General features: G+C 36.1%; 38 protein-coding genes and 1 tRNA gene (1 of these 39 only partly in view). 10 read left to right on the top strand and 29 right to left on the bottom strand.

The window, feature by feature from the left end; all coding sequences use genetic code 11:
* Positions 1–317 precede the first annotated feature (317 nt).
* The 5 genes from prfB (at position 318) to clpP (ending at position 5,182) form a co-directional block, all read left to right on the top strand.
* Positions 318–1,430 carry a peptide chain release factor 2 gene (gene prfB / locus C237_RS0112095; protein ID WP_018676723.1) on the top strand — a complete coding sequence of 371 codons (1,113 nt, stop codon included), beginning with the start codon at positions 318–320 and terminating at the stop codon, positions 1,428–1,430.
* A 74-nt stretch (positions 1,431–1,504) separates the two neighbouring features.
* Positions 1,505–2,179: a DedA family protein gene (locus C237_RS0112090; protein ID WP_018676722.1), complete on the top strand. Its 675-nt coding sequence runs from the start codon at positions 1,505–1,507 to the stop codon at positions 2,177–2,179.
* Positions 2,180–2,264: 85 nt separating this feature from the next.
* The gene (locus C237_RS14680; RefSeq protein WP_156809760.1) at positions 2,265–2,495 is read left to right on the top strand and encodes a hypothetical protein; all 231 of its coding nucleotides are present in this window, start codon (positions 2,265–2,267) and stop codon (positions 2,493–2,495) included.
* A gap of 16 nt (positions 2,496–2,511) precedes the next feature.
* Complete coding sequence (gene dnaG, locus C237_RS0112085) at positions 2,512–4,440, top strand: DNA primase (RefSeq protein WP_018676721.1); 1,929 nt, start codon at positions 2,512–2,514, stop codon at positions 4,438–4,440.
* A 64-nt stretch (positions 4,441–4,504) separates the two neighbouring features.
* Positions 4,505–5,182, top strand: a complete 678-nt coding sequence (gene clpP, locus C237_RS0112080) for an ATP-dependent Clp endopeptidase proteolytic subunit ClpP (RefSeq protein WP_018676720.1) — start codon at positions 4,505–4,507, stop codon at positions 5,180–5,182.
* An 88-nt stretch (positions 5,183–5,270) separates the two neighbouring features.
* On the opposite strand, the gene C237_RS0112075 is transcribed toward clpP, so the two are convergent.
* The 5 genes from C237_RS0112075 to C237_RS0112055 form a co-directional block, all read right to left on the bottom strand.
* Positions 5,271–5,612 carry a phage holin family protein gene (locus C237_RS0112075; protein WP_018676719.1) on the bottom strand — a complete coding sequence of 114 codons (342 nt, stop codon included), beginning with the start codon at positions 5,610–5,612 and terminating at the stop codon, positions 5,271–5,273.
* A gap of 18 nt (positions 5,613–5,630) precedes the next feature.
* The gene (locus C237_RS0112070; protein ID WP_018676718.1) at positions 5,631–6,944 is read right to left on the bottom strand and encodes a RagB/SusD family nutrient uptake outer membrane protein; all 1,314 of its coding nucleotides are present in this window, start codon (positions 6,942–6,944) and stop codon (positions 5,631–5,633) included.
* A 20-nt stretch (positions 6,945–6,964) separates the two neighbouring features.
* Positions 6,965–10,042 carry a SusC/RagA family TonB-linked outer membrane protein gene (locus C237_RS0112065; RefSeq protein WP_026315683.1) on the bottom strand — a complete coding sequence of 1,026 codons (3,078 nt, stop codon included), beginning with the start codon at positions 10,040–10,042 and terminating at the stop codon, positions 6,965–6,967.
* A gap of 21 nt (positions 10,043–10,063) precedes the next feature.
* A complete protein-coding gene (locus C237_RS0112060) occupies positions 10,064–12,673 on the bottom strand; it encodes a zinc-dependent metalloprotease (RefSeq protein WP_018676716.1) in 2,610 nt (869 codons plus the stop codon).
* Positions 12,674–12,747: 74 nt separating this feature from the next.
* Positions 12,748–13,812: a 3-oxoacyl-ACP synthase III family protein gene (locus tag C237_RS0112055; RefSeq protein ID WP_018676715.1), complete on the bottom strand. Its 1,065-nt coding sequence runs from the start codon at positions 13,810–13,812 to the stop codon at positions 12,748–12,750.
* Positions 13,813–13,973: 161 nt separating this feature from the next.
* On the opposite strand from C237_RS0112055, the gene C237_RS0112050 reads away from it, so the two are divergent.
* Both C237_RS0112050 and C237_RS0112045 read left to right on the top strand, forming a co-directional pair.
* A complete protein-coding gene (locus C237_RS0112050) occupies positions 13,974–14,966 on the top strand; it encodes a hypothetical protein (RefSeq protein ID WP_018676714.1) in 993 nt (330 codons plus the stop codon).
* Positions 14,967–14,977: 11 nt separating this feature from the next.
* Positions 14,978–15,313 (top strand): hypothetical protein, encoded by a 336-nt coding sequence (locus tag C237_RS0112045; protein ID WP_156809759.1) that lies wholly within the window; start codon positions 14,978–14,980, stop codon positions 15,311–15,313.
* 191 nt (positions 15,314–15,504) lie between these two features.
* On the opposite strand, the gene C237_RS0112040 is transcribed toward C237_RS0112045, so the two are convergent.
* The 13 genes from C237_RS0112040 to C237_RS0111975 form a co-directional block, all read right to left on the bottom strand.
* A tRNA-Leu gene (locus C237_RS0112040) sits at positions 15,505–15,586 on the bottom strand.
* Between the two features lie 84 nt (positions 15,587–15,670).
* Positions 15,671–16,636: an FAD:protein FMN transferase gene (locus tag C237_RS0112035; RefSeq protein ID WP_026315682.1), complete on the bottom strand. Its 966-nt coding sequence runs from the start codon at positions 16,634–16,636 to the stop codon at positions 15,671–15,673.
* 1 nt (position 16,637) lies between these two features.
* Entirely contained in the window at positions 16,638–18,815 is a 2,178-nt protein-coding gene (locus C237_RS0112030) for a PepSY domain-containing protein (protein WP_018676711.1), read from the bottom strand.
* A 7-nt stretch (positions 18,816–18,822) separates the two neighbouring features.
* Positions 18,823–19,299, bottom strand: coding sequence for a DUF2271 domain-containing protein (locus C237_RS0112025; RefSeq protein ID WP_018676710.1), 477 nt, complete (start codon positions 19,297–19,299; stop codon positions 18,823–18,825).
* 1 nt (position 19,300) lies between these two features.
* A complete protein-coding gene (locus tag C237_RS0112020; RefSeq protein ID WP_018676709.1) occupies positions 19,301–20,785 on the bottom strand; it encodes an ankyrin repeat domain-containing protein in 1,485 nt (494 codons plus the stop codon).
* Between the two features lie 282 nt (positions 20,786–21,067).
* The gene (locus C237_RS0112010; protein WP_018676708.1) at positions 21,068–21,481 is read right to left on the bottom strand and encodes a hypothetical protein; all 414 of its coding nucleotides are present in this window, start codon (positions 21,479–21,481) and stop codon (positions 21,068–21,070) included.
* Positions 21,482–21,499: 18 nt separating this feature from the next.
* Complete coding sequence (locus C237_RS0112005; protein WP_156809758.1) at positions 21,500–21,706, bottom strand: hypothetical protein; 207 nt, start codon at positions 21,704–21,706, stop codon at positions 21,500–21,502.
* 70 nt (positions 21,707–21,776) lie between these two features.
* Complete coding sequence (locus C237_RS0112000; RefSeq protein ID WP_018676706.1) at positions 21,777–24,308, bottom strand: GIY-YIG nuclease family protein; 2,532 nt, start codon at positions 24,306–24,308, stop codon at positions 21,777–21,779.
* Between the two features lie 54 nt (positions 24,309–24,362).
* Positions 24,363–25,016, bottom strand: a complete 654-nt coding sequence (locus C237_RS0111995) for a PQLLE family protein (RefSeq protein WP_018676705.1) — start codon at positions 25,014–25,016, stop codon at positions 24,363–24,365.
* 300 nt (positions 25,017–25,316) lie between these two features.
* Positions 25,317–26,141 carry a hypothetical protein gene (locus tag C237_RS0111990; protein WP_018676704.1) on the bottom strand — a complete coding sequence of 275 codons (825 nt, stop codon included), beginning with the start codon at positions 26,139–26,141 and terminating at the stop codon, positions 25,317–25,319.
* Positions 26,142–26,225: 84 nt separating this feature from the next.
* Positions 26,226–27,719 (bottom strand): Eco57I restriction-modification methylase domain-containing protein, encoded by a 1,494-nt coding sequence (locus C237_RS0111985; RefSeq protein WP_018676703.1) that lies wholly within the window; start codon positions 27,717–27,719, stop codon positions 26,226–26,228.
* Positions 27,712–28,362 (bottom strand): DNA methyltransferase, encoded by a 651-nt coding sequence (locus tag C237_RS0111980; protein WP_018676702.1) that lies wholly within the window; start codon positions 28,360–28,362, stop codon positions 27,712–27,714. The genes C237_RS0111985 and C237_RS0111980 overlap by 8 nt, the downstream gene beginning before the upstream one ends.
* 482 nt (positions 28,363–28,844) lie before the next feature.
* Positions 28,845–29,024: a hypothetical protein gene (locus C237_RS0111975; RefSeq protein ID WP_018676701.1), complete on the bottom strand. Its 180-nt coding sequence runs from the start codon at positions 29,022–29,024 to the stop codon at positions 28,845–28,847.
* Between the two features lie 484 nt (positions 29,025–29,508).
* Here C237_RS0111975 and C237_RS0111970 point away from each other — a divergent pair, with 484 nt between their 5' ends.
* From C237_RS0111970 to C237_RS0111960, 3 genes are all read left to right on the top strand, one after another.
* A complete protein-coding gene (locus tag C237_RS0111970) occupies positions 29,509–30,090 on the top strand; it encodes a Crp/Fnr family transcriptional regulator (RefSeq protein WP_018676700.1) in 582 nt (193 codons plus the stop codon).
* Between the two features lie 88 nt (positions 30,091–30,178).
* Complete coding sequence (locus tag C237_RS0111965) at positions 30,179–30,565, top strand: DoxX family protein (protein WP_018676699.1); 387 nt, start codon at positions 30,179–30,181, stop codon at positions 30,563–30,565.
* A 93-nt stretch (positions 30,566–30,658) separates the two neighbouring features.
* The gene (locus C237_RS0111960; protein WP_245539729.1) at positions 30,659–31,006 is read left to right on the top strand and encodes a MoaF-related domain-containing protein; all 348 of its coding nucleotides are present in this window, start codon (positions 30,659–30,661) and stop codon (positions 31,004–31,006) included.
* A gap of 186 nt (positions 31,007–31,192) precedes the next feature.
* Here C237_RS0111960 and C237_RS0111955 read toward each other — a convergent pair whose 3' ends face one another.
* The 11 genes from C237_RS0111955 to gldG all read right to left on the bottom strand — a co-directional run.
* Positions 31,193–31,699, bottom strand: coding sequence for a GNAT family N-acetyltransferase (locus tag C237_RS0111955; protein ID WP_026315680.1), 507 nt, complete (start codon positions 31,697–31,699; stop codon positions 31,193–31,195).
* Positions 31,700–31,907: 208 nt separating this feature from the next.
* The gene (locus C237_RS0111950) at positions 31,908–33,071 is read right to left on the bottom strand and encodes an aspartyl protease family protein (protein ID WP_018676696.1); all 1,164 of its coding nucleotides are present in this window, start codon (positions 33,069–33,071) and stop codon (positions 31,908–31,910) included.
* 147 nt (positions 33,072–33,218) lie between these two features.
* On the bottom strand, positions 33,219–33,875 hold the full coding sequence (locus C237_RS0111945; protein WP_018676695.1) for a PQLLE family protein: 657 nt from the start codon (positions 33,873–33,875) through the stop codon (positions 33,219–33,221).
* A gap of 307 nt (positions 33,876–34,182) precedes the next feature.
* On the bottom strand, positions 34,183–34,626 hold the full coding sequence (locus C237_RS0111940) for a copper resistance protein NlpE (RefSeq protein ID WP_018676694.1): 444 nt from the start codon (positions 34,624–34,626) through the stop codon (positions 34,183–34,185).
* A 98-nt stretch (positions 34,627–34,724) separates the two neighbouring features.
* Complete coding sequence (locus C237_RS0111935) at positions 34,725–34,982, bottom strand: hypothetical protein (RefSeq protein ID WP_018676693.1); 258 nt, start codon at positions 34,980–34,982, stop codon at positions 34,725–34,727.
* A gap of 38 nt (positions 34,983–35,020) precedes the next feature.
* Complete coding sequence (locus C237_RS0111930; RefSeq protein ID WP_018676692.1) at positions 35,021–37,468, bottom strand: hypothetical protein; 2,448 nt, start codon at positions 37,466–37,468, stop codon at positions 35,021–35,023.
* A gap of 354 nt (positions 37,469–37,822) precedes the next feature.
* Positions 37,823–38,107 carry a GNAT family N-acetyltransferase gene (locus tag C237_RS0111920; protein ID WP_018676690.1) on the bottom strand — a complete coding sequence of 95 codons (285 nt, stop codon included), beginning with the start codon at positions 38,105–38,107 and terminating at the stop codon, positions 37,823–37,825.
* A 7-nt stretch (positions 38,108–38,114) separates the two neighbouring features.
* Positions 38,115–38,324, bottom strand: coding sequence for a (4Fe-4S)-binding protein (locus tag C237_RS0111915; protein ID WP_018676689.1), 210 nt, complete (start codon positions 38,322–38,324; stop codon positions 38,115–38,117).
* A gap of 65 nt (positions 38,325–38,389) precedes the next feature.
* Complete coding sequence (locus tag C237_RS0111910; protein ID WP_018676688.1) at positions 38,390–38,923, bottom strand: NADPH-dependent FMN reductase; 534 nt, start codon at positions 38,921–38,923, stop codon at positions 38,390–38,392.
* Positions 38,924–38,945: 22 nt separating this feature from the next.
* Entirely contained in the window at positions 38,946–39,665 is a 720-nt protein-coding gene (locus C237_RS0111905) for a pirin family protein (RefSeq protein ID WP_018676687.1), read from the bottom strand.
* 232 nt (positions 39,666–39,897) lie between these two features.
* Positions 39,898–41,351, bottom strand: partial view of a gliding motility-associated ABC transporter substrate-binding protein GldG gene (gene gldG / locus C237_RS0111900; protein WP_018676686.1) — the 3' portion only. 211 nt of this gene lie beyond the right edge of the window; only the last 1,454 of its 1,665 coding nucleotides appear in the window; the start codon falls outside the window, past its right edge; the stop codon is at positions 39,898–39,900.

Below are 41,351 nucleotides of genomic sequence, written 5' to 3'. Positions count from 1 at the left end.
GTGTGTGTGTGTGTGTGTGTGTGTGTGTGTGTGTGTGTGTGTGTGTGTTTACACAATTTTCTGAAACCACCAAATTATTTGGGTAGTTTTTTTGAAAAAGTTTTATTTCTGTGAAAATGTGTAACATAATGGGGGCAAAAATATGGATAATTTTTTTATTGTGCAAGAGATAAAAAATAAAAATATAGACGAAAAAGTAATTCTTAAGTCCTTATGTTTTTTGTTTACAGCCCTCGGCACATTACTTATAGCTTAAAGTCTAGGATATAACAATTTTTACACTAAATTTTCCTTATTTTTGTCAAAATTTATTTTGCGTGATTACAATCGACCAATTAAAAGCCTTACAATCCAGAGTGGAGGACTTGCACCAATATCTTCAAATTGAAAAGAAGAAGTTAGAAATCATTAATGATGATGAAAAAACTGCTGCTCCAGACTTTTGGGATAATCCTAAAGAAGCGGAAACTTTTCTGAAGCAACTGCGTTCTAAAAAGAAATGGGTAGAGGATTACGATGCTATTTTTACAGGGTTAGAAGATTTGGAAGTACTAGTAGACTTTGCCAAAGAAGATGCAGAAAGCGAAAAAGAATTGGAAGCAACTTATCCAAAACTTTTAGAAAAAGTAGAAAATCTTGAGTTTAAAAATATGCTATCCAATGAAGGAGATGAACTTTCTGCGGTATTGCAAATTACCGCTGGGGCAGGGGGGACAGAAAGTTGCGATTGGGCGTCTATGTTGATGCGGATGTATCTGATGTGGGCTGAAAAAAATGGCTATAAAGTAAAAGAACTCAACTTTCAGGAAGGGGATGTGGCAGGAATTAAAACCGTGACTTTAGAAATTGATGGGGAATATGCGTTTGGATACCTAAAAGGCGAAAATGGAGTACACCGTTTGGTAAGAATCTCGCCGTTTGATAGTAATGCCAAGCGCCATACCAGCTTTGTGTCGGTGTATGTTTATCCTTTGGTAGACGATTCTATTGAGATTAATATCAACCCTGCCGATATCAGTTTTGAAACAATGAGAGCTTCTGGTGCGGGGGGACAAAATGTAAATAAAGTGGAAACCGCTGTGCGACTTAGACACGAACCAACGGGGATTATTATTGAAAACTCTGAAAGCCGTTCGCAACTTCAAAATAAGGAAAAAGCCTTGCAGCTCCTTAAATCTAGACTCTATGAAATAGAGTTGGAAGAGCGTATGAAAGCCCGAAATGAAATAGAAGCCAACAAAATGAAAATAGAATGGGGCAGCCAAATCCGAAATTATGTGATGCATCCTTATAAGTTAGTAAAAGATGTGCGTTCGGGACACGAAACTTCAGATGTAGATGGGGTGATGAATGGTGATATTACTCCATTCTTAAAAGCATTTCTAATGGCAGATGGAACGGCGATAACGGAAGACAACGGCGAATTATAAAATTTGTTAAAACTGTACACTTTCCTGCTATTAACAGAATTAAATTGACTATTTTTGTGACTTAATAGATTTTTATGGAACATTTTGAAAGTTGGAAAGATTTACTTAACCCTGAATTTTACATTAAACTAGGCGGTTTTTGGCTGGTACTATTTATCATTTTTGCTGAAACAGGTCTATTTGTTGGGTTTTTCCTGCCAGGGGATAGTTTATTGTTTATCTCGGGAATTTATGCTGTCCCTTTAATTAAAGAAACTTTTGGAATTGTAGAAAATGATTTTCTGTGTACTATTATCCTAGCCAGTGCGATTGCTTGTGCAGCCATTTTGGGTAATATGGTAGGCTATTGGTTTGGTAGAAAGAGTGGACCATCACTTTATGACAGACCTGATTCATTTTTATTTAAAAAGAAATATCTATTCAAAGCCCACGATTTTTACGAAGACCATGGGCGTATTGCGATTATCGCCGCGAGATTTTTACCTGTGGTAAGGACTTTTGCACCTATTGTTGCTGGAATTGTTGGGATGGAAAAGGGAAAATTTATGCTATATAACATCATCGGAGCTATTGCTTGGGCGTTTTCGCTAATTTTTGCAGGTCATTATTTGGATAAGTTATTCATCGAACAGTTTGATATTGACCTTAAAAAGCATTTGGAAATTATTATCCTGATTATCGTATTGGTGACAACAGCACCTGTGGTGATTAAAATGTTTTTTGGCAAGGATAAAGATAGAACGGTTTAGTATACAATGTAATAAATACTGTACAGAGGTATAATGTAGTGATGTATAAATCTAATTTAGATGTGTCGATTTTTTTAATTAAAATATGTCAAGATTACAATATATTTTATTAACTACTGTTCCATTGTTGGCAATTATTTTTTCATTTGATAAGTTGCCATCTACCTTAAGCTTAGTTTTATTTTTATCCTATTATCCTTACCATGTGTTGGTCACTTATTATAGAATAAATCGTTACCGTTCGGTATCTTTTTGGAAATTAATGATTCCCTTTAAGCGATTCGAATATTTTAAAGCCCTTTATATCTATCCATAAATAATATTCATAGACTTTGATTACTAAAGAAACCATAGATAAAATTTTTTCTGCCATAAGGGTGGAAGACATTGTTGGTGAGTATGTGCAACTTAAAAGAGCAGGGTCTAATTTCAAAGGGCTAAGTCCATTTGTGGACGAGAAAACGCCAAGTTTTGTAGTTTCGCCTTCTAAACAAATATGGAAAGATTTTTCCTCTGGTAAAGGGGGAACGGCAATTTCTTTTTTAATGGAAATTGAAAATTTTTCCTATCCTGAAGCACTTAGGTATGCTGCAAAAAGATATGGTATTGAAGTAGAGGAAAACAAACGGGAACTTACCGATGAGGAAAAGAATGCTCAAAATGAAAAAGATTTACTCTACAAAATCCATGAAGTAGCCAATCATTATTTTCAAGAGCAACTATGGGACGAAGAAGAGGGGAGAGCTATTGGATTATCTTATTTTAAAGAGCGTGAGCTTCGGGAGGATATCATCAAAAAATTCCAATTGGGCTATTCGCCGATGCAAAAAAATGCGTTTACAGAATACGCTCTGTCCAAAGGTTATAGCAAAGACATTTTAGAAAAATCGGGATTATCTCTATTTACAGAATATGCACCAGAAGGTGTGGATAGATTTCGGGAACGAGTAATGTTTCCTATCCATAGTTTTTCGGGACGCGTGTTAGGTTTTGGGGCAAGGATTTTAAAGTCTAATGTTAAGGCTGCCAAATACCTCAATTCGCCAGAAACCGATGTCTACCATAAATCTAATGTACTATATGGTTTAAACCAGAGTAAGCAAGCTATTTCTAAAAATAATCTTTGCCTTTTAGTAGAGGGCTATATGGATGTAATTGCCCTTCATCAAGCGGGAATTGAAAATGTAGTGGCAAGTTCTGGGACGGCACTCACGATAGAGCAAATAAAACTCATCAAAAGGCTTACAGAAAATGTAACCATATTGTTTGATGGCGATGCCGCAGGGATAAAAGCCAGTTTTAGAAGCATAGATTTATTGCTATCCGAAGGGATGAATATTAGAGTATTGCTATTCCCCGATGGAGACGACCCAGATTCTTTTTCTCGAAAACATCCAAAGGATTTTGTAGAAAATTTCATTGCGGAACACGCTCAGGATTTCATCAACTTTAAGGCTGAAATTTTACTTAAAGATACCGAGCATGACCCTATTAAAAAATCGCAAGCAATTCGAGATATCGTAAAGTCTGTGGCGTTTGTGCCGAATATTTTACAACAAGAGATTTATTTAAAAGAAATTTCTAACCAGTTTAGCCTCTCTGAAAAATCTTTGTTTAATGAATTGGGCATTCAAAACCAAATCAAACAAAAAGAATTTAGAGGTGGTAGCCAGCCCGTCCCTAAACCACAACCCCAAAAGTTGGAAGTGGTGGATGCCCTTAATGAAGACAGAAACCAAACGGCGTTGCTTTATTTAGAGGAGCAGTTGGTAGAGATTATGCTAAAATATGGAACTCAGATTATAGATTTAAAAAGTATTGATAACGAATCTTATCAGACTACGGTTATTGAGGAAATTATCCAGGCTATTCATCAAGACGAATGCGAGATACAATCGCCAACGAACCAAAAAATTATTAAAGAACTAGAAGACGGGATTGCAGAAGGGGAACTTCGCACCGACCAATTTTTTATGACTTTAATGGACGAAACCATAACAGGGAAAATAGCGACGGTTTTAGTAGAACCTTACCAGTTAAGCGATTGGTCAAAACATAATATTTATCTGAAGCCCAAAGAGGAAAGTGTATCCAAATTGGTAAAAGAAACCATACTAAGGTATAAAAGAGAATATGTGATGAGGATGATTAAAGAATTAAAAAATACGGAGGCAGAAGATAAAACAGAAATCTACCAAAAAATAATCAAACTAACCCAACTTAAAAATAAATTAGACCAAGAATTATTTCGGGTAATATGACAGAATGTCTATCTTTACCGCGTAGGAATACTATTTGAGAATAAAATACAAAGATTATAATATTATGGATATTAAAAAAGAATTTAGAGATTTTTCAGTTAAACATTTAGGAAATAATGGTTTAGCAACGGATCAATATATGGGGATGTTTAACCCAACAAATCTTACGCCTTATATCATGGAAGAACGACGCCTTAATGTGGCTCAGATGGATGTATTTTCTCGTTTGATGATGGATAGAATTATCTTTCTAGGTACAGGCATCGACGATCAAGTGGCTAATATTGTGACAGCACAATTGTTATTTTTAGAAAGTTCAGACCCAGCGAAAGATATTCAAATCTATATCAACTCGCCAGGGGGAAGTGTTTATGCTGGATTAGGTATTTACGATACAATGCAGATCATCAAGCCCGATGTAGCCACTATTTGTACAGGTATGGCAGCGTCTATGGGAGCGGTATTACTTGTTTCTGGGGAAAAAGGTAAGCGTTCTGCACTAAAGCATTCTAGAGTAATGATTCACCAGCCAAGCGGTGGCGCTCAAGGGGTAGCCAGCGACATGGAAATTAACTTAAGAGAGATGTTAAAATTGAAAAAAGAACTTTATGATATTATCTCTCACCATTCTGGACAGTCGTATGAGTGGGTAGAAAAATCCTCTGATAGAGACTATTGGATGACTTCTTCCGAAGCCAAAAAATATGGCATGGTAGACGAAGTGCTGGAAAGAAAGTCTTAATAATTTAGATAAAAAAGGGTGTCTCGAATTTCTGGACACCCTTTCTGTCTAAAACTATTGATAATAACTAATATCAATAAAATACTCATTAGTCTTTCAAAATTAAACTATTAAGTGCTGAAGTTACGAAAGACAACAGTATACTAAAGCCTAACGCCCACCAAAAGCCATCAATGGACATTCCTTCTACAAAATAGTCTGCCATTAGTACCACTGCCGCATTGATGACTAAAGCAAATAGTCCTAAAGTCAATATCGTTAATGGTAAACCAATCAATTGTAAAACTGGACGGATTAATAAATTAAATGCCCCCAATACAATAGCAAATACAATGGCGGTACCCAAAGAGTCTATACGCACACCATCTAGCACTTTTTGCAATAGAAACGCAGATACAGCTGTAACTAAAAGTCTGATAATTAAATTCATAAGTATTATTTATAAATATTATAGTTCTGGATTTTTTAATCTTGCATCTTTAGGAAAAGGCGTCGTATATCTTATATCTTTAGCCTTTAATTCATAGGCTTTCCCATCGAATATATGAGTGATTTTTGGTTGTGTTGTTCTACGCAAATCCCCCCATCTAAGCCCTTCAAAAGATAGCTCTCTTGCCCTTTCATCTAATAATTCTTTAATATAAGAATTTCCAGAAAGAGATGAGATTTTAGTTTTAAACTGTGTAAAACCAATCGCATTATATCTGTTTTTAGCAAGACTAAGCAATGTTGCTTTAGAATCGGCTTCTTTTCCTAGTCGTGCTTCTGCTTCCGCTTTCACTAATAAAATATCTGCTACTCTAAAACTACATTTAAAATCATTAGAATTGTATTTTGTAGATTGCCAGTCATTACCAGTTTTCTTAAAGTACTTAGAAAACCTTAAATCATTCACTTGGTCGTATAAAGCAATATGTTCATCGCTAGCTCTTGAAAAACGATTTGTGGAATAATCTAAAGCCAATTCTAAATTCATGATGGATTCTTTAGATTTAAAATCATTAGGTAGTACATTAAACTGATTGAAATCTTCTAAATTATGATTTGAGTTTAATACCAAATTCGCTTCATGTAATGCTTTATTCCACTCTCCTCTATATTGATACAACCTTGCCTTAAATGCATGTAGCGCGGTTGTTGTAAATCTATAGTTATACCCTACTGGAAAACTACTCTCGTTTAACAAGTCTTCCGAAGATTTGATATCCGATAAAATTTGATTATAGGCAGCATCCAAAGTCACGCGAGGAAAACTGCGTTCTAAATTTACCTCAGTAATTAATGGCACCGATAATTCATCGCCATTATTTCCATTATAAGCAGGTGCATAGATATTGATTAATTCAAAGTATGTATAAGCCCTCAAAGCATATGCTTCTCCTAAAATTTGATTAGTCTTTTGGTTTGAACTATTATATTTACCAATATTCTGAATGATATAGTTGGTATTGAAAATCACTTGATAGAATGATGCATAAGGCATCTCAATAGAACCTGGGATAGCATTGGATTCATCCCAAGTAAAAATAGCTTTATAAGATTCTGAAGTATTGCCTGCTTTTACTTCATCCGACTTTAAATTTAGAAGTGCTTTATGCTTAGGAAACAATTGGTAAGCTCTAGTAAGTAATGCTCTAAAATCTTCCTCTGTCTGAGGTAATACCTTTCCGGTAGGCGTTATATCCAAGTATCTTTGGCAAGAGTGGCTGCCTAATGATAATGCCGCAACGAGCAATAATGGTTTTATAATATTTGATTTCATATTTTCTTTAAATTTTAAAATTAAAAACCTACATTTACACCGAAAACAAACGCTTTCTGAATAGGTTGTGCATAAATATTTCCATAAGTTTCTGGATCAAAATATCCATGATAGTCACTACCAAAAACAAATAAGTTTCTACCTTCTACTGATAGTTTCAATGATTTAATACCCGAATATTTAATCAGTTGATTAGGTAGTGTATAGCCTAATCTTATATTATTAATTCGCACGAAACTGATTTCTTTCATCCAAGAGTCAAAATAATTATAAGTATTGTAACTATCTCCGCTCGAGAACCATCCATAGACTTCTGACTGCCCTGGTAAGGTCCCACTACCAATAATTCTAGGCAAGGATGAATTTTTGTTGTTCGGATTCCACGCCTCTAAAACTTGAGAAGAACCATTTAACCCTCTATCGACCGCTGTAAAGTTATATGGTGGTTGCCCCACTACAGTCTGTTTAATATTAAATGATGCTGCAATGTTTAGATCCCAATTACCGATGTTGAATGTATTGGTTAAACCACCAAAGTATTTTGGATCACGGTCGCCTATATAAGAAAATAAATTTCTAAATTCTTCTGTGGAATATTCACTTACTACAAAGCCAATCCCCCAAGGGTCAGAAATTTTGTAAAAATCAACCGCAGAAACTACATTCCCATTTTTATCATAGAACTGAGGTAAACCATTAGCATCTAAGCCCGCTGTTCTCAAACCAAATACGGCATTTACAGGATAGCCTTTTCCGGAAGGTAAAAAGTTAGAGCGCCCATCGTTTACTTCATCAATATTACTTCTGTTAGCGGCAATGTTAAATGTAGTAACCCAATTGAATTTTTCTGTACTGATATTAGTTGTACTTAGAGAAAACTCAAATCCTCTATTCGTTAAACTAGCCCAGTTCACATTTGTTAATGAGAAACCAGTTTCTAAAGGTAAATCTTTGTATCCTAAAATATCCTCACCCTTTCTTTCATAAAAATCTAATGTGAAATTAAGGCGATTATTCCAAAGTCCCAAATCTAAACCTAAATCTTTGGTCGTTGTTTTTTCCCATCTAAGTAATGGATTAGGTGCCCCATCATTAGTTATCGTTGGTTCAGAGGTATTAAGTATGGTGGTATTATTATAGCGTCCTACATAGTAAGGGGTAGTCGTTCTATCAATATTTCCTTGTAATCCATAGGAACCTCTTAATTTTAATCTGCTTATGGTGTTATTATGCTTTAAAAATGATTCATTCTTAACATTCCAAGCGAAAGATGCAGCCCAAATCGGATTCCATCTTTTATTAGTTTCGGCACCAAAGAAGTTGGTTCCATCATACCTTACACTTCCAAATATAGTATAACGATTGTCATAAGTATAGGATAATGTTCCAAAAAATGAAGCATAAGCATTCTCTACTTCAATGTCCTTGTTAGGAATATAGATTGGATTATCTCTATCGCTATTGGGAATATCAAAAGGTACGGATGTTTTATTACGCTTGTTATAGCCGTACATTTGGCTCATAGTATCGGTATAATTAGTTCTTCTAATTTCAGAACCTATTAAAGCAGAGATATCGTGCTTTCCAAATCTAGGGCTATACTCCAAGATATTTTTAAAATTATAATCTAATTCGTTCGCATTATTTTGCTTCATATAACCACCGTCTGGCAAGAATGATTTATTAGTAGAAAACTGTACACTATTAGCCATTCTCTTTCTCATAAAATAAGTTGCTTCATCGGCATAGCGTTCCGTTTTAGTAGTTCCAATAGATATACCAAACTGCGAGCGGTATTCTAAGCCTTTAAAGATTTTAAAATCAAAATCTAATATAGCTCTAAGGTTACGACTCAGCATACTATAATTGGTGTTTTCTCTTTCTTCTATGTAATTATAAGGAATTCTAGTTACTGCACCTGTGGACAAAGATTCTACATAGTTAATATCTTGATCATAAATATAATTTCCTTGGGCATCTCTAGGTGCTAGATAAGGATTAGCCGTTCTAGAATAATAAGTAGGTGTAGTATAACTACCAGAATCTGACAAAAATGAAGTTTGCTTGGTAGAAGTTCCAAATATAGATAATCCTAAGCTAAGTTTTTTACTCAACTTATAATTATTTTTTAAAGTCAGATTAAATCTATCAAAACCCGATCCTATAACAGTAGACTGTTCATTATAATACCCTAATGAGGCATAGTAATTATAATTATCTAGTCCACCAGAAAGGCTCACAGAATGCTGATGGTTAATCGCATTTCGATATAATAAATTTCCCCAATTGGTATTGGTTTTTCTCAGTTGATCAATGGCTTGTTGAGATGCCAAGCTTAATGCGGAAGTCCCACCATTTCTTAGATTATCCCAATCATTATTAGCCGTTAAAATTCTTGAAATCGCACCATTATCTTTTCTATAACCATCTAAATCTGGTCTTGCCGCCATCATTAATTCAAAATTCACTTTCTGATTGGTATCCATTAAGTTTAATTTAGAAAAATCTGGCTTTTGTGTTACAAATGTATTAGAAGAAAAGTTAATGCTCATTCTTCCTTTCTTGCCATTTTTCGTAGTAATTAATATAACACCATTGGCTGCTTGAGCCCCATATATTGCCGTAGCAGAAGCATCTTTGAGTACTGTAATATCCTCAATATCCTCAGGGTTTACTCCTGCTATAGAATAGTTTTTAAGGAGGTTAATATCTTGTCCTATATCATAATTTGGTGCTTGGTTGCCTTCTAAAGGCATTCCATCAATCACCCAAAGTGGGCTATTATTACCTGATAGAGAAGCGGTTCCTCTAATTCTTATCGGTGCAATTTGTCCTGGTGTTCCAGATGACGGTGTTATCATTACCCCTGCTACTTTACCTTGTAACATTTGGTCTACAGAAGCCGTTGCTTTTTGCTCTATTTTCTTCATTTTTACCACATCTACAGATGAGGTCAATTTGCTTTTTTCTATCTTTTGAAACCCCGTCAGCACCACTTCTTCAATAGTTTTTTCGTTGCCTTTTAATGTATCTTTAGACACTTGTTGCTGTGCAAAAAACACTCCAGGTAAAAGACTTAATAGTAGTTTTGTCTTCATATTATTTATTTTAATTTTTCGTTAGTCTGTTTTCAATGCCTTATCAATCCTGATCAACATATCTTGATAATGATTTTTAGTAGCCTCATCACCACTGTTGAGCGATTTAGATATAATTTTTCTTACTTTTACTAATTCTGCTCGTTTTGCTGAACCTACTTCTGATAAGCGTTTCATTCCTTCAAAATAAAGGTCTAACTGATTATCATTAAAATTATGTTCGCTAGTGTTGTGTTCTGCATAATCACAAATCATCGGCATTTTTCCAAATATAGTGCTTTCAGTTTTATCGTATAATTGCTGTGTATCAATTATTAATGCATCAATATAATTTTTCTGTGTCATACGCTCTGCTATATCTAAAGACTGTTTAGCTATAGTTTTCTTAAATATAAAGGTTCTCAGTTCTTGAAATAGTTCTACCACAGTCATCAACTTAGGTGAATCTTTTTCTGATTTCGAAAATTCAAACTCTAGAAGTCTTAATAATTTTTTGTCATTGATTAATCCATAAAGAATTGCCGCTTGTTTTTCTCTAAATACATTGTAAGGCGATTGATCTACTAATCCTTTTGGTGTTGTTTTAGCAGGTCGTATTTTACTTAGTTCTGGATTAATAAACAACCACTTAGGTAAAGTTAATATATTTTTTTTAATGAATTCTAATGCTTCTTTTTGTATTTCATAAGGCACAGGTTGGTAGGTATCCAAACGATCACCTTTTACCGTTGGTGTAAGGTATATCCCTCCAATATTAGCCAAAACATGATTATTATATACATACCATTGATTAATCACCTGGTTGTAGAAGGATTTGGCTTCGTCATAATTATCTCCATTTTTAGTACTCCATTCTATCAAATGGGGTATGGTCTTTTTTAAGTTGATTATACCATATTCTCCAGCCTTCATTGCATTATCTCCTAAATCTTCTGCTTGAGAGCGGGGGTCTATAATTTCAGATTGTTGTTTTCCATAGAAATAGAGTGGGTCACCTTGATGTTTTTCTATCCATTGTCTAGTTTTATATACCTCTTCTTGTGGCGTCTTTGCTCCAGTCCATCGGTATCCCCAATTAATCGCATATTCGTCATAAATGCCAATTTTGGGTGTAATTTGTTTTACACCATCTCCTTCTTGAGCTACATAATTAAACCGAGCATAATCCATAATAGAAGGTGCTGTACCTCCCATTTTTGAAGTAAATTCTGGTGACCTTAACTGCTCTACACTAAAAGCATGTGAAGCACCCATATTATGCTTAAGCCCAAAGGTATGCCCTACTTCATGCGATGACACAAAACGAATCGCATGTGCCATTTTAACATCTGGAAAGATATTTCCTCGCACTTGCGGATCTATAATTCCCGTTTGAACACGCATCCAAGATTGAAGCAGTGTCATTACATTATGCCACCAAATAATATCGGATTCTAAAATTTCTCCTGTTCTAGGATCTACTACCGAAGGCCCCATAGCATTCGCCATAGCTGATGCCGCATAGGTAATAACGGAGTATCTTACATCATCTGCATCAAATTCTTTATCATTTGGATCTGGAAGCCTAGCACTTATAACATTTTTAAACCCAGCCTTCTCAAAAGCCTGATTCCAATCGTAGACGCCATCTATTATTGCTTGCTGCCACTGTTTAGGCGTAGCAGGGTCTATATAATACACAATAGGTTTTTGAGGCTCTACCAACTCTCCTCTTAAATACCGCTCTACATCTTCAGGTTTAGGCTCTAGTCTCCATCGTGTAATCAATTCTTTTTGCTCAACTTTTTGTTGCTGATCATTATAATAGAGCTTAGGTGTTGTAAAATACCCCACTCTATCATCGGAAAATCTCCCCACCATTGGTTCTGGCAGCAGCACAATATTTGTAGTAGTCCCTACGGTTAAATCTGCTTTTTCTGATGAAGTTTTACCCTCCGAAATTTGAGTGGTAAGTATAGATTTTATAATAATATTTTTTGGAAATGCCTTAGTTGTTTCTATGTAAGAATCTTTGGTTTTGATACTACTGCCCATTCCAATATTATCAAATAAATTATTGAAACTTTTTGCATTACCATCAAAAACATTATTCACTTGTATTACAGCAGTAGAATCTGTACCATAAGATTTTATTTCAAAACCTTGAACTATGGACTCCCCATAATTATCTCTTACGGAAGAATAGATGTTGTCTTTAGGATTGACTTCAATTTGAGGATCAAATGTTTTTACCCATACTTTTTTATTTTTAGAATCTTTATAAAATCTAATGATTTTATTCTCATAATTCATTCCTTTATTTATCCCCGCATTATTGATTGGTGAGGGTACAGAAGAAATTTTATTTACAATTAATAAATCTTTGCCTAATATTTCATTTGGAATTTCGAAATATAAAGCATCTTTTACTTCGTGTATCGTAAGTAATCCTTTTTTGGTAATGGCATTTTTAAGTAGTTTATTATAGAGAACAAATTCTTTCTGTTCATGCTTTTTATCAACTATTTGCTTTTCATCCTTTTTGTAAATTACTACGGTATCTTTCTTTTGCTTTTCTCTATTTTGTCCAAAGACAAATCCTACTCCAACAAAAAGGCATAGGATTGCCATTCCAAATTGTTCTTTAATCATTGAAAAAATATTTTTTGATAAAAAAGCATCTCTATACCAGAGATGCCATTAACTGATTTATTATTTTTACGAAATTATCTATTTTTATACACCACTGCATTAATATTCATGCCTGCCCCTACGGAAGCAAAGATGATATAGCCTCCTTCTTTAAAAGAGTGTCCTTCCAATTGTCCTTTTTTAATTAAATTAAACATAGTTGGGATGGTGGCTACTGAGGAATTGCCTAGTTTTTGAACCGTCATAGGTGCAATAGCTTCGTCGTAATTCTTTATGCCATAAAGCCTAAATAAACGAGAAATCATAGCATGATCCATCTTCGCATTCGCTTGGTGGATTAGAATTTTATCAATATCCGAAATATCCAAACCTGCTTTGTCAATCGTAGCTTTGATCGCATCTGGAACATATCTTAGGGCAAATTCATAAATTTTACGCCCCTTCATTCGGATATAATTTTTACTCTGTCGATAGTCTGGATTAAGTGAAGATCCATTTTCTAGATAGCAGATTTCTTCGTTATTAAAGCAAAGTGTATTGCTCTCTAACAATCCAGCATTTTCGTCGGACGCTTTTACTACCACAGCACCAGCACCATCGGCAAAAATCATTTTATTTCTGTCGAAAGGGTCGGTGACTTTGCTCAAAGTTTCACTACCTACCACTAAAATATGTTGTGCTTTTCCTGCTTTAATCAAAGTATCAGCTAAAATTAAACCTTCTACCCAACCAGGACAACCAAATATCATATCATAATTGATACAACTGCGATTTTTAATCCCGAGTTTGTGCTTTAACCTTGCCGACATACTAGGCATAAAGTCCGATACACCATCATTCCCTACTTCGCCATAATTACTGGCGTAAATGATATAATCCAAAGTTTCTGCATCTATCCCTGCATCCTCAATAGCTTCCTGAGCTGCAATTAAACCAATATCAGAATTATATTGGGTATCTTCTACATATCTTCTTTCTTCAATTTCAGTGATTTCTACAAATTTTTTGATGATTTCTTCATTAGGTTTATCAATGTGTTTCCTATTATCATCAAAAAAAATGGCATCTTTAAATTCAGAACCTTTAATGATTTTGCTAGGAATATAGCATCCCGAACCTATAATGACTGTATTTGGCATATTATAATTATATTTTAATCTCTGCAAAGATAGAGAAATATTTTTCGATGTGCTAATGTGTTGATTTCAATTAGGCTATCTAAAATTTTTCAATAAAATTTTAATACTGCCTATTTTTGGCAGTCTACGGGGTTATTTTTGCACTATTAAATTAATGAAATATGCAAAATATACAATTCAAAGTTGAAGTGCCAGTTCTTTTAGAGAGATTTATTGGCTTAAAAAGCAAAGTATTTTCTGGAAATAATATTGAAGAAAGCAAAAATAATGCTTTGAAATACTTTTCAGAAGTTATTATCAAAAGCGTTGAGGTTGGCAGTATTTGGGTTTCGGAATTTGTTGATGAGTCTGCACAGTTAGAAAGGGTAAATCATCTAAATAGAAAACCTTATATCAATAATGATGGCGTATTGAACTTTCCCAAACTCTTACAATGTAAAATTGAATACCGCTATTCTGAAGATTTTGTACTTCAATTCATCACCGCTCAGCAAAGCGGTAAAAAAGCAGTTGAGATTTTGAAATCATTAGGCGCTATACAATTAAGTCTATGTCTAAATGATGATGAAATCATGGGTTTAATCGCCTTTAGTAATCAGTTGAATAATAAATTGGATCAAAGGCGTTTTGAGTTAGCAAATAAGCAAAAAGATTTAGATATCTTTTTTAAGCGAAGTGATTTTCTACCTCAATATTCGTTTAACTTTGAATATGAAAAAAGACTGAACTCAGAATTGTTTTACTCTAAAAATTTCTACAATAAAACTATTTTAAAGGAACAGAACTTTTTTGAATTAGAGAAGCAGTTTCTATCGATGATGAATACCGGTATTGAAAGTAATTATATTTTCATTTTAGAAAAATATGTTCATAACGCAAAATTGGCATTGCAAAGGTTAATACAGACTTACAATGTAAAAGTAAAAGTGAAAAGAAAAAAATCGATTTTATTTCAATCTAAGTCTTATGCCCTTTTTGAACTTAATAGAAAACTAAGAGATGATTGTGATGAACCATTTTTATACCACCCAAAAGGATTATTGTTTTATCGAAACCTTGATGGGATTGTAGAAGCGAACGAGTGTACAAGTTTAGAAGATGTAGTAGAAATCCCTTTAGATGAAGATTTTAAAGAAGTTATGAATATTATTTAAAAAAAATGATGATGAAACAATTACCACTTATAAGCTATATAGTGAAAACGCAAATTCTTACAAACAAAGCAGGCTTAAGATACCTCTCTGGTAAAATCTTTAATGATGAAAATATTCTAGAAGCTAGAAGAAAAGCCTATGAATATTACGGAGCTGCTATAGATGTACTACAAAGAGAAGGCGAGATTTTAAAGAATGAAAATGGCAAAATTGTCTATAAAAATCCACAAGATTATCAGGATGGCATCAAAATGTTTATACGGATAAATAGGGATTTTTTTATAACTGGAAACTTCAACGCTCAAAAATATTATATCGTTTATAAGCCTCATCAAAATAAAAGATGAGGTTTTTTAATGGTCTTATGATATGTGTAGCATAATAAAATACCCCAAGGGCAAAAAAATAACCTCATCAGAGGTCAAGCAAAAAGTTAGGGATTTTCATTTCATTGGCAAAAATCGGCAACTTGTCGGCAAAATGGGATAATAAAAAAGCGTAAAATGTTTTAAGTCAACAAATTACGCTTTAAAAGTAGTACCCAGAGCCGGGATCGAACCGGCACGCCTTGCGGCATTGGTGTTTGAGACCAACGCGTCTACCAATTCCGCCATCTGGGCTTGTTTAATTGGTGTGCAAATATATTACTTTTTTTTAATACTGCAAAATGTTTTAATCATTTTGGATTATTAAAATCATACAGACTAAAACTTTTCAGACTTCACAACTTTACCCTCATCTGTGATGATATAGTATTGGTAATTTGGAAATTGTTTCATTAATTGTTTTCCTTTTTTTAATCCGAGTACCATAATCGAGGTGCTTAGTCCATTGGCGAACTCGGCATCAGGTCCTTTAATAGTTACGCTGACCAATCCAGACGATGGATACCCAGTTTTGGGGTTGATGATATGAGCATAGCGCTTACCCTCGAGCATCACATATTTTTCATAGCTGCCTGAGGTAACAATCGCTTCGTTATATAACGATACCACTTCTACGGGTTCTGTAAGGTCGAATGGGTTGGTAATGCCAATACGCCAAGGCTTCCCTTTGGTAGAAAGCCCCCATACTGCCATATCCCCAGATGCATTGATGATGCCTGCAACTACACCTAATTGTTGCATCCGTGCTTTTGCTCGTTCTGCGGCATAGCCTTTGCCAATAGAACCAAAACCTATTTTCATCCCTTTATGTTTAAGGAAAATGGTTTGCTGATAAGGATTGAGGATAATATTACGATAATCCACTTTAGCGACTGAATTTTTAACCTGTTTTGGGCTAGGCATTTCTGTCATACTGCCATCAAATCGCCAAATTTTATCCATAGCAGCCGTGCTGATATCGAATGCTCCATGCGTCAATTTTGAAAAATAAAGCCCTCTTTGGGTTAATTTAAAAACCTCTGGCGTCACTTTTACGGGTTGGATGCCCGCTTGCTGATTAACTTTTGAAATCTGTGTATGGGAACGCCATTCTGAAATTTCATTTTCTATGCGCTCTATCTCGGCGATAGCTAAATCAATATGCTGTTCCGCAGTAAGGCTATCTTTGTCTACAAGGGTAATATCAAACCTACTGCCCATTAGCGTTACGGCTCTATGCCTTGCCACCTGAGCATTAGCCATAATAGAAATCATAATCGCAAGGGTAATAAAGGTCGTCTTCATCTTAGTAACAATCGGTTAAAATTTGATGCTGGTGTTTATAATAGCTCAAAGGTTTTAATTGATATGCTTTGCAAATTTGCTCTAAGGCTTGTTCCACACCTTTCTGCATGGCGAGTGAGCCACAAAGCATCAATACACCATTGGACTGTAATAATGTTGCAATGTTATGAGATTGCTGTTGAACCCAATGGGTAACATACATCGGTTGTTCACCTTTAGAATATACTATTTTATAATCTTCTAATTGATTTTTAAGTTTTAAGGCGTGGGCTTGTTTGGTAATGTCTTGAGTTCTAGCCGTATCATATCTAAATCCAGCCCAAAGTGTCTTTTTAATGTGAGGCGTGTTCCGCCGCATCATTCCTAAAAATGGAGCTACACCAGTGCCGTTGGCAATCATTAAAACTTCAGAGGCGTGTTGAGGAAAATGGAAACTAGGATTTTCTACAATGCGAGCCTTTATTTTTTGTCCTTTTGTCAGTTGTTTTAAATATTGAGATCCTAAGCCGTTTTCATGAAGTTTTATCAATAAATGAATATGCTGATCTACTTTGCCGATAGAGTATAAGCGTTCTTTATGATTTTGTTCTGGGTAGATAGCTAAAATATCCCCCGACTGAAATTGAAGTTTAGATAATGGCTTTAGCACTAAAGAAAAGATTTGATTGTCTTCATCGAGTGCCGACTGCTCTATGACCTGAAAACGGTTGAGGTTAGGAATATCAAAAGTATAATAAGTGGGGCTGGTCATAAAAGTTAACGCGGATACTTCATTCCATGCCTTAGCCCAATGGCTAATGTCTTCTAACGAACGGTCATTTACAGTGTATAAGGGTAGGATAGGGGTTGCCCAATTCTCTCGAGATAAGGCTTGTTCCAGCTGTTCTGCAAAGGCACAAAAATCAGGATATAGTTTAGACCCAAATCCCAGAATACTATACTGGATAGTTTGCTGTTGAGGTATTTTTGAAATTAATTCTATTGCTTTATCGGCATTAGAAGGGGCTTCACCTTCACCATAGGTCGAAGCAAAGATAAGCAAATGAGTTGCCTTATTAAATTGCTGATATTCATTAAGTGTTCCAATGTAGCAAGTGGCTTTTGTATTAAGTATTTGTTGAAAAATCTTTTGTGCAAACTGCCAAGTGCTGCCACTTTCAGAGCCTACTAAAATGATATATTCTGCTTCTTCTGGTTTGTGTTTATTTTTTATTTTTTTCGGTCTTCTATTCCACCAAAGAAAAATACCAGAGCCTATAAGTAAAGGAATCATAATTGCTGAAAGCATTAGAACCAGTGCCCATGCTCCATTAATATCGCCCGTATGAAGGTCTTTATTTAAAGATTCTAATATTTTTAATGAAGAAAATGGTTGTTTTGATACGACTTCACCAGTAAATTGGTTGATTTTAAGTTTTTCACGGTGTGTTGTTAATTCAAAAAACTCTTCTTCATCTTCAAACATAGGGAAAGTCAGTTTCTTAATCTCTTTGATGGTGGTAGATTTAAAAATTGGAAACTGCGCTACGGATAATTGTTTTGTAGCTTTAGAAGTTTGAGGGATAGTTTTTTCGTTTTTATCTTTAAGCAAATCTAATCGGTAGAGAAATAGAATACTTCCCGTAATAGCGATAATCAATAGAGGAATCATAAACCATTTACCGCCTAAAAAATGGATGAAGTCGCTTTTTTTATTCAATTCTGGATTGCTTAGTAAACGATTGCCTTGTCTTCGGTAGAGTAAGACAAACCCTGTAACCAAAGATAGTAAAAACAATACTGATACTACGCCGACTATCAATCGACCCGTTTCGTGTAGAAATAACGAACGGTGTAGTGTAGTTACCGATTTTATAAAATCGGATTCTTTTTGGGGCTCACCTACCAAATCGCCCTTTTCTGGATTGACTACTGCGTGGATTTCCTCCATATTTTCATCAAATCCTTTCACGATAAGCTGATGATGTTCTACTTCTAATTCACTAATTTCAGCAATATGGGATTGGACTTTTGGAATCAGCTCGGCTAATGATGTTGAGCTGATTTTATAAGGTGTAGAAGTTTGTTCTACGACTTTATTAAACGCCAAAATGCCTCCTGTTACAGAGGCGATAAGTAAAAAGGCTGAAACCAATACGGCCAATATCAAATGGACTGACCGCCAAAGTGAGGTACGCATCAAAGATTTATACTTTATTTAATTTTACAAATCTAATGAAACCTTTACCATTATATTTTTTGCTCACTTCATTGGTTTTGAATGGAATTTCGATGTCTTGTGGGTAATAAGGTTCATCTTCCACAGCAGTTTCAAATCGGATTTTATACCCTTTATTTAAGTATTTATCATCAATTTTAAGGGCTTTTAAAGCTCTACTGCCTGGTGGTACCGATGCTCCTGTAATGGCATCTAATTTCTCTTTTTTTTCCTTTTGGAATTTATGCCATTCTGTGATAGTATCGTACCATTCATCATCATCGCCCATTACTGCAAGGGTTTTGATGTAGTTATTTTTAGCATCTACTAGAGAAACGACAACATAGGAACCTTCGCCCTTATAGTTTTTCAGTTGTAGCATACATTTGTAAGTAGAGGTTTGTGCAAAACTTGTGGCACCCAACATTAGTGTGCCTGCAATGGCTAATGGTTTTAATATTTTCATTTTATTTTAATGTTTTTAAAATTTCTTTGTGGTCTTTTAATAATTCGTTATCCTTTGCCAAATCGTAAGCGGTTTCGTCAAAAGAAGTTTTGATGTTTTTATCTGCACCTAGTTGGAGTAACGCTTCAATCGTTGTGCCATCTTTTGCCGTCATAGCGGCAAGGTGTAGTGGTGTTAAGCCCTCTGCATTGATGACATTCCAATTCGTTACAAAAGGTTTTAGCGCTTCTAAAAGTTGAGCATTTCCTTTTTTTACAGCCCAATGCGCCATGGTATTGGCATCCGCTTGAGGCTTAGCAATATCCACACCTTCATTCTTTAGAAAGTTTAATTTCGCTACTATTTTCTCTATACTTTCTTTATCTCTACTACTATAAGAATCAATAGCGTAATAGGCTAGGTTATTTCCTTTGTCATCAATGATGTTAACATCAGCCCCTTTATTTACCAAAAATCCTACCATTGGTAAGTTAGCATTAGAAAAAGCGTAAGACAATGTAGAGCGTCCTTTTTTAGTAGTAGAATTTATGTTTTGGACGCCTTTAGAAAAAATCAAATCCACTAAATCTTTTTTGTTGCGTTGTACGGCTTTCATTAGAGGAGTAATTCCCTCAGAATTGGGTTGTTCTGCATTTACACCTTTATTAATGAAATACGCTGCCATTTCATCATTTGTTTGCCTACCAGAAAGGAAGAGGTGTAACACAGTATTCCCATCTTTATCTACGACATTGGGACTGATGTTTAGCGTTTCTGTCAAATAATCGAAAATTGGCTTTGCGTCCAACCCTTTTTTATTGCCCTTCGTAGCGAATAATAAAGCGGCATCAGTAGTTGGGATACCGGAGTCAATTAACTTTTTTACCAATTCTGGATTTTGACTTCTTGCAGCATAATCGGCTAAGGTATGTCCTAGATTATCTTTATCTTTAGGGTTAAGTCCCTTAAAAACAAAAAACTGTAACAGTTTTAAGTCTGGAGTATCGTTCGCGATGGCTAGTTGGTGAATTTTAGCCCCATCTTGATAAGTTTCATTAATATTTACCCCATGGCTAAAAAATAGGTCGTAATACTCGGGATTATCCATTCCTGTAATGGCGGCAAAACTTAGTGGCGTATAACCATAGCTATCTTTATGTGTAACGGATGCCCCTTCTTTGATTAGCCATTTTGCAAGATTTATATTTTTTCTATATCCCGCCCAATGCAGATAGATACGGCTGTCGTGGGTGAGTTTATTTACCCCATTCCCTGATAGTTTTACTAGGTAAGTGATAACTTCTATTGGTGCATCAGCCAAGATAGCCTGAGTAACCACATCAAAACTTGCATCGTTGGCTTCCGTAGGGCTGTTGCCTTTAGAAATTTCACTTTGTACCTCTGATAGTGTGGGTTGTTTTTTCCAGAACTCTTTTTCTAGAAGTGTATTTTGAGCAGATAATAGACCGAAGCCTAATCCCAAACATAGTGTGATATACTTTTTCATTAGGTTGTACTTTTTTATTGTTGATAATTTATATTTATATAATTTGGGCGTGCCCCTTCGCCTTCGTCAACTACGGCTTGGGTCGGGCTTTCGGCTATATCTTTTTTTTGTCGTTCCTCCTCAAAAAAGGATGCCACCTCTATCCCTCACGCTAACTTGCAGCATATACTACTGCAAAAATAGTATTAATTTAGAATAGTTACAAATTGTTTTCCCTGAATTTTATCAATAGATAACAATTTTATTACTATTATCTGATTTGTACAACCTTTAAAACTTTATCTACAGGGGATTGGTTTTTATCTTTGGATCTATATCGTCAGAAAACTCCAACATTATAGTTTCATCTAAATATTCTATCACAACTCTATTTTGTTTGAATACCACCATTAAATGCTCTATAAAGAGTTCTATTTCTATTTTTAATGTTTTGGTGTCCAAAGGAAACTTAGGATAATTGATAAAATTTAATACAAAATGAGGCTCCTTTTGACCACTCAATACAATTACCGTATTAGAAATGGATACTGACAAAAATACCCCTTTACCTTTGATTAGTTTTTCCTGATAATTCTGTACCTCTTGGATAAATTCTTCATTAGAAATAATCTTATCGGTATAGCCTCTATGCCTTCCAAAAGTTATTTTTGCCTTAAATGGCTCTACGGACTTTTTTATCAACTTTAATTCTGTCATTTAATTCTGTTTTTAGATCTACCACGGATTGCTCACGAATGCGTTGGCTTGTTCCTCCGTCAAGTTTAGATGCCCCATTGCCATTCGTTTTATTGTCTCCAATACTTGTTCCCTCTCTTTGTCTAATTCCTCTCTCGTTTGCTCTGATGCCCTCTTCAATGTAACACTGAAGCCTGTTTCTGGTTTCTTTTCCTTTGTTGGTTCTAAGCCAAGCTCTACAAGCATCTTGTCTAGCTTTTCTATCAATAAGCTCGGAGTAAGTGTTTTTTGATTCTGTGCTTTCATAATTATTGTTTTATTTATTAAACTCCCCTTGGCTAATCGTTGTGTTATAACCGCCGATTCTTTCGGGTTGATACCTATCAAGGCCTGTATAGCCTAAGCTGGAATCTTCATAACGCTTGAATTTAAACACGGCATCGTTCATTAAGGCACCGTTAAACACCCCTATTTTTTCTAAAAGTTCAAAATCTTCTACACTCAAACCTGTTACTTTTTTAAACAAGTCGCTTTCTACATAGAGGATAACATCGCGCAGTGTTTGCTCGCGGTAAGACGATAAATACATAAAAACAGGTATCCTTGTCGCAAATTTTATCAAGTTTTCTTGAATTTGCTTACGCTTAGATTTAGCCTCTTTCTCCGCATCTGTCAATACTTTCTTTTCCTGTTTGGTCAATTCCCTCTCTTCTTCCGAGGCTTCTTTTCTGGCTTTTTTTACCGCTTCGGATTTGTTGATAATCGTTTCAATATCACCTTTGTTGAGTGAGCGGAATCCTTCAATACTCATCAAAGCATTATACGCCTCTTGATTGTTCTGCAGGCGTTGTAGGGTAACATTATCCACATTCACGAGCAAGGCACTTTCCCAGCGGCGAGCCAGTAGGGTGGCGGTGGTGCCACTGTGGGCAATGTCTAATAGTTTTCCTGCATCAATGATTTCCATTGCACTGCCATCATAGGCTAAAATGGGGAGAAAGTGAATGAAATCTCTCACTTTTTCTTCGGGGCTTTTGGCGGTATCGGGGTCGAGCTGATTGCTATAAGTAGCCACTTGGTTCAATGCCCTGGTGGGGGCAAAATCAAAAACATAGCATTCGTGTTTGATGATTTGCTCGCGGTTTGGGGCATCTTTATCAGGGTTTTTAAGCACCCAAGGGGTTTGCACACGGAAAATGGTTTGGAAATAAGTCTCTGGGCTGGAGGAATTTCTTAGCATAAAAATACCTGTCCAAGGCTTTACGGAAACACCTGTGGTGAGTTTTCCGCAAGAGAGGGTAATGGTTTTGGTATGGAACGGATTTTTAGTCATTGCCTCTTCCACGGGGCGTAGTGCTTCCTCGCCTATGCCTGCTTGGGTTCCGGCTGCTACCACAATTTTATAATCATTAAAAAAGGTGTTCTTCTTCAACAGATTTGCCATAGCAAAACAAGAGGCTACATTGGGTAAAAACCAAAATGTATGTTGCAGGCTGTGAATTAAATTGACATCAGAAAAAGGCATCGGCGGTTTGTCTCCTCCTTGTTTTAAAGTATTTTCTACAAAGTACTGCCCACGAATGAAATCTATCCATTTTTGTACTTCGTCTTTGTTTTTAAATTGAGCATTTTCTCCTTCGCCTTTGGCTTCAAAAAAGGCGTTTAAATCAAACTCGTTAAACTCGCCTTTTCTGGCAATGTGTTCAATTTCTTCGGGCATTTTGTAGGTGAGTAGCACCATTCTAGGCAGAGAGGCATAAGGGTTTTCGCCCTTGGCATCGTCCCAGTCTTGTTTGGCTTTTTGCTCATCGGAATATGTCCAGTTGAAAATCTGTTCTTCTATAAATTCGCCTGTGCCAATGGCTCTAAAAGGCGTTCCAGAGAGATATAAATAATGCTTGGTGGTAATGGGCAAGAGCTTTTCATCAAAATAATCAATGTATTCTGCTTTGTCGTTGTTTTCTTCTTCTATGGCTTTGATTTCAGCGATTTCCTGCTCTCTTTGATTTTTTGCTTCTTCATCTTTGTCGAAAAGGTCTTTGGAACGATCGCGCCAAGCGCCGAAGTGGTATTCATCAAAAATCACACAATCCCAATCTTCATCGTGTATCCATCGGTTTTTGATTTTGATACCTCCCGTTTTTTGGTCTTTACCTAAAACATCTTGAAAGGAAGCAAAATAAACAAAGGGTTTTGTTGGGTCAATGGCATCGGAATTTAAATCCTGTTCATCTTGAGAAACGAATTGCCAGCCCTCAAAATCAATATGCGATTGCAAATCCTCTCGCCACGCCGAACGCACCGCAGGTTTAAAGGTGAGTATCAATACCTTTTTCCACCCCATTTCTTTGGCTAATTGGTAGGCGGCAAAGGTTTTTCCGAAACGCATTTTGGCATTCCACAGAAAGTGAGGCGTTATATTTTCTTCTGTTTCAAAGGAGCGAAAATATTGCACGGTTTTTTGTACGGCTCTGGCTTGTTCGGGACGCATTTTAAAATCGCAGGTGCGGTGTTCTTCGTTGATGATGCCTTTTCGCTCGGCAAGTAAGGCAGCTTTGATGTCTTCTACCGCACACTCAAACCATTCGCCGTTGGGGTTGGGAAAGTGTTTATTTTTCAACCTTTTGTGAATGGCTTTATCGGTAAAAAATGAACCGTCTTCTCGCAGGGCATCTTCTTCCAAAACAATTTCCCACGACTGAGAGGGCAACTGAATAGGATATTGCTGTTCTACTCGCTCTTTGGCAGTAAGCGTGGTATAGCCTACTTTTAAAAGCGAGGGGTAGCGATTGTCGCGATAGGCGTAGATAACGGGGATTTTTTGTGGCGGGAATAATGTGGATTTCATTTTTTATGCGTTTTATGATTTTGGTTACTGCATTTTTTTGGGTGAGATTATTGCTTAGCTTCTGACGAATTTGGCAAGGCTTTCCAGAAGTTGGGGTTTGTCTTCCAAGGCAATTTTAGCGATGCTGTAAAATTCTCGTACCCATTTATCTACCTCGTTGAGGGCTTTGTTTTTATCTTTGGTAGCTTGTTGATTTTCGCCTTTTTCTTGGGCATAGGCGGCATAGGCTTTTTCGGTTTTGCTGAGTTGAGCTAATTGAGCGTCGAGGGTGGTTTCTGTGATTTTAAGTCTTTGCAGCGGGGTGCGTAGGCTTTCGTTGGTTTTTAGGGTGTTGTAAAACACGCCGATGTTCTCTAACAAAGTCGCCATTGCATAGGGTGTTTTTCCTTTGAGGCGGAGGTTGGTTAGCACTTCTGGGTTTTCTTTGTAGATGATGCGTGCTTTTTTTCGGTCGGTGGCATAAGTGGCGTTGAGTAGCGTTAATTCTTTCTTAAAATTGGCGTAGGCTTGGGTTTCCTCTTGCCCCTCACGAATGTTGGTCTGGTAAAGGTCTTGTGCCTGCGTATAGAGGGCTTTTCCTTTGGCAATTTCTGCTGTGGTGTAGCCGTATTCTGCCAATTCGGTGGCAAGGGGACTGCCCTCGCTAAGGTTGTTAAACAAAATACCGATGTTTTGTAACTGCTGTTGTTCGCTGATGTACTTGCTCATAATTTTTTATTTTTTAAGGATTTTACAATTTTTCTACTTATTTTTTGAATTTTTGTTGGGTGTTTTGCGTTTTTACTTGGTAGTTTTCTATATCTGCTGAGTAGTTTTAGTTATCTGCACGGTAAGTGTGTGTATCTGCGTGGTAAGTACGCTCATCTGCACGGGTGGTTTCTGTATCTGCTGGGTAGGTTTGGTTATCTGCTTGGGGGTTTTGTATATCTACTTGGGTGGTTCGGTTTAAAGATAAGGAATTTTTGTTGGAATTAAAAAATAGGGTGGTAATAGTTTAGTTGTATAAAATTAAGAAAAAATAAATGCATCATCCTTCTTATATTGTATCCAACGATCACTTATTGAACCGTCTTTATTTGGATATTTAATCATAAACTTATCGGTTTTAAGAGATGAAACTAAATTATTTCTATGCTCTTGAATTATCTTTGACAAGTGATAGGATAATAATGAGGAATACACAAATCTTTCACTCCAATCATCAAAAGAAATTTCTTTGATATCTCCTGGAAATCCTCCACTATAACTACCTAAAACAATCCTTCCTTTATTATTCATAGTATCTATATGATACTCGGAATGGGCAAAAGAATTTCTTAGTGTTGAATGAAATCCCTTTTCTATTATTCCAGCCAAATTATTATTTTTTAATTTAAAAACTTCTTTAATTTCATTTCTTATAAAAGTATGTTTACTCATATCTGGAACTTTTACTTCCCAGTTATATTCTTCATTATTTGAAATGTGAGCAAGTCTATAAAGTCTTTTCAAAAATGGCTTTGATTCCCATATATGACAATAAATCATTAATTCTAGCGAAATTTTATAAACATCATCATCTGTTTCTGTTTGAACAGAAGGAAAGTTATAATAAGATGCAAGAAATTTTATTAAAAAATCTAATCTAGTAAAATCCTTGAAATAATCAATTCTATAATCAATAACGTATGGATTTTTTATTGTTTTTGAATTTTTATATTCAGAGATATATTCTCCATTTGCTAAATAAATTATATAGTTGTGTAATGAATTATTCTTTACACCATTCAATGTTTCTTGTAAACTGTTTTTTATTTCTTCATCAATTGTATGAAATTTGTCTTTAGTTATCATAAATCTCTATTTTTAAAATTAATATCCACAAAGATACTCCATAAGTTTTTCACTTCCAAAAACATAAAATTTTCTATTATAGTTTTACTCCATAGGTCTTACCATACTTTCTATATAATTGATTTCATCTTGGGTTAAGTTATATTTTTTATAAAGTTCTTCATCGGTCCAAGGTTTTGAAAAATCTTGTTGGGGTACGAACTCATAAACACCTCTATTAGAGTGTTGGGCATTTTTTTTTAAGGAAACTATAAATCTAAAAAATTTGGTTTTAATATAAGAGATTACATTTTTGCATTTTTGTTCATTAGCAAAAGGACCTATTACTAAATAGGTTTGTGTGCATATTGATTTAGGTTCTCCTAAAATTGGGTTATATATGTCTTTGCTAACATCTCCTGATCCTATTGCACTTGGTAAATACACTTTATGCTCCTTTACCCAATGTTTGTTATTAGGTATTTGCTCCTCCTTTATATAGCCAATAAATTTGTTGCCATATAATTTGATGCTATTCTGAAAAGGTTCTTTTTTATAGCTTTTAAAGGAACTCACTAATCCAAAAGGTGTCTGTACACTCACTACTTTGCTAAAACTATCTTCATTATATGCCTTTACTTTGTGATATATACTAATTGCTTTATTATCTCTAATAAAAACATCTGCTCCTTTTTCTAAAAGGGGGCGTTTCATTGCTGAAATTACTTTGCCTTCTTCGTAAGTTTTAATTAAACAATCGCCTTTATAATCGCTTTGCCAAAGAAAATAATTGACGCCTCCTTTAATTTCAACCCCTGGGAATACTTCGGAAGCATTTGGGTAATCGTGTATTTCTTTCATTCGGCGGTCTTTGAGCATTTGTTCTCTAAAATCATCTAAACCTCTACCGCCTGCAAACCATCGGCTGGGTACAATCATACATAAATAATGCGGTTGCATTTTGATGGCTTGTAAAATAAATTTATGATAAATGGCAATTGCAAAATTCTTTTTCTCAACCCCAACATTTAACTGATACGGTGGGTTTCCTATAATGACATCAAACTTCATCTTATGAAAAGGGTTTTTATTATGAATAAAATGGTAGGCGTGGGTTTCTAAAACATCGTCTCGGTCGTAGAGGGCTTGGCTGGCACCGCAATGGGTGCATCTGCCGTTTTGCCAAGTGTGCTGTACACGGCTAAAATGTATGTTGCCCTCTGGGTGCTCAAAAAATTGGGCAATGCTGTATTTCTCGTTGGTTTTCTTGGCACAATAGAGGGTTCGGCGAGCTAAGAGTGCGGTGAGTTGAGTGATGCCAATGCCATAGAGCTGGTGTTGCATAATGTGCTGTATGCGTTGGTTCAGGTCTGGGATTTCATCGGCTAAGCCTGTGATGAGGCGTTTGGCAATTTCTCGTAAAAACACGCCAGATTTGGTAAAGGGGTCAAGGAATTTGGTGTCTTTGCTTTTAAAGAGTTCTGGCGGTAGGGTGTCTAGCATTTTGTTGGCAATTACGGGGGGCGTAAATACCTCGTCGTTGCTTAGGTTTGCCAAGCAATTGAGTACATCGGGGTTGTAATCTATGGTTTTATTCATCTGCATAGGTGTGTAGTTTTAGATAATGTATGGGAGGGAACTCTTGGTCGTGCTGCGGAATGGAGGCAGGCTGTTGCATAGAGTCGTCAAAGAGTGTGAGTTGTTTGCTTTCTTCTGCCACTACTTCAAAATCAAAACAACGGATTTTCACTTGCGTGGCACTGATGAATTTCCACTCATAAAAGATAATGGGGGTGCCGTCTGCCTTGGTGTAATCTAAGGCGTTTCCACAGATAATGTTTTTCTGCAAAATGAACTGTACGGATTTCATCAGCTCCGTATATTGTGGCAGCGTTTGCAAAGTTTTGGGGTAATGTTTTAGGATTTCTTGGTAGAGGCGTTCTCTGCAGTCTTGGGCGTTGTCTTCCAAAAGTTCTACGCCGTAGATGCTACTTACTGCCACTACCAAATGCTGGTTGTAGGCATCGGCTTGGCGTTTGTATCTTTGGAGTAATTGTAATTTTCGGCGTAATATTTCTATGAGGAAATTGCCATCGCCACAGGCGGGCTCTAAGAAAGTAGCCTCAATGCGTTGGCACTGGTCTTTTACCAAATCGAGCATTGCGTTTACTTCTCGCTCGTTGGTAAATACCTCGCCGTGGTCTGCCACGCGTTGGCGGGATTTTACTTGGGTCGTTTCCATACAAAGTTAGCACCACCCTTGCTCCAAGGTGGTTCTTTATTCCACATCAAGCGTTGGAACAAAACTTTATTCTAAAACGAGGAAATAGAACCTATGCACGCGGCAGAGGTAGAAGCAATACAATTACTTTCCTCCGCCGCTTCAGGTCAATTTATCCTGTGTTACTACTTAAATTTACCAGATTTAGGGTAGCAGAATAAAATTAACGCTTATACTCATTTTTTCAAAATTCACAAAAAAAAGCGTGGATACTAACTATAATCTTGCTACCCACGGCTCTGGTAAGCCTTGTAACACAAGATAAAGTAATGACCCACGCCCTATATATGGCGAGGCATCAACTTTTTGTATCTGTGTTACTAATTAAAATTTACCAGATTTTAGGGTAACAGACCAAAAGCTAACGCTTTTTTTGTAAAAATTTTCGGGGGTAAAGATATTAAAACTTCAAGCAACCTCAAAGAATTATCTTTTAAATTTATTTATGAGTTAGGAATTTCTCCTCTTCTATATCGCTCTATTCGTTCGATATTGCTTTTATTGATAGCTTCTTGTATCCTTCGTTGTTGTTCAAATACTTCCTCCCTCGACAAAGGTTTCTTTTGCATCTCCTTTACCGCTTTTGGGGCTTCTAAACTTCTCTTTTTATGGTATTCGTTCATTATGTGCGGAGTGATCGTTTTTATTATTGATGAATAATTTTTCGTATCAAAGGAAGTTTTAACTTTATAAATGATTAACTTTCTTACTTTTCAACTTTTCCCAACTAACAAAAAACACCCCGCCACTTCGTAGCACCTCTCTTTTGTAAGAGAGGAATGTTGTCCGGTGCTACGCGTGAGGGATAGAGGCGGCATCCTTTTTTGAGGGAGGTACGACCGAAAAAAAGATATAGCCGAAAGCCCGACGCTCTGCCTTTTCCTTAAAAAAGGCAGAGGGGCACGCCCAAATAAAAATTTAAGATTTCGGATTCCGAATTTAAAATTAAAAAATTCAATGATTGAAAGATTAAAAAATTTAAAATTTCAAATTCAAGATTTATTAGGTAGGTTTACATTTAGTTAAGAAAGGGGGAATTATTCCGATAATTATATTTATTTTAGCCTAAATTATAATCTGTTTGATAATACTTGAAGTTTTAGACCTATGATTTCGGCACTTGAGACCTATATTTTAAAAAATGTTTCGGCAAATCCTAATGATATAGAACGCTTTGTGCAACTTTTTACTCGTAGAAAAGTGGCTAAAAAAGAGTTTTTGCTAAAGAATGGTGAGGTTTGTGATTTTGAAGGTTTTGTAACTAAAGGTTTGTTTAAGGTTTTTCATTTAGACCTTCGGGGTAATGAGCAAATCCTGTACTTCGCAACCGAGCATTGGTGGATTTCTGATATTGATAGTTTTACCAATCAGCAAGTTTCTCAGTTGTATATCCAAGCCTTGGAAGAGGGGGAAATTTGGGTGATTAATTACAAGGATAAAAATTGGGCGTATCAACATATTCCATTTGTAGAGCAATTGTTTAGAATAATGACTCAGAAAACGCATGTGGCTTTGCAACGAAGAATGATTGCGAACCTTAGCAAAACGGCAGATGAACGCTATCTGGATTTTATAGACACTTACCCTCAAACAGCACAACGCATTACGAACATACAAATGGCAGGATACCTCGGGGTAAGTCCCGAATTTGTGAGTAAGATTAGAAGGAAACTGACCTTAAAAAAATAGAACCTCGGTATTTCTTGAACTAGTTCAATGTTTTTCGTTCGGAAAGTTGGCATATTTGCAGCATAAAAATTATTAAAAATAAAGATTTATGTTACAAAAACAATTGGATTTAGGATTACTTATTTTGAGGATAAGTATTGGCGGTTTGATGCTCTTTCATGGGGTGGCAAAAATAGTGCATGGAATTTCTTTTATCACAGATCAACTCGGTGTATTGGGCTATGGGGTTTATATTGGTGAGGTAGTGGCACCTCTTATGATTTTGATTGGTTGGCGTACACGCTTGGCAAGTGTTGTTTTTGCTATCAATTGCGTAGTGGCTATTGCTGTTGCCCATTCACAAGATTTATTTTCTATCGGCGAACACGGGGGCTATGCTAATGAACTATTAGCCCTGTATTTATTGGGTGCGGTTGCGTTGTTTTTTACGGGGGCTGGAAAATATGCGGTGTCTAACAACCAATCGTGGGATTAACCTTTATAAGAAATGAAAAGAATTTTAAATTGTATCATACTATCAAGTGTTTTAGCGCTATCGTCTTGCAATGATCATCCAAAAGATACTACAATGAATGAAATCACATCAAACAATAATTTGGTAGGTAAAAAGTTGAAAATCACTTACCCTGATTTTACTGCAGAAGTAAATTATCTTTCCGATACGGCTTTGCACTGGAAAACGATATCAAATAATGGTGAGATTTCTGAAGGTGATGAAGAGATTGTAATGAAACGCCTGAGAGACGATCTGTATTTCGTGAATTGGATTGAACAAGATGGACTTACTATTAGCCAAGTAGTGGATTTGGAAGAGAAAAAGGTAGAGGTTTTTTGCAGTTTTCATAATGATAACAGCCCACGAGGAAAGCGTAGTAGTAGCACCTTCGTGGGAAGTTTAGAGATTTTACCTCAATAACTTTATAAGTGTTAAATACCTCTAGTTTTTTAGAGGTATTTTTTATATTATCCTGTTGGAATTATTCTGATAGCAAGGCTTCGGCACTCATTTTACCAAAATTATCGGCTGCTAAAGGACTATCGCCTGTAATGAGTTTTTTATCGGTATGGCAAAGCCCTGAGATATTATTGATTTTAATTAGTGTTATAATTTATTACTTTCATATGATTTGAAAATTTTATAGACCCAACTATTTTCTTCTTGAGGTACATCGGCTAAAGAACTAAATAATTTCATATTACATTTTTCAAGAACTTTTATAGAAGCAATATTTCTCGGGCTTACCAATGCAAAAACTTCATTAAAGCCTAATTCTGTAAAAGCATAGTCTATAGCATTTTGAACTAATTCTGTTGCGTAGCCGTTTCCCCAGTAATATTTGTCCAATCGATACCCAAGGTTAATTTTAGTTTCTTCCCCATATTTTCTAAATGAGATGCCTCCAAATCCAATTACAAAATTCGGATTTTTAGACTCAGATATTTTCCATAAACCAAATTTTTCTTTCTCCCAATGTTTCAAGATGTTTCTAAATATAATTTTTGCGTTTTCATAACTCATAGCCCCGTGTGGATTATATAAATTATTTTCGGGATCAGAATTTATTTCATAAAATCTTACAAAATCATTTGTACTAGGTTTTTCAAGGATTAAACGACTGGTTTTCTATACTTCCATGTTATATAGATTTTACTTTTTATTATCAATTTGATATTGTTCTATCACTCCGAGACTTTTTGTGTTGCCCATACCCATTTCTGTCTTGCTACAGACAGGCTACTTGTTTTAAATGTTTAGAACAAGGTTACTACAGTTTTAGTACCTAAAAGTTTTTACCGATGAGCAAGTTTTTTTGTAATTAAGGTTTGAGTAAATTATAGAGTTGGTGTTTTATCTTTTGTGTCTTACCATTTCTAATGTAGCGAAGTTTTATTTTTTTACCTTTTTCTTTTAATAGACTTTCTATTTTTTCACGATTAGTATATCCGTTCACACAGCGTATCTGGTCACCATTACGAAGTCCCTTTGCGTAAAACGGACTTTCTTCTGCTAAGCTCTCTACATACAGCTTGCCTTCGCTTTCCTTTATCCTAAAGCCTGTGTATTCTTGTGGGAAGGGTTTGTGGAAATTTGTGTTAGGCTTCATATAAAGTTTATGATTCTGATAATCTATAACCCAGTTGAATCGGTTGATGATTTCGGCACCTAAGATGCCTAAATAATTAGGAAAAGAACTAACGCCAGTATTATCAGAAGAAGCTCCTATTTTAATGTTTTTAAAAGTATAATCTCCTAAGTGAATCTCATCGGCTATAAAATCAATTGATTTAGATTCTTTGGATAGATTTTGTGTATAAGTTGTAAGTTTTTTACTATGGCTATCAGGCAAATGATGTTTTTGGGCGAAGGGACTGTTCATAAGCAAACTAAGTCCCGCTCCACTATCGAAAAATATACGACCTGTAAGACTTTCATTATTAATTTTTATAGAGATATTAAACTGAGGAATAGGAATTCCGTTTCCAAATTCGAAAGGGATTTCTTCGTAGCCTTCTAATGGTAATGGAGTAGAGAAATCGTAGAGCTGAAACTCTTGTTTTGTGAAATCCATTATCACCTTATAGTTCTTTAATAAACTGTGACCAATAATCCCATCAAATGGATGATGGAATCTTTCTTTGAAAACAGCCAAATCATCAATAACAAAATTGATGCTATCCAATACGATAGATTGAATTTTTACTTTCTGATTTTGAGCGATTTTATAAGTTTTTTTTCCTCCTGCACCTGATACAGATTGTTCGTGATTGGCTTTAACCCCTATGCATTCGGCCACTTTTGTATCAAGCAATGAAGTTGTAGCCCCTGTATCAAAAAAGAAGCTTAGTGGTTGTTGGTTGATTTCTGTATTTAAAAAAACAGCGGGTTTGTCTTTGTGCATTTGAAAGGGAATGATGGCAACGGGACGCTGCTGGGCGTACATTCCCACACTTATCATAAGGCTTAAAAATAATATTCTCATAATTTTATTTTTCCACAAAGATATTATTTTTTTGGTAGCCATATTGGTGTTCCTATAATGAACATGAGCCAAACGCTGGTATTACTGAGAAAAAAAAGACCTTTCGTGAGTAATGAAAGGTCTTTTAAATGGGTTTTAAATGTTTTTTTAACTTCTTACGAATTTGCCGATGCTTTCCATTAGTTGAGGGCGGTCGTCTAAGGCGATTTGGGCTACGGCGTAAAACTCCCGAACCCAATCGGATAGGTCGGCAAAGGCTTTGTTTTTCTGTTGGGTAGCGTTTTGGTTTTCGCCTTTTTCTTTTTCGTACTTAGTGCGTAGGTTTTCTACTTGTTGAATTTGTGCTACTTGGGCATCGACTACGGCTTGGTTGATTTTGAACTTTTCTAATAGGGGTTTGGCTTCACTGTGGCTTTGGGCTTGCTCATAAAAGGTTTTGATTTCCTCCAAGGCTTTGAGATAGGCGGCAGATAGCGTGCCATCGATAGCGAGACTTTTCCAGAGTTCGGGCTTTTTCATTAGAGCGACTTTGGCTACTTTTCGATGCTTGCTGTAGGCTTTCTTTAGGGTGCTAAACGCATCGGAAAATTGGGCATAGGCTTCTTTTTCTTCGGCAGTTTCTTGTTTGTTTTGGTCGTAGAGTTGCTGTGTGTGGTCGAATAGGGTTTTGCCTTCAGCGATTTTGGTATCATCATAGCCGTATTCTGCTAGTTCGGTTTTTAGGTCTTGTACCTCCTCTAAATTAGTGAATAAAACGCGGTAGTTTTCGAGGTACTGGAGTTCGGAGTTTTTTAATTTGCTCATAGTAATTTATTTTAATTGGTTCGTATTCTCCAAATATACAAAAAAATTAATCATTCTTCTATTCCTACAAGCCGTTTTTTGATTTTTCTTTAAATAAATGAATTCCTACTTGCCATTCTTCTATTCCTACGAGTCGTTTATGCATTCCTACAAGGTATTCTTGTGTTCCTACGAGACATTTGTTGGTTTCTACGGGTAGTTTTTGTATTCCTACAAGTGATTGGGCTGTTCCTACAGGTGATTGTTGTAAAAAAGCACGAGTGGGATACTCGTGCTTTCAAGGGTTTTATATATTTTTTCTAAACTCTTAGTTCTCTTTGGTCAATACATACATAGAGGCAAGCTCTCCGGTGTTTTTTTGTCCCTCTGCGTTGAGTTGTGTAAGGGTGTTGTTTTCAAACTTGTATTTTACAGGTGATTCTCCCTCTATGTTTAGGGTAATTGTAGAATTGGCTTCGTCCCAATCATACTTTCCGTTATCTACGAAAGGATTCCCCTCTTTCCCTAAATAAACGCTTTGTAATGTGAAGGTGTTATCGTTATTAAGCGTAAGGGTGGTTTCTATTCCTTCGCAATCTGCACAAGGTAATGTGCCTTTGTAAACACCGCTCCAGCTATTGGTAGTTACTTCTTGTTGTGTTTCTGTAGTTACGGGCTCTTCGGTGGTTTTGTTGTCGTGTGATTTGTTGTTACACGCAGAGAGTGCCAAAACTAAAGCTGCTGCTAATGATAATTTTTTGATCTGTTTCATTTTTTGTTTTATTTAAAATTACTAATTAAAAAATTAGTATCAAAATGAGTGCCATTTTTGTTTTTTTTCTACTCTGACGATGGCTATAAAAGTAATTTTTATAATATTTCCCAATCTTCGTAACCTTCGTCTTTTAGTCGTTTTATTTCTTTGGAGTATGTCGCCCATTGGTTCATATCTTTAAAAAAAGGTACTCCTTTGTATTTATCGAAGAAAGTTTGTTTTTCTTCTTTGGAGAGTTCTACTTTTTTGTCGGGGTGGAGTTGGTTGTAATAGAGTTCTAAAAAGTAAATACTATTGTTTTTTACTCTGTTGAATTCTTTTTCCCATTCGGGTAATTGTTTTTTGTTGCTCATATTTTTAAAATTATGGATTATTTTTATTTAGGATTTCGCTATTCTTTTAGAAAACCGTATTCATAGATTTTAGGTGTGATCTTTTGGGCTAAATCTTTTAGGGTGTCTCTAAGTTGGGTAATGAGTTGGGTGTAATGCTGGTCTGTACTATGGGCATTCATTCTGCCCTTCTCGTTGCGCCCTTGGAAATGTTCACGAATGTCGTAGAGGCTGGCATTGGGCTGGGCATTGTTTTGGGCATGGTAGTATTGCCAAAGGGCTTTGCCTGCTTGGAATACGGATTGGGCTTCTTCGGAGAATTGTAGGGGTTTTGTAGGTATATGCCACGAATTTCCTTCAGTAGTAAAGAGAGGATTGGGTTCTATATTAATGGTGGATTTGCATTTGCCCTGTATGAAATCTGTCATAAAGCGGCTATGGAACTTGTCTTGTGCGTTGACTTCTTGCTCGGTAAAGGGTATCCAATGGTTGGTGCCTTCTTTGCTTGAGATATTATTACTGAATAGGGTATAGGTGAGGCAATCATTTTGAAATTCTTGATCGCTTTGCCAGCCGCCGTTCGGATAAAGAAATTGATCACGGTCGTTGAGCCATGTGGCAGGGATGGCGTGGCGTACGGTATAATAGATACTTATTTTAAAAATATTATTTTTAGTTATTGGTAAATAGTAAACATGGCGAGTTCCCTTTTCAATGGTTAAAAATAGGAATTTTTGATTTTGAAAATCAGGGGCTGGGCTTGGTAAGTATCCAATAATAGTATTGTTGCTTTCATCGAGGAAAATTTTAATCCACTTATTTATTGAACGGGTATCATCATTTGAATATATACCTTTTGAGTATAAAAAGTCTCCACTTCGAGTATAGAGATCTAATGTACTTTCCTCAAAAATTTCTTTAATTGATGTATCCCAGATTAAAAAGCCAATGGGGAATTTTCCTTTGACATTATCAAAGGTATCGGCTGGAACCGCAAAAATTTTTTCGAGCTTCGCTCGAAAGTTTTTCCTGAAATCCTTGAAGTTGGAAGATTGCAGAATTTTCAAAGTTGAAAATTCTGCAATCTTGCTGTTAGGGATTTCGTTGTATATTCTGGCTAAAAAGTGGGCAAAAATTTCATTAGATGCACGCCCCATAAAGGTTTTGTATTTTTCTAATGTTTTATGTTTATTAGCAACGCCTGCTTTATTAGTCCCTGTTCCTGTAACGGTTTTGGCTGTGGTAGCTTCTGCATAAGGTGGGTTGATATAGATGATGAGTTTTTTGCGTTTTTCTTCATCGTTAATAATGTCTTGCAAGCCTTGTGGGAGTTTGGAAAAGTCATCGTTTAGGAAATCGAACTGAAAGACATGGCTTTTCAGGAGGTTGGCACCGTGGTCTATACGCTCGTGCATGACATTGACATCTGCCATATCGAGGGTGCTTGCCCAGATATTGAATTTATTGGTGAACCCTGCCAGTAGGTTGCCCGTTCCGGCGGCACAATCCCAAATATAATAGTCGTCTTGCCAGTTTTCGCCGAGATAATCGGTGAGGTATTTTTGTGAGAGTTCTACCCATTTTCTTGGGGTGAAGAAGGCGCCTTTGCGTTCGCGGATGTCTTGTGGTACGAGTAGGTCTCTTCGTTCGATGATGTATTCTTGAAATTCGTTAATGGGTGGGCGTTTGTAGCGTTTCCAAAATTGTTGATAGGTGTCTTTGTTGCGTATGCTGATGGTGGCATCGAACATTTGGCGGAGGTTGTCTTTAGATATTTTATAGCCTTGGTTTTGGTAGATGACAAAGAGGCTATCGCGGATGGAGGTATCATCATCGAGTTTTTGGGTGTCTTTATCATCTACAAATATATCGGCAAGGTAGAAGTCACTGTCTAAAATATTGTTTTTCTTGAGTTCTTCCCAGTCTACATCTATGGTGGGTTTTACGATTTCGAGCCAGCGGAGGTAGATGGGGATGAAGTTGTTTTTATCGATTTTGATTTTGCGAACTTCGGAGGCGTTAGCGATGTTGTTTTTGATGAAGAAGCGGAGTTCTTTTTCGTCGGTTAGGTAATCGTACACATAGGATGTTTTTTTCAGAGTTTGGTCTATGCGTTCTTTGATGAGTTGGAATTCTTTGGTGGTGTGATTGCTGGGGGTAACATTCCAATTGAAATCATTGAGGTAGAAAATATCTTGGATATTGATATAGGGTACAAAAGCGATTTTCTGCCCGTCGAAGGCTCCAAGAAATGCTGGGGGAAAGGTTTTGTCGAATGTTCTTGCTTTGCCAATGGTAAGGATGAGTTGTACGAACATAGTGGTAGTGTCGTAGTTTCCCGTTTTGGCTTCTGCCCAAAGTAGAGCGGTTCTTCCAAAGATGGTTTCTTGTCGTGGTAGTACGGTGAAGTCTATATTGCCTACTATTTCGGTAGTGTCATAATCTTTAAAAAATTCGGTGCCTACTTTGTTTTTGAGTTCTTCCTCTCTAATGTTTCTGTATTTCATAGGTATATTTGCTAAGGTGTATTTGTACAGAAATGAAATCTGCTATTGTTTTTAGCAAAGATACAAATTTCTGTAGGTTGTTTTTGGTAGTTTTGTAGAATAGTAATAGTGGAATCTTGTCCAGTGCTACTGCGTGAGGGCGGAGGGCATTGTTGGAGCTCATGCGTGCTTTCCTAAAAAAGCACGCAAAGTGACTGCCCGTAGACCGACGCTCTGCCTTTTCCTAAAAAAAAGGCAGAGAGGCACGCCCAAATCAACTTAAAAAAATATTCGTGGCAAAGACGATTTAGGGTTTCTTTACTTGAAGTTATGTGTTTGGTGACAAGTGTTTGGATGTTTTTAAGAGACACCAGATCAAAAAAGTATATCCTTGAAACTTGGATTTTTATCAAACTCGGCTTTGGCAAATGGACACAAAGGCAAAATCTTTACTCCTTTTTTCCGAGCAAACTCTACGGCCTCTTCTAATAATTTTTTTCCATAGCCTTTGCCCTTAAAGGCGGGATTTACAAATGTATGGTCTATAATGAATTTCCCAGATTCTGCCCAAATATAACTCATCTCTCCTGATTCTTGTTCGGTATCATAAATTACAAATCTGCCTCTGCGGTCATTTTCTTCTTGTTTTATTTGTATCATAATTTCATCATTTTTTGATGGTTAAAGCACCTGATGGACATTGTGCAACTTGCTGGATAATGGCTTCGCTACTGGCATTTTCGGGTTTTATCCAGGGACGCTCTTTGGGGTTGTACACTTGCGGTAAAGTTTTTACAGAAATACCTGCATGGATACATTTCTCTTGTTGCCATAAAATGGTGATTTCTCCGTTGCTGTATTCTTTTGTTGTTATCATTTAATTTATTTTAATGGGTTATTATATTTGAAGTATAGTGTACAAATTTTAGACTAATCCTCGTTTTATCCTTCTAAAGCAATTTTAAATTTTGCAATTTTCTCAGTAAGTTCATCTGAGAGTTCTTTGTTGATGACCCCATTTTCAAGGTCAAAATTCTCGTAATATTTCGGCAAACTGAAAGTTTCTACTACTTCTGCACCAAAACTTGGGAAAGTGGTTTTTGCAATATTCATTACATTGCCACCGCCATAGCCTCCTGGGGAAGTACTCATAAGGAACATTTTTTTGTTCTGAAATAATTTGACATCAATGCGTGAGCACCAATCGAATATATTTTTGAATGCTATGGTAAAGTTTTTATTATGCTCTGCCATAGAACAAACGATAGTATCACTCTGGGCAATGGCGTCTATAAACTTCTGCGCTTGGGGTGGAAACTCTTTCTTCTCTTGGTCAACCGAAAAAATCGGCATCTCGAAATCGTTTAAATCCAAAAGGTTGATTTCTGCCTCGGGAAAGGATTTTAACACCCATTCTACAAGGGATTTATTTATGGATTGGGAAGATGAACTCTCTGCAAAGGCTAGTATTTTCATAAGTTAATTTTTTAATGATAATTTACTCTGGTAATTCCATTGAGATTTCCATTATCAAGATTTGACTATCTTCTAAGGCTTCTAACTGAAACTGGTCGGTTTCCGTTATCCCTAAACCATCGCGGCGGTTAAGGATTTGTTCGCCTACTTTGGCTTTACCCTCGATTACAAAGACATATACGCCATTTCCTTTGTTATGCCAATGGTAAGTTTGGCTGTGTCCTGCTTCAAAACGCGCCATAGAAAACCACGCTTCTTGATGAATCCATACGCCTTCATCGTCTGGATTTGGGGATAGAATTTGCTGGAAATCGTTGGTTTTGTTTTCTGTGTCTATATGGATTTGTTGGTAGCGCGGTGTTACATTTTCTTGGTTTGGGATTACCCAAATTTGTAGCAATTTTACGGGTTGGTTGGCATTTGCATTTTTTTCGCTATGCATCACACCTGTCCCTGCACTCATCACTTGGATTTCGCCTTTCGAGATAATGCCCACATTGCCCATACTATCTTCGTGTTTTAAATCGCCCGACAAAGGAATGGTAATGATTTCCATATTGGAATGGGGATGCTTGCTAAAGCCCATGCCACCCGCTACGGTATCGTCGTTCAAAACTCTAAGTGTGCCGAATAGCACGCGCTCTGGGTCGTAATAATTGGCAAAACTAAAGGTATGGTAGGCATTTAGCCAACCGTGGTCTGCGTGTCCTCTACTTTCTGAAGAGTGGTAAATCGTTTTCATACTATGATTTTTTATTGTTCTTTAATTTATTAATATGGCAAAGATATAATCCTCAATCATCAAACGCATTGATGTAGGATAAGAAAGAGTGTAATTTTTCAGTAACAAGAACTTTAGAACTAACTGATAATTTTCAATGCTATAAAAAAATATTCCCAAACCATTAAAAGTAAGATGGAGAGTAAGTAGGATATTCCTTAAAAGAAGATATCACTTTTAGACCAATAGTCTCTTACTGATACCTCTTTTTTCTTAAAACCAATAGAAGGCTAGTGAGAAGTCCAATGATAAGGATTGGGACTAATAAATTAAACCACTGCCAAGAGGATTTTTCATCATAGATGCGTCTATGGTCGAGTAAGCGGGCTTCGATATTTCGATTTCTTAGAGTCATTAAATTTTGGTCATCAAGTAACCAATCTAAGGCATTTCTAAGAAACTGAGCATTCCCGTACTGCTGATTGGTTAATAAATCGGCTCCTAAAGGTAAAGGTTCGCCCTTTAAAGTTTGGTTTCTTCCCACATCGCCATCAGCAATGACAATCATTTTATTTTCTGGACTTTTAGCTTTAAAATTCGGGTAATCTTGTCGTTCACTTCTATCCTTATAGGCGGATTGGAACTGCCCTTCTAGGCTTACTGCAAATATTTTTGGAGTGCTTGGTTTTTCCATCGCACCAAGGGAATCGGCATTTACAATTTCGGATAAAGCCACATAATTGGGAACCGATTTGCTCGTGGTGCGTTCGCTGGATTCAAATAAGACTTCTTTTTTGATGAGTGGGCGTGCCAAAGTATCAATAGAAGTAGGAAATTCAAATTTTACAGGATTGATATTTTTGGTAATCACATTCTGATTTTCCGCTACACCTAATGGAAAATAAGGCCACAAAAAATTCTTGTACTGAGGGTTTCCTGCAATTTCCCCAGCGCTCAACCGTATAAATGCCGTCTTTTTAAAATCTTTTACTAAGGCAGGCGATATTCTGATGCCATAATTAAAAAAGAAGTCTGTTAAGTTTAAATCGATAGGGTACGCCATTATTTTTTTGGATTGGAACAGCGTGTCCATTTCGGCATTTACTGCATCTACCATCCAAAGCGTTTTACCCCCATTCATGATGTATTGGTCTAAAACTAATTTTTCATCATCATTAAAGGGTTTTCTTGGCTTAGCAATCACTAAAGCGTCTATAGATTTTAACCTAGGAACATCGGCTAATGAAAGTCCAGAGGCTTTTTCTGGGATGATGGGACCAATATTATAATTTTCCAATGCCATATCTACAAAACCCCTAAATTGGTCGGGTTTAAGTTCCTCATGGTTGATGAGAATCCCAATGTTTTTTTTATGACTTTCAGTTAAGGTCTTGATATTTGACACTAAATTGTATTCTAAATTTTCAATAGATTTTTGAAGTTGCTCACTGGCATCAATTCCTGTTTGTTGAACGATAAGTGGTACCGCCGTGCCATAGTCCCCATATTTAAGTACCGCATAAGGAAATAGTACAATTTCCGATACTTTACCATCTTTCATATCGGGTAAAATAGAAGGCTGCATTCCCATTGCCATTAGGGTATCTTGGGACATTTTGGTTTTGATAGGGTCTACAAAACTATAATCAATATTAGGATTGATTTTTCTAAATTCCTCAACCATAAATTGCGTTTCATTTTGTAATT

The sequence above is a fragment of the Riemerella columbina DSM 16469 genome (assembly GCF_000374405.1).
GTDB classification, from domain to species: domain Bacteria; phylum Bacteroidota; class Bacteroidia; order Flavobacteriales; family Weeksellaceae; genus Riemerella; species Riemerella columbina.
The sequence above is the reverse complement of the archived record's forward strand: the minus strand, read 5'-3'. Positions and strand labels throughout refer to the sequence as shown.

What these genes read in the sequence shown, in the direction of transcription:
- C237_RS0112090 (WP_018676722.1), top strand. Translation starts at nt 1,505, where the DNA reads ATGGAACATTTTGAAAGTTGGAAAGATTTACTTAACCCTGAATTTTAC.
- C237_RS0111950 (WP_018676696.1), bottom strand. Translation starts at nt 33,071, where the DNA reads ATGAGAATATTATTTTTAAGCCTTATGATAAGTGTGGGAATGTACGCC.
- C237_RS0111940 (WP_018676694.1), bottom strand. Translation starts at nt 34,626, where the DNA reads ATGAAACAGATCAAAAAATTATCATTAGCAGCAGCTTTAGTTTTGGCA.
- C237_RS0111985 (WP_018676703.1), bottom strand. Translation starts at nt 27,719, where the DNA reads ATGAATAAAACCATAGATTACAACCCCGATGTACTCAATTGCTTGGCA.
- C237_RS0112045 (WP_156809759.1), top strand. Translation starts at nt 14,978, where the DNA reads ATGAAACAATTACCACTTATAAGCTATATAGTGAAAACGCAAATTCTT.
- C237_RS0112010 (WP_018676708.1), bottom strand. Translation starts at nt 21,481, where the DNA reads ATGACAGAATTAAAGTTGATAAAAAAGTCCGTAGAGCCATTTAAGGCA.
- C237_RS0112050 (WP_018676714.1), top strand. Translation starts at nt 13,974, where the DNA reads ATGCAAAATATACAATTCAAAGTTGAAGTGCCAGTTCTTTTAGAGAGA.
- C237_RS0111975 (WP_018676701.1), bottom strand. Translation starts at nt 29,024, where the DNA reads ATGAACGAATACCATAAAAAGAGAAGTTTAGAAGCCCCAAAAGCGGTA.
- C237_RS0111905 (WP_018676687.1), bottom strand. Translation starts at nt 39,665, where the DNA reads ATGAAAACGATTTACCACTCTTCAGAAAGTAGAGGACACGCAGACCAC.
- clpP (WP_018676720.1), top strand. Translation starts at nt 4,505, where the DNA reads ATGGATATTAAAAAAGAATTTAGAGATTTTTCAGTTAAACATTTAGGA.
- C237_RS0111935 (WP_018676693.1), bottom strand. Translation starts at nt 34,982, where the DNA reads ATGAGCAACAAAAAACAATTACCCGAATGGGAAAAAGAATTCAACAGA.
- C237_RS0112000 (WP_018676706.1), bottom strand. Translation starts at nt 24,308, where the DNA reads ATGAAATCCACATTATTCCCGCCACAAAAAATCCCCGTTATCTACGCC.
- C237_RS0112070 (WP_018676718.1), bottom strand. Translation starts at nt 6,944, where the DNA reads ATGAAATCAAATATTATAAAACCATTATTGCTCGTTGCGGCATTATCA.
- C237_RS0111960 (WP_245539729.1), top strand. Translation starts at nt 30,659, where the DNA reads ATGAATGAAATCACATCAAACAATAATTTGGTAGGTAAAAAGTTGAAA.
- C237_RS0111990 (WP_018676704.1), bottom strand. Translation starts at nt 26,141, where the DNA reads ATGATAACTAAAGACAAATTTCATACAATTGATGAAGAAATAAAAAAC.
- C237_RS0112075 (WP_018676719.1), bottom strand. Translation starts at nt 5,612, where the DNA reads ATGAATTTAATTATCAGACTTTTAGTTACAGCTGTATCTGCGTTTCTA.
- C237_RS0112055 (WP_018676715.1), bottom strand. Translation starts at nt 13,812, where the DNA reads ATGCCAAATACAGTCATTATAGGTTCGGGATGCTATATTCCTAGCAAA.
- C237_RS0112035 (WP_026315682.1), bottom strand. Translation starts at nt 16,636, where the DNA reads ATGAAGACGACCTTTATTACCCTTGCGATTATGATTTCTATTATGGCT.
- C237_RS0112005 (WP_156809758.1), bottom strand. Translation starts at nt 21,706, where the DNA reads ATGCTTGTAGAGCTTGGCTTAGAACCAACAAAGGAAAAGAAACCAGAA.
- C237_RS14680 (WP_156809760.1), top strand. Translation starts at nt 2,265, where the DNA reads ATGTCAAGATTACAATATATTTTATTAACTACTGTTCCATTGTTGGCA.
- C237_RS0112060 (WP_018676716.1), bottom strand. Translation starts at nt 12,673, where the DNA reads ATGATTAAAGAACAATTTGGAATGGCAATCCTATGCCTTTTTGTTGGA.
- C237_RS0111945 (WP_018676695.1), bottom strand. Translation starts at nt 33,875, where the DNA reads ATGAGCAAATTAAAAAACTCCGAACTCCAGTACCTCGAAAACTACCGC.
- C237_RS0111930 (WP_018676692.1), bottom strand. Translation starts at nt 37,468, where the DNA reads ATGAAATACAGAAACATTAGAGAGGAAGAACTCAAAAACAAAGTAGGC.
- C237_RS0112065 (WP_026315683.1), bottom strand. Translation starts at nt 10,042, where the DNA reads ATGAAGACAAAACTACTATTAAGTCTTTTACCTGGAGTGTTTTTTGCA.
- C237_RS0111980 (WP_018676702.1), bottom strand. Translation starts at nt 28,362, where the DNA reads ATGGAAACGACCCAAGTAAAATCCCGCCAACGCGTGGCAGACCACGGC.
- C237_RS0111970 (WP_018676700.1), top strand. Translation starts at nt 29,509, where the DNA reads ATGATTTCGGCACTTGAGACCTATATTTTAAAAAATGTTTCGGCAAAT.
- C237_RS0111915 (WP_018676689.1), bottom strand. Translation starts at nt 38,324, where the DNA reads ATGATAACAACAAAAGAATACAGCAACGGAGAAATCACCATTTTATGG.
- C237_RS0111910 (WP_018676688.1), bottom strand. Translation starts at nt 38,923, where the DNA reads ATGAAAATACTAGCCTTTGCAGAGAGTTCATCTTCCCAATCCATAAAT.
- C237_RS0111920 (WP_018676690.1), bottom strand. Translation starts at nt 38,107, where the DNA reads ATGATACAAATAAAACAAGAAGAAAATGACCGCAGAGGCAGATTTGTA.
- C237_RS0112030 (WP_018676711.1), bottom strand. Translation starts at nt 18,815, where the DNA reads ATGCGTACCTCACTTTGGCGGTCAGTCCATTTGATATTGGCCGTATTG.
- C237_RS0111965 (WP_018676699.1), top strand. Translation starts at nt 30,179, where the DNA reads ATGTTACAAAAACAATTGGATTTAGGATTACTTATTTTGAGGATAAGT.
- C237_RS0111995 (WP_018676705.1), bottom strand. Translation starts at nt 25,016, where the DNA reads ATGAGCAAGTACATCAGCGAACAACAGCAGTTACAAAACATCGGTATT.
- C237_RS0112020 (WP_018676709.1), bottom strand. Translation starts at nt 20,785, where the DNA reads ATGAAAAAGTATATCACACTATGTTTGGGATTAGGCTTCGGTCTATTA.
- C237_RS0112025 (WP_018676710.1), bottom strand. Translation starts at nt 19,299, where the DNA reads ATGAAAATATTAAAACCATTAGCCATTGCAGGCACACTAATGTTGGGT.